The sequence below is a fragment of the Mongoliibacter ruber genome, assembly GCF_003003005.1.
Taxonomy (GTDB): Bacteria; Bacteroidota; Bacteroidia; order Cytophagales; family Cyclobacteriaceae; genus Mongoliibacter; species Mongoliibacter ruber.
Genome location: NZ_PVTR01000012.1, coordinates 1 through 57671, shown reverse-complemented (window position 1 = coordinate 57671; position 57671 = coordinate 1). Strand labels below are relative to the sequence as shown.

41 protein-coding genes and 1 pseudogene (1 of these 42 running past the window's edge) are annotated in these 57671 nt (G+C 39.5%); 12 read left to right on the top strand and 30 right to left on the bottom strand.

The features are described 5' to 3' along the window. Both CLW00_RS17470 and CLW00_RS17465 read right to left on the bottom strand, forming a co-directional pair. Positions 1–1472, bottom strand: partial view of a SusD/RagB family nutrient-binding outer membrane lipoprotein gene (locus CLW00_RS17470; RefSeq protein ID WP_106134997.1) — the 5' portion only. 115 nt of this gene lie to the left of the window's left edge; the window shows 1472 of its 1587 coding nt (coding positions 1–1472); it begins with the start codon at positions 1470–1472; its stop codon lies beyond the left edge, outside the window. An 18-nt stretch (positions 1473–1490) separates the two neighbouring features. Beyond that, complete coding sequence (locus tag CLW00_RS17465; RefSeq protein ID WP_106134996.1) at positions 1491–4766, bottom strand: SusC/RagA family TonB-linked outer membrane protein; 3276 nt, start codon at positions 4764–4766, stop codon at positions 1491–1493. Between the two features lie 449 nt (positions 4767–5215). Here CLW00_RS17465 and CLW00_RS17460 point away from each other — a divergent pair, with 449 nt between their 5' ends. Further along, a complete protein-coding gene (locus CLW00_RS17460; protein ID WP_106134995.1) occupies positions 5216–5929 on the top strand; it encodes a response regulator transcription factor in 714 nt (237 codons plus the stop codon). Positions 5930–5966: 37 nt separating this feature from the next. Here the strand turns inward: CLW00_RS17460 and CLW00_RS17455 are convergent, their stop codons facing one another. Together CLW00_RS17455 and CLW00_RS17450 are read right to left on the bottom strand one after the other, a co-directional pair. After that, positions 5967–7418, bottom strand: a complete 1452-nt coding sequence (locus tag CLW00_RS17455; RefSeq protein WP_106134994.1) for an aldo/keto reductase — start codon at positions 7416–7418, stop codon at positions 5967–5969. A gap of 25 nt (positions 7419–7443) precedes the next feature. Next, the gene (locus CLW00_RS17450) at positions 7444–7977 is read right to left on the bottom strand and encodes a hypothetical protein (protein WP_106134993.1); all 534 of its coding nucleotides are present in this window, start codon (positions 7975–7977) and stop codon (positions 7444–7446) included. Positions 7978–8131: 154 nt separating this feature from the next. On the opposite strand from CLW00_RS17450, the gene CLW00_RS21455 reads away from it, so the two are divergent. Next, positions 8132–8275: a hypothetical protein gene (locus CLW00_RS21455; protein ID WP_170073245.1), complete on the top strand. Its 144-nt coding sequence runs from the start codon at positions 8132–8134 to the stop codon at positions 8273–8275. Between the two features lie 4 nt (positions 8276–8279). Here the strand turns inward: CLW00_RS21455 and CLW00_RS17445 are convergent, their stop codons facing one another. After that, positions 8280–8483: a helix-turn-helix domain-containing protein gene (locus CLW00_RS17445; protein WP_106134992.1), complete on the bottom strand. Its 204-nt coding sequence runs from the start codon at positions 8481–8483 to the stop codon at positions 8280–8282. 3 nt (positions 8484–8486) lie between these two features. Continuing rightward, on the bottom strand, positions 8487–9047 hold the full coding sequence (locus CLW00_RS17440; RefSeq protein WP_106134991.1) for a DUF2975 domain-containing protein: 561 nt from the start codon (positions 9045–9047) through the stop codon (positions 8487–8489). Positions 9048–9269: 222 nt separating this feature from the next. Here CLW00_RS17440 and CLW00_RS17435 point away from each other — a divergent pair, with 222 nt between their 5' ends. Next, entirely contained in the window at positions 9270–10118 is an 849-nt protein-coding gene (locus CLW00_RS17435; RefSeq protein WP_106134990.1) for a DUF4349 domain-containing protein, read from the top strand. Between the two features lie 190 nt (positions 10119–10308). Here CLW00_RS17435 and CLW00_RS17430 read toward each other — a convergent pair whose 3' ends face one another. From CLW00_RS17430 to CLW00_RS17415, 4 genes are all read right to left on the bottom strand, one after another. Beyond that, a complete protein-coding gene (locus tag CLW00_RS17430; RefSeq protein WP_106134989.1) occupies positions 10309–11358 on the bottom strand; it encodes a hypothetical protein in 1050 nt (349 codons plus the stop codon). A gap of 397 nt (positions 11359–11755) precedes the next feature. After that, positions 11756–12058, bottom strand: a complete 303-nt coding sequence (locus CLW00_RS17425; RefSeq protein ID WP_106134988.1) for a nucleotidyltransferase domain-containing protein — start codon at positions 12056–12058, stop codon at positions 11756–11758. An 11-nt stretch (positions 12059–12069) separates the two neighbouring features. Then, positions 12070–12531: a nucleotidyltransferase substrate binding protein gene (locus tag CLW00_RS17420; protein WP_106134987.1), complete on the bottom strand. Its 462-nt coding sequence runs from the start codon at positions 12529–12531 to the stop codon at positions 12070–12072. Between the two features lie 19 nt (positions 12532–12550). Next, positions 12551–15184, bottom strand: coding sequence for a valine--tRNA ligase (locus CLW00_RS17415; RefSeq protein WP_106134986.1), 2634 nt, complete (start codon positions 15182–15184; stop codon positions 12551–12553). Between the two features lie 239 nt (positions 15185–15423). Between CLW00_RS17415 and fahA the strand changes: the two genes are divergently transcribed. Continuing rightward, positions 15424–16695 carry a fumarylacetoacetase gene (gene fahA / locus CLW00_RS17410; RefSeq protein WP_106134985.1) on the top strand — a complete coding sequence of 424 codons (1272 nt, stop codon included), beginning with the start codon at positions 15424–15426 and terminating at the stop codon, positions 16693–16695. Positions 16696–16733: 38 nt separating this feature from the next. On the opposite strand, the gene CLW00_RS17405 is transcribed toward fahA, so the two are convergent. Next, complete coding sequence (locus tag CLW00_RS17405; RefSeq protein WP_146131447.1) at positions 16734–17378, bottom strand: hypothetical protein; 645 nt, start codon at positions 17376–17378, stop codon at positions 16734–16736. Positions 17379–17580: 202 nt separating this feature from the next. Here CLW00_RS17405 and pgi point away from each other — a divergent pair, with 202 nt between their 5' ends. Further along, positions 17581–19227 (top strand): glucose-6-phosphate isomerase, encoded by a 1647-nt coding sequence (gene pgi, locus CLW00_RS17400; RefSeq protein ID WP_106134983.1) that lies wholly within the window; start codon positions 17581–17583, stop codon positions 19225–19227. Positions 19228–19472: 245 nt separating this feature from the next. Here the strand turns inward: pgi and CLW00_RS17395 are convergent, their stop codons facing one another. Next, positions 19473–20705: a M48 family metallopeptidase gene (locus CLW00_RS17395; protein WP_106134982.1), complete on the bottom strand. Its 1233-nt coding sequence runs from the start codon at positions 20703–20705 to the stop codon at positions 19473–19475. Positions 20706–20717: 12 nt separating this feature from the next. Then, complete coding sequence (locus CLW00_RS17390; protein ID WP_106134981.1) at positions 20718–21764, bottom strand: PorP/SprF family type IX secretion system membrane protein; 1047 nt, start codon at positions 21762–21764, stop codon at positions 20718–20720. 82 nt (positions 21765–21846) lie between these two features. Between CLW00_RS17390 and CLW00_RS17385 the strand changes: the two genes are divergently transcribed. From CLW00_RS17385 to CLW00_RS17365, 5 genes are all read left to right on the top strand, one after another. Next, positions 21847–27483: a T9SS type B sorting domain-containing protein gene (locus CLW00_RS17385; RefSeq protein ID WP_106134980.1), complete on the top strand. Its 5637-nt coding sequence runs from the start codon at positions 21847–21849 to the stop codon at positions 27481–27483. Between the two features lie 10 nt (positions 27484–27493). Continuing rightward, entirely contained in the window at positions 27494–28237 is a 744-nt protein-coding gene (gene yaaA / locus CLW00_RS17380) for a peroxide stress protein YaaA (protein ID WP_106134979.1), read from the top strand. A 129-nt stretch (positions 28238–28366) separates the two neighbouring features. Next, complete coding sequence (locus CLW00_RS17375; RefSeq protein WP_106134978.1) at positions 28367–31942, top strand: T9SS type B sorting domain-containing protein; 3576 nt, start codon at positions 28367–28369, stop codon at positions 31940–31942. 115 nt (positions 31943–32057) lie between these two features. Continuing rightward, positions 32058–34787, top strand: coding sequence for a T9SS type B sorting domain-containing protein (locus tag CLW00_RS17370; RefSeq protein ID WP_106134977.1), 2730 nt, complete (start codon positions 32058–32060; stop codon positions 34785–34787). 150 nt (positions 34788–34937) lie between these two features. Further along, a complete protein-coding gene (locus CLW00_RS17365) occupies positions 34938–36170 on the top strand; it encodes an MFS transporter (protein ID WP_106134976.1) in 1233 nt (410 codons plus the stop codon). Between the two features lie 106 nt (positions 36171–36276). On the opposite strand, the gene galK is transcribed toward CLW00_RS17365, so the two are convergent. From galK to cysS, 5 genes are read right to left on the bottom strand one after another with little or no spacing between them, the layout of a single operon-like run. Next, positions 36277–37428, bottom strand: coding sequence for a galactokinase (gene galK, locus CLW00_RS17360; protein WP_106134975.1), 1152 nt, complete (start codon positions 37426–37428; stop codon positions 36277–36279). Further along, positions 37425–38495 carry an aldose epimerase family protein gene (locus CLW00_RS17355; protein ID WP_106134974.1) on the bottom strand — a complete coding sequence of 357 codons (1071 nt, stop codon included), beginning with the start codon at positions 38493–38495 and terminating at the stop codon, positions 37425–37427. The genes galK and CLW00_RS17355 overlap by 4 nt, the downstream gene beginning before the upstream one ends. Positions 38496–38520: 25 nt before the next feature. Beyond that, entirely contained in the window at positions 38521–39552 is a 1032-nt protein-coding gene (locus tag CLW00_RS17350) for a LacI family DNA-binding transcriptional regulator (protein ID WP_106134973.1), read from the bottom strand. Positions 39553–39574: 22 nt separating this feature from the next. Then, on the bottom strand, positions 39575–40555 hold the full coding sequence (locus CLW00_RS17345; protein ID WP_106134972.1) for a M28 family peptidase: 981 nt from the start codon (positions 40553–40555) through the stop codon (positions 39575–39577). Then, positions 40545–42038 (bottom strand): cysteine--tRNA ligase, encoded by a 1494-nt coding sequence (gene cysS / locus CLW00_RS17340; RefSeq protein ID WP_106134971.1) that lies wholly within the window; start codon positions 42036–42038, stop codon positions 40545–40547. Before cysS ends, CLW00_RS17345 begins: the two co-directional genes overlap by 11 nt. A gap of 506 nt (positions 42039–42544) precedes the next feature. Here cysS and katG point away from each other — a divergent pair. Then, entirely contained in the window at positions 42545–44815 is a 2271-nt protein-coding gene (gene katG / locus CLW00_RS17335; RefSeq protein WP_106134970.1) for a catalase/peroxidase HPI, read from the top strand. Positions 44816–44935: 120 nt separating this feature from the next. On the opposite strand, the gene CLW00_RS17330 is transcribed toward katG, so the two are convergent. From CLW00_RS17330 to CLW00_RS17300, 7 genes are all read right to left on the bottom strand, one after another. After that, on the bottom strand, positions 44936–45880 hold the full coding sequence (locus CLW00_RS17330; RefSeq protein ID WP_106134969.1) for a hypothetical protein: 945 nt from the start codon (positions 45878–45880) through the stop codon (positions 44936–44938). 140 nt (positions 45881–46020) lie between these two features. Further along, the gene (locus CLW00_RS17325) at positions 46021–46731 is read right to left on the bottom strand and encodes a hypothetical protein (protein WP_106134968.1); all 711 of its coding nucleotides are present in this window, start codon (positions 46729–46731) and stop codon (positions 46021–46023) included. A gap of 103 nt (positions 46732–46834) precedes the next feature. After that, positions 46835–47866 (bottom strand): chemotaxis protein CheB, encoded by a 1032-nt coding sequence (locus CLW00_RS17320; RefSeq protein ID WP_106134967.1) that lies wholly within the window; start codon positions 47864–47866, stop codon positions 46835–46837. A gap of 250 nt (positions 47867–48116) precedes the next feature. Then, on the bottom strand, positions 48117–48554 hold the full coding sequence (locus CLW00_RS17315; protein WP_170073244.1) for a nuclear transport factor 2 family protein: 438 nt from the start codon (positions 48552–48554) through the stop codon (positions 48117–48119). Between the two features lie 268 nt (positions 48555–48822). Beyond that, positions 48823–49842 carry a DUF481 domain-containing protein gene (locus tag CLW00_RS17310; protein WP_106134965.1) on the bottom strand — a complete coding sequence of 340 codons (1020 nt, stop codon included), beginning with the start codon at positions 49840–49842 and terminating at the stop codon, positions 48823–48825. Between the two features lie 24 nt (positions 49843–49866). Further along, complete coding sequence (locus CLW00_RS17305; protein WP_106134964.1) at positions 49867–50640, bottom strand: hypothetical protein; 774 nt, start codon at positions 50638–50640, stop codon at positions 49867–49869. Between the two features lie 24 nt (positions 50641–50664). Next, the gene (locus CLW00_RS17300) at positions 50665–52011 is read right to left on the bottom strand and encodes a metal-dependent hydrolase family protein (protein WP_106134963.1); all 1347 of its coding nucleotides are present in this window, start codon (positions 52009–52011) and stop codon (positions 50665–50667) included. A gap of 513 nt (positions 52012–52524) precedes the next feature. Between CLW00_RS17300 and CLW00_RS17295 the strand changes: the two genes are divergently transcribed. After that, positions 52525–53202: a hypothetical protein gene (locus CLW00_RS17295; RefSeq protein WP_106134962.1), complete on the top strand. Its 678-nt coding sequence runs from the start codon at positions 52525–52527 to the stop codon at positions 53200–53202. 288 nt (positions 53203–53490) lie between these two features. Here the strand turns inward: CLW00_RS17295 and CLW00_RS17290 are convergent. From CLW00_RS17290 to CLW00_RS21450, 5 genes and pseudogenes are all read right to left on the bottom strand, one after another. Beyond that, positions 53491–56172 (bottom strand): annotated as a pseudogene (locus CLW00_RS17290) (DEAD/DEAH box helicase family protein); the annotation flags it as partial. Positions 56173–56389: 217 nt separating this feature from the next. Continuing rightward, positions 56390–56680 carry a helix-turn-helix domain-containing protein gene (locus tag CLW00_RS17285; RefSeq protein ID WP_106134960.1) on the bottom strand — a complete coding sequence of 97 codons (291 nt, stop codon included), beginning with the start codon at positions 56678–56680 and terminating at the stop codon, positions 56390–56392. After that, on the bottom strand, positions 56677–56859 hold the full coding sequence (locus CLW00_RS21825) for a type II toxin-antitoxin system RelE/ParE family toxin (RefSeq protein WP_342747918.1): 183 nt from the start codon (positions 56857–56859) through the stop codon (positions 56677–56679). The genes CLW00_RS17285 and CLW00_RS21825 overlap by 4 nt, the downstream gene beginning before the upstream one ends. Further along, on the bottom strand, positions 56860–57045 hold the full coding sequence (locus tag CLW00_RS21820) for a hypothetical protein (RefSeq protein WP_342747917.1): 186 nt from the start codon (positions 57043–57045) through the stop codon (positions 56860–56862). A gap of 263 nt (positions 57046–57308) precedes the next feature. Beyond that, the coding region (locus tag CLW00_RS21450; protein ID WP_170073243.1) for a hypothetical protein at positions 57309–57671 on the bottom strand (363 nt) is incomplete at its 5' end.

Sequence of the window (57671 nt, the reverse complement as noted above, 5' to 3'; positions counted from 1 at the left end):
CTTCTAGGGATTCTTCTTTCTGCATTGGTACCTTCACCTTCTCTGAATTGAGGAATTCCAGTTCTTCTGAATTGATAGAATGGTTCCCAGCCTGAATTCTGCCAGAATGAAACATACTTTTGTTCCAATATCTGGTTTAAACCTTCCGCATTATTGCCTTTGTACTTGACATTACTTAAAAAAGAATTAACATCTACAGTAACATCTCCGTATGGAGCTCCATTGACATCACCTACTGTTATCGTTGCACCTTGACTCAATCCATAAAAATCAAGTGAAGCGACAACTCCTTTTTGATACCAATTTTCTGCGTCACCGGACACCCAGCCTCTGTTGATAGCTTCAGCTATATTGAAGCACATTTCAGAATACCCTATCATTATATATGGTTCTGGAATAACATCAGGACCTTGAAGGTATCTGATATAATTAATATAGGAATATTTCCCTTCATTACCTTGAGATTCACTGAATAGGTCATTTTGAGCTTTACTGTTGTCAGCACCTTTATAAGCTGCAAAATCTCCAATGGTTCTCCCTTCTACATGCATTGCAAAAGGTGTGGGAGTGGCAGCAATAAAAGTTCTTGGATCCTCATTTCTGGTCATAAGTTCCAAGACTGTTTCGCTAACTGTCGTTTCATTCGGATATAAAAGCATGAATTGCGTTGGGTACCTATTGAAAACAGGTATGTACACAAAATTCATGTTATCATCCAAGTTTTCGTAAACAGGAAACCTAGAAGGGTTGTTTAAAATTTCGTTGAACTTTTGTTTGATTGCTAAAGATGGAGTATCATCAGCTCTTTTACTTAGACTGATCAATAGTCTCAATTTGTAAGAATTGACTGCTTTTCTCCATTTTCTCATATCACCATTATAGAAAATATCACCTTCAATGGGGGCTGAAGTGGCATCTGCTATGATTGCAGTGAGCTCGTTGTTGGCTTCGTCCAGCAAATCAAATACAGCTTTGTAAATCTCTTCTTGTGAATCGAAAGAAGGATTCAGTATCTCTAAACCTAAACCAGCTTCTTTCATGGGGATATCACCAACCCTTTGGGTCAACCATACAAATGTGTAGGCCCTCAGGAATTTAGAAATAGTCAAATAACCATTTCTGTCATTCCCCAAAGCGTCAGAAGCATTTTTTTCTAATTGAATTATATTCCTCAACCAAGGATAAGAGTTACCAGTATCTGTCCAGTTGTATTGATTGCTGCCTCCATAGAGAGGAAAAGTTAACCCAGTTGTAAATTGGTTTAATCGGCTTAGGTATTGAAGGGGCTCTTCTGCGACATCAGCACCTCTAGATATATTAAACAACACTTGTCTAAGCAAAAATGCTGGCGGCACAGGGTCATTTTCACCGGCTACGTTAGGGTTATTTGGGAATTCCTCAAACATCTCCTGACAACTTACAGTGCTCACCAATAGGAGCGCAATCAAAATTTTTATTGTTAAATTTTTCATCTTCTAAATTCTTTGGATTTACAATGAAATATTGAGGTTGAAACCAAAGTTTCTTACCCCTGGGGATTGTAGGAATGGGTTGTTTTGATCGGATGAAGGCCTAAAGCTGGTGCCTATATATTGATCCATGTCGACATCAGTCCTTTCGGCCCAATAAAGGAGGTTCCTTCCTACCAAGGAGAAAGAGGCATTTCTCACACCCATTTTACTTGTAACCCTTGAAGGAAAGTTGAATCCAATAGAAAGTTCTCTAAGTTTGGTGAAAGTCCTACTTTGTGTCCATGGTCCATCAAAACCCGACAAGGCAATTGTGTAATCTTGGACAGAGGCATTGGCATTGTTAGGGATAAAAGTGAGCTGATCAAAATTGTTGATTTTGCCATCATTGCCAAATGTTGGTGTCCCTTCTACTAAAACTACCCCGCCACCATTGAATGCTGGAGTCACTGAACCATTGTCTCTGAAGCTTTCCCACTCTTGACGTCTAGCAATCCCATATGGGGTGTCACCTCCTGTGGTAATATCTGCACCGTTTCGGACAGCTACTTGCCATAATTCATTTAGAATAATTCCTCCAACCCTTCCATCAACTTGGATTCCAAACATCCAGTTTTTGTAATTGAAGGTGTTTTGTATACCCCATACAAAAGCATTGTTTCCATTTCCTATAAATTGATTGCCTTGAATACCTGACCGTCCTCTTAATGGTAATCCTCTTGAGTCATGGATGTTTTCGCCTTGAGGTGTCCTTTGTAGGTCGCTGGCAAAAAGTTTATCAGTCCTGTCACCTACTCTTAAGAATCCACCATTTGCGATTATAGAGCCAGAAGGATCGTTAATTTCATTCAACCTTTCCACGAATCCAGAGAAATTGGCTGCAATTTCCCATTTAAAATTATCCTTCATCACTGGAAGACCAGTCAAGGCTGCTTCCCAGCCATTTTTGACAGTAATGATGTCATTTACATTTCTTCGGTCAAATCCGGTAGATGGCGCCATATCTCTGGTGAATATTTGAGGGCCATTGATTGTGGAAAAATATGTCAAGTCCAATCCCAGTCTATTATCCAAGAAAAACATATCGACCCCAGTTTCATAGGCGGTCACTGTAAAGGGCTGCAATCCACTATTTGCCAAAACAGATGTGAATGATGCTCCAGGTCTGTTGTTGTAGGGTAAAGATGTGCTATATGTGTTTTGGTTCCTGTAAGTAGGACCATCATAAGTAGTGAACCAGTCATTGGTAAACCAGTTTCCCCCCATTCCTAAAGCAATATTAGCAGGGCCAACCACGGGACTAACCAGTCCTCCTTGTACTTGAGCAAAAGAACCCCTAACTTTCAAAAAGGAAACTTTGCTTGGTAAGTTTATGTAATCAGAAATCACAGTACTCAAAGAGGCTGATGGGTAAAAATATGCCTGATCACCTACTGGTAGTGTGGATAATTTATCCCAATGTCCGGTCAGATTTAAGGTTACATATTTTTTGTAATTGATGTCAATACTGGAGTATCCCGCTAGCACTGCCATGTCTGATCTGAAAGAGTATCCTATCAAAGGGTTTTCAGAATTAGTAAAAGCATAAACGCCAGGGACAATTAAGTTATTGGTGCTTAAAAAACTGGAATTGTAAGACAGTCGCCTGAAATTTCCACCCACTAATACATCAAATTCAAAATCACCTACTTTTTTGTCATAAGTAATCAATAGATCAGTTTTGTGCTCCATCAAAGCTCTTCTGTCTTCTGTGTAATTCCCAGCTCTATCAGGTACCGAATAATGTTCGGCAGAGTAGGGTAATTTTTCAGTTCTTAAGGCACTCCAATTGGTCATGTTTGACCGTAGTTGGAATTTAAGATCAGCGTTGGCTTGATAGGAAAGTGATAAAAACCCGTAAGTGTCGGTTTTTTGATGCTCCCGCAACCATTCATTGGCCATAAAATAAGGGTTGTTTGTACGGCCATATTCTCTGTTTATTTGCTGAATTCCTTCGATACCTGGGGATGCCCAGTAGTCTTTTAGATCCCTGATGTCAAAATGTGCGCTACCGTATGCGGCAAATGTGTACATGTAAGAATTTGGTCCATACATCACTTCTGGAATGTTAGGCGCATTTTGAAGATTGACATTGACGTTTCCTTCAAGTCTTAATTTGTCTGTAAAATTATAGCCAGCTGACATGTTAAGGTTGTTGATGTTTAGGCTGGTATTTGGCCAAACAGATGTTTGATGACTATTTGTGTAGGACATTCTGAAATCTGACCTTTCATCGTTGAATCCCAAAGCCACATTGTTAGAAGTTAAGATTCCTGTTTCAACAAAATTTTCAAAGTTCCGCGGGCCTTTGGCCAACCAAGGGGTGCCTTGTCTTATCCCTGTTTCAGGATCCACTGGACTATCATACTGCGGAACCATTTGTCCTTCAAACCTTGGACCCCAAAGAGGCGCTCTTCGGAAGCTTCCATCACGGTCAAAAGGATCATTTCCAAAAGCATATCTAAATGAGTTGCCCAATCCATACTCGGTTTGGGTACGTGGACGAGTGACAAAGCTTGTTTGTAATTGTGTGGAGGAATTTAAGCTAAGTGAAAAACCCTTTTCCCTTCCGCTTCCTCTTTTTGTATTGATCTGAATTGCTCCGTTTTGTCCCCGGAAACCGTACAAAGCGGCCGCATTGGGGCCCTTTAGTACTGTGATACTTTCAATATCATCAGGATTGATATTCCATGTGTCAGTGTTGATAGGTACACCATCTACTACAAAAAGTATATCTGAATTACCTCTCAAATTGATGTTAGGAGCCGCCAACATTTCGGTAGATGGACCTATCGTAAGTCCTGCCACTCGACCTGCGAGTGCATTCAGAGGGCTTGGTTCCCTCGCTTTGACCAATTTGTCCCCAGATATAGTCTGTGTAGAATAACCAAGACTAGATTTTTCCTTGCTTACTCCAAAAGCAGTAATTACGACTTCGCTCAATCCTTGTATTGACTCTTCAAGAGTAAAGTCAATCCTTGAATTGTTCCCAATCCGCACCTCTTGTGGAAGAAAACCAATATATGATACTACAATAATTGGCTGTTCTATTTCATTTGGCACAGCCAAGGAATATGAACCATCAATATCTGTAATTGTACCAACATTGGTTCCTTTCAATAAGAGACTGACTCCTATTAGTTGTTCTCCGAATTCATCGGTGACTTTCCCACTTACAACCCTTTCTTGGGCTGTTACCGCATTGCCAAACAGAAGCAAAAATACCCCTGTAAGTAAGATTTTGTTAAAGTTTTCCATCTATGTGTTTTGAATTATTGATGGTCAAACTTAAATGTGGTTTGTTAGAGCTTTATTGGGTTTTTGTTGCTGAATATGAATTGTTCATTATGTTTTTTTTAAGGCAAACAGTCAAAAAGTTAGATTACCAACCACTCATATTTCTTTTGTATTAATCTTTATCTATGGTTTTGAAATTTGGCTTTTTAAAATAATTTGTATCCTATATAAATATGGTATTCACTTTCAATTTTTATGTATTAAAAACATTTTTTAATATAAAAATTTCAATTTAAAATTAGCCTATTTAATTTAAACTGATGTTTAGTTTTAAAAAATCTCATTTTAAGAATTGTATGATATATGATGTTTTGTTAATCATTTGTTTGCGATAGACACCTATTTTTGTCAAAAGTTTATTTCTGCAGATGATCTTTTTTCATGTTTAAGATAATAATTATCGCTGTTTTATGCCTTTAGATAAAATTGTATTGATAGATGATCACCTAGACACCTTAAAATTGCTGAAATTCAATTTTGAAAAGGAAAGGTTTGATGTTGATATATTTCAAAAAGGAAAAGAGGCAATGGCCTATCTTGATAATAACACTCCCGTTGCAATTGTTTGTGATTGGTTACTTGATGATATCGATGGATTGGATATTTGTAGATACGTAAGGAAAAAAGAAAGATTGGAAAGCATTCCATTTATCATGGTATCAGGAAAAGGACAGGAAATTGATATAGTTACAGCTTTAGAAGTGGGAGCCGATGACTATATGGTAAAGCCTGTAAAAATCAAAGAACTGATTGTTCGGGTTAAAAAAGCACTAGGCAAACGGAAATTTTTAGAGCGAGAGGAGTTAAGCGATGTTCATATTAAATCCAGCGACACCGGGAAATTTTTTTTCAAAAACATCATCGTTGATTCTGAAAAGTATTTAGCTTTTGACAATAGGGAAAAGGTAGACCTGACTATTTCGGAATTTAAACTATTAAGTCTTTTGATGAACCATCCTGGAAGAGTACACAGTAGAAATCAGATAATTCGCTCCATTTATGGTTCAGAAAGCCATGCTTCAGAGAGATCGGTGGATGTCTTAATTACATCACTTAGAAAAAAGATAACATCCCTTAAAAATGATTTGACTAGTATAAGAGGAGTAGGGTACAAGTTGTCTTGAAGCATCATGACATTTCAATCAATACGATTGATTATCTTCAAACCTTATAATACTCTACAAATCTCCCGTCAAATCCTGCCACCTTTTCCACCAAAGCCATTCGCTTGTTTTCATCAAGGGCTTTGAATTTTCGGGCCAGGTCGATTTTTTCCTGTAACATTTCTGAATGGTCTGCACCTGTTACAAGTACCGAAATTGGTAGTGACCAGGAAAAGTACAGTGCTTCTTCCACGCTTAATGTATTGGGGATTATTTTAGGTTTGTCCCCATGCATAAAGTGGGAACTACCTCCAAAAAATCCCCCATTGGCTAAGGTTTTCATGGCGATTGGCGCCATGCCTTTTTCCAATAATCGGGGTAGGACATTGTTGATGAAGCTTTTATAATTTGGATCAAAGGCATTGATAGGCATTTGACATACTTGAAGAGCGCTAGTTTTTTCTAGCATTCGAAGATGTGCATTGTAATCTGAATGACCTGAAAAACCCACATATTTCACTTTCCCACTTCTTTGGGCTTCCAATACCACGTCCATAACGCCGTTGTTAATCCTGCTGTCTACATCTGATGGGCTTCCCACAGCATGTATAAACCAAAGATCGAGGTAGTCAGTATTCATTCTTTTGAGAGTACCTTCAAGATGTGCTTGCGCAGTCTTGGCATCTCTGGCGGTTGATTTGCTTTGGATAAAGGCGACATCTCGATATTTAGGTGTAAGAAACATGCCATACCGTTTTTCAGCCAAGCCATTTCCATAGGATTCGGCATTATCAAAAAACCGCACTCCTCCTGCCAAAGCGGTTTCTATTGTCTTTTGGGCTTCTTTTTCACTCATTCTGGCAATGTGCGCTCCACCCAAGCCCAACATGGTGACGGAGATGCCTGTTTTGCCAAACTTCCTTTTTGGAAGCAGTTCACCAATTCGATCTCTTTCAAACTCGCTGCTTGGAGGAAGAGTATTCCCAAAAGCATCTGTCAATGGTATTCCGCTAATAGGGAGCATAACCCCCGCAGTAAGACCTGCAAGGGATTTGAGAAAAGCTCTTCTGTCTTTCGTTTCTTCTGTATTTTGCTTTGTTTCGGCTTTCCAAGGCCAATCCACACAAGTGTTGATTTCTGGGAACAAAACATGATCGGCTTTTCCTTTAAAAACAAATGTAAGCACCTTATAACCTTTCAGCTTTTCTTTGACGGTTTCCAGAGTTTTTCCTGTGACTGACACATCATCTACCAATAATATTTTTGACCCTTTTTCTACTGGAACAATGAAATCCTGTAATAGAACCGGGATTTCTCTTTGGGGGATATTTTCATCATCTCTATAGTTTACTGGAACTATTAATAGCCTGGAACCTATAGTTTCTGCCACCATTTTAGCAGGAATAGCTCCACCTCTTCCGATGCCGATGACCAAATCTGCTTGGGGAATAGGGTAAGTGTCCAATCTTTCTTTGATGCTTGTCAGGGATAAATGTCGTTTCGTTGCCATGATTGAAAAGGTAGATTAAGAGGGATTACTTTGAGGTCTTCCAAGTTGGATTGCTATATTTTAAAAGCAGAAAATTCAGCAACAATAAAATCCCCAATCCTGGTAATGCACGGGAGAGTGATCCCAGAAAAAACTCCATTGGAGCAGCGGGCATGATTGGGATGACAAAAAGTAGGAGACAGGAAATGACCTTGGCACCTATATATCCAAAGGGTGCGGCTATCCATTTGAACGTTTCACGTCGGAGCAGTAGGAAGGCTATTCCTGTGAACAATATCAATTCAAGAGTCAGAATCGTTAAAAACCCCCATTGTGGATTGCCAGATATCAGGAAATTAATAATTGGAGCCAGAATGGCTACAGGCAATGCTATCTTCCAACCGTACCAAAAAAGAGCGATAAATGGAATGTAAAACATAGGGAGGATATAGGCCCCGATGGAAAATCCATTATGCGGTGGAATCAGATGTATGACAAATGGAAAAATAACAGCGGTGATTAAGATCAGTACAGTGGTTTTGATCTGTGAAATGCTTCCAAGTTTGCTGACAGTATCCATATTTATCGGTATTGATTAGGATACTTAATTTACTGAATAATAGGCGAAAACCTCTTATTTTTAAGAAAAAACGAAGATCATGACATAACTGATTTTAGAAATAGAGGATAAAAAGCTCAAGTTCTTCAAAGATATTATCCAAAATTTTTCTTTTGTGAAGATCAAAGAAAATGAATTTAAAAAGGACTCAGAAGAACAGATAATGGAAATTACCTGTGCCGGAATCAAGGAACTTAAAGAGGTTTTGGAAGGAAAAACAGAAAGCAGTGCAGGTAAAGATTCACTCAATGAAAACTAAAATTTCATTCTACAAACTCCAAAATATCCCCCGGTTGGCAATCCAATGCTTTGCAGATTGCTTCAAGTGTACTGAAGCGAACGGCTTTTGCTTTTCCGGTTTTTAGAATGGAGAGGTTCGAAAGGGTGATGTCTACTTTTTCAGAGAGCTCGTTCAATGACATTTTTCTCTTGGCCATCATAACATCCAAGTTGACTATTATAGGCATGGTTCAGATGGTTAGCTCATTTTCAGATTGGATTTCCACTCCTCTTTTGAAGACTTGGGCAATTGCAAAAATGATGGCTCCCATCAGTAAATACTCTAAAGCACCTCCAGAAAACTCGCCCATTGCAGGAATGTCAAAGCCCCTTTTTGCAAGCCATTTGAAGTAAGCGGCCGCAATGATCATTGTGACCCCAACTTTGATCGTGGCATGACTGACTTCTGCTATTAGTCTGGACACTTCCATACTAAAAGGATGAACCATATTGATCTTGAGAAAGACGCGTATCATCAGGTAAAAAATATGGGCTTTAAGACCTATAATTGCCAAAACAAAGGACATCACACCTACATAATTCCATAAGTGTTGGTTTAATAATCCATATAGGTTTAATCCCTCAAAAAGGTCTTGGGCTACCGTGGGTTTAAATAGGCTGTAGGTAAATGTAAAAAGCAAAGCGCCGGCTTTGATACATAGCCCAATAAAAATGGACCAAATCACAACTGTGATCAACATCAAGCCCGGCTGGGTCTCCCACTTGTTTTTCCATTCTTTCTTCCAGTTCATAACTGTTTGATTTAAATTTAATCAAATATCGAGAATTATTTATTGAAAAACAATAAATATATATTTTTTAATAATAAAATTATTTCTTAATATTCTCATTATTTCTGATTTACATTTGGTGTTTTTCTTTTCATCCTGCTTTTTAGAAGTGAAATAATTTTTTGAAGTGATTTGTAAAATTAATTATTCAGTTTTAGTACATTAGTTCTTATTGTTCCGGCTATGATGAAAAAAATTACAGGATTGTACTTATTCTTTTCGGCTTTTCTTTTCGCATTTTCTTGCGGTAATGGAAGCTATGATGGTGATATTTCTTCTGATTTTGAGGAATTTTTAGATATTCCACTTACTGAGCAACCACCACCACCACCTGAAGACGGAACTTTTAAGGAAAACCAAAGCATCTCTGAACGCAAAATGATTAGAAGGGGATACATGGAAATTTCCTCAGGCGATATTCAGGCTGATTATGCTTCAATCAAAGAATTGGTTTCCAGATTTAAAGCCTTTGTAGATTCTGAAAATCTGAATAATCATAAGGATCGTGTTTCATATAATCTCAACATCAGGGTTCCTTCGGATACTTATTCAGATTTAATGGATTCCTTATCCCCAATTGGACTTGCTTTGATCAATAAGTCTTCCAATGTAGAAGATGTCACCAATAGGTATCGGGATTTGGAGGCAACTTTGAAAAGTAAAAAAATGCTTGAAGAACGCTATCGAGAACTTCTTTCGAAGTCTTCAGAAATCAAAGATATGATTGAAATTGAACGGAACCTTAACAATATCAGGAATGAAATTGAGGTGAATGAATCTAGGTTTAGAAGTCTTAACAATGATATCGCTTACAGTACGGTTAGCATTTACATTTACCAAGACCTCCGTCAATCTGCAGTCTATTCTGATAGCTTTGGTGGTAAACTAATGAAGTCCTTTTCCAAGGGCTGGGATTTGTTCGTCTATTTTGTATTGGTTCTCGTACGGCTTTGGCCATTTGCTCTGTTGGGTCTACTTACCTGGGCTTTGGTAGTGAGGATAAGGAGGAAAAACAATAAAGTCCAAAACTAGGATGGGGATCAAAAATATTGAAGCCCCATCTTTGTTCTTTTATCACTAAAGTGCTTAGGTTTTTTTCGACTTGTATAAGAATGGATTTTCCCTAATCTTGACAATAGCCATTTCACAAAATTCTTATTGCCTTCGGGTCTTGGTGGCCAAAAAAATGTTTTATATCCTTCAATTTGGGATCCTTTTATTTTTATGGCATATCTTCCACGATAATCTCAAAATCATCAAAATATGCTTGACCTTCTGTTCCAGGCATCATCACAGCAAAGGGAATCATGAAGATGGTTTTCCTGGTAAAATTGGGTAATGTGAGCTCCATGACATAGTCATTCAAATCACCACTCACTGGATTAGGTTCTGTACTTAAGAGATGTGATTCGGTGGTGGTGGCACCTGTTGTTCCAATTTCCCTTTCGTATACCCTGAGTGCTATGGCAACTCCAGGACCTTGAAGATTTTCAGCATTGACTTTTGTTCTTAGGGTAACTGAAGCTCCTTCGGGGATATTGGGAGCATCTAACTGTTTATATATATATCCTGTATTTTGCCCATTGCCTTCGGAAGAAATTCCAAGATAGGTGGTTTCAGAGTTTTCATGAACACCTCTGGAAACTTGGTAATTTCCGTTGTCATTTGAAAAATTCCAAGAAGGATCAGACATGTCGTTGGCGAAAAAAACAGGATCTTGTCCAAAATCCTGACCGAAGTCAATACACTGTTCATTGGCGACCAGCCTATCAAACAATTCATCAAGGTAATATGTCCTTAATTCCTCTTCGCCTTCTTTATAGATTTCAAAAGTATTGAATTGTTCTGTCATCATGGAAAGTGGCTTTCCATCACATTTGAGTGCGTTGTCATGAGGTAAATTCAGTACAGCATGTCCCAACTCATGGAAAAATAGGTTTTCCCTTTCTAGGTCTGATTTTGTAGCCCAAGCGCAATACTCCGCTTTTGAAATTAGAACTGTCCGTCTTCCAGTTTGTTGAAAATTGACATATCCTATGCCGCAAAAAGTGATGTCATTTCGAGTTAACTCGTCAGTATATTCTGCGTCAACGTTTGATAAATCTAAAGTATATCCGCGCAATTGTGCCTCTTCCACAAACCTATCTACAAATATTTGTAAATCAGGAAATTCCTCTTGGACTGGGGTTAGGTCTGGATCATCAGAAGATTCGCAGGAAAAGAGGAAAATAGAAAGAATTAAGATTGTTAAAAGTTTAAAATATTGTTTCATGCTATAGAGGTTTTATAGTATAAGATATTGAGTCTACGCTATAATTAAATATGAAGTTTGATTATACGGGATTTTATTAAAAAACCACCGATTCAAAATTTCAATTTGAATCGGTGGTTGATTTTATTGAGTAAACTTTTCCAAAGTTTAGAACTTTGGAAAAGTTTACTCCTTCTTATAAGTTAACTTTAAAGGAAATCTCTAAAAATAAATTTAGCATTTACTTTTTATGTATATCCGCTTTCATACCAGTAGAATCTAAATAATTGAATTAACCTGTGATTTCGAACCAATATCAATAAGTATCCAATATCAATAAGTATCCAATATCTATTAGTATCCGTTTGCCAATAAACCCTCGTTTAATTGATTAGTGGCATGATTGCGGATAATCATATTACTTTTTTTCATAAAATACCTTACCAACACGATGAATGTGTTCCAAAAATTCAGGATTCTTGATGTGGTGATATAAGGAAAGGTCTATTTTGTATGGAAGTAACAATTCGTCTAATTCATTTTCAATCCTATTCAGGATAGTAAGATTTAGGGTTTCTCCCTTCAGGGTTAGATCAATATCAGAACCTGGTCTAAAATCGCCCTTGGCCCTTGAGCCATACAAAATAGCTTTTTCTACCTCAGGGTGTTTATGGAATACATTATTTATGGAAGCGATAGTTTTAGGCTGAAGACCGGTCATTATTGCGATTTTTACTGATTGTCACTTAGGAATTTTTCCATCTTACCTTGAAATGATAGAAATTCATGGATGTAGTCATGCATGACTTTCATGAAAATATTGTCTGCGGTTTCTTGATTATAGGTATGGGATGTTTTATTCCTGCTTTTGATCATATCCATCCATATTTCCCCGTTTAAGATGAGACCTGCTGCAAAAGCCTCTCTTGTTGCGTCTTTAGAACCAAAGATATTGGTATTTCCGGCATGGGTTAGAAAATCCTTCATGACATTCCAAGCCAACTTATGGGTGTATTCAAAACGCTGAATTAAGCCTTCTTTAAAAATATCATCCAAGAATTCATCATCATTGATTTTTCCATCTTCATCTATAGTGAAATCTTCCGTTATCCTTTTGACAGCTTCGTCTAATTTGAATAATGCTTTGTTGAAATTGCTAAACCTCTGCTCCCATCTTATATCTTTCGATTCCATAGATTTGAATTTTAGATTATTACCCTAGCTTAGCCAAAGCCTCTTCCAAAGTTTTGATTTTGGCTTCTGCATCAGCTTGCTTCTTCTTTTCGTTTTCCACTACGGCCGCAGGTGCACCCGATACAAAGCGTTCGTTGCCCAGTTTTTTGACCACAGAATTCAGAAAGCCTTTGGTATAAGCCAATTCTTTGCTGAGGTTTTCTTTCTCCTGTTCTACATCAATCTGTTCCTCTAGCGGTACAAAGCACTCATCAGACTTCACGACAAAACTTACCGCATTTTCTACTTTCTCCCCAAATTTCAACTCTGAAAGGTTGGCCAGCTTGATCAAAACTGATTCAAAGCTGCTGTAAAGATTTTCTTGCTGGGTTTTGATGGTCAGGGAAAGGGTTTCTTTAGGGGAAATGCCCTTAGAACTTCTTAAGTTTCTTACCTGAGAGACAAGCTCAAAAACTTGAGCGGCTTCCGAAATCGGTTTGACGTCAAATCCTTTTTTCTTTGGCCATTCCTCGATGATCAAGGCGTTGCCCAAACCACGTGTATTGATGCTTTGCCAGATTTCCTCAGTAAGGAATGGCATAAATGGGTGAAGAATTCTGAGTATATCTTCAAGGAATTCTATTGTTTTGTCATAGGTCTCCCTGTCAATTGGCTGTTGATAGGCAGGTTTGATCATCTCCAAATACCATGAACAGAAATCATCCCATACCAATTTATAAGTGCTCATCAATGCATCAGAAATTCTAAACTTGCTGAAGTGGTCTTCGATTTCTTCCAATGCTTCTTGGAACCTGTTGTCAAACCAATGAATGGAAGCTTTATTGATGTCTCCGGAAGCCTCTTCATTAACTTCCCAACCCTTGATCAACCTAAATGCATTCCAGATTTTGTTGGCAAAGTTTCTACCTTGTTCCACCAGTTTTTCATCAAAAGGCAGGTCATTTCCTGCAGGAGAGGAGAATAGCATTCCTGTACGGACACCATCTGCACCATATATTTTGATCAGTTCTAATGGATCTGGGGAATTGCCAAGAGATTTGGACATTTTCCTTCCCTGTTTGTCCCTGACAATGCCTGTGAGGTAGACATTTTTAAAAGGCTTATCGCCCATATATTCATAGCCTGCAATGATCATTCTGGCTACCCAGAAAAAGAGGATTTCAGGTGCAGTGACCAAGTCATTTGTAGGATAATAATACCTCAAATCTTCATTTGGAGCGTCTCCCTTGAAAACCTTGGCATCAAACACTGAAATTGGCCATAACCATGAGGAAAACCATGTGTCAAGTACGTCTTCGTCTTGTTTGAGGTCTTCAATGGTAAATTGATTTCCATATTTGTCATTTGCAATTTTCAATGCTTCAGCCTCTGTGGCAGCTACTACAAACTCTCCGTTAGGCAAATGATAGGCTGGAATCCTGTGTCCCCACCACAATTGCCTTGAAATGCACCAATCACGTACATTTTCCATCCATGAGCGGTACATGTTCTTGAATTTGGCAGGATATAGCTGAATCACGTCTTCCATTACCGATGAAAGGGCAGGCTTGGTGATATCCTCCATTTTAAGAAACCATTGCAGTGATAGCTTCGGTTCTACTACAGCATCTGTTCTTTCTGAATGCCCGACATTGGATTTGTATTCCTCAATTTTTTCTAGTTGTCCGGCTTCATCCAGTAGTTTGCCGATTTTTTTTCTGGCGATAAACCTGTCTTCACCCACTAAAATCTGGGCCTTTTCATTCAGCGTGCCATCATCATTTAGGATATCGATGACCTCAAGTTTGTGTTTGATTCCAAGTTCGTAGTCATTGATGTCATGGGCTGGAGTTACTTTTAGGCAACCTGTGCCAAATTCCATATCCACATATTCATCTTCAATAATTGGAACTGATTTTCCGATCAATGGTATGATGGCTTTTTTACCCTTCAAATGTGTGAATCTTGGGTCATTTGGATTGATGCAGATGGCCACATCAGCCATGATTGTTTCAGGTCTTGTGGTGGCGATGGTGAGGTATTCATCTTTTGATCCATCTATCTGATATTTGATATAATACAGCTTGGACTGAATCTCTTTCATGATCACTTCATCGTCCGACAGAGCAGTTTTGCCTTGCGGATCCCAGTTGACCATTCTTATTCCACGGTAAATTTTATCTTTTTTGTAAAGGTCTATAAAGACAGAAATTACAGCTTGGCTCAGGTCTGGATCCATGGTGAACTTGGTCCGGTCCCAATCGCAGGAGGCTCCGAGTTTTTGCAACTGTTCCAATATGATGCCACCATATTTTTGCTTCCACTCCCAAGCATGTTCTAAAAATTCTTCGCGACTCAAAGATTTCTTATCTATTCCTTTTTCTTTGAGCATAGCTACGACCTTAGCTTCTGTAGCAATAGAAGCGTGGTCTGTTCCTGGTACCCAGCAGGCATTTTTCCCTTCCATACGGGCTTTTCTGATCAGGACGTCCTGAATTGTATTGTTGAGCATATGGCCCATGTGCAATACTCCAGTGACATTTGGAGGAGGTATAACTATGGTGTAGGGTTCTTTGTCAGGGTCTACCTTGGAAGAAAAAAATCTGTTTTCCATCCAGTATTTATACCATTTTAATTCTACTGCTTCAGGATTGTATTTTGTAGCTAAGGACATGTTTTGAAAAAGGCTTTATAAAACTTCAATTCGCAAAATTAAGATAAAATATGTAGCACACTATCCAAATTGTCCCAAAATCGGTTTAGAGAATCTCAACATGTCTTTTTAAGTAAAATTCTAGAGATTAGACCCTGTTCTAAAATTTTTGAACAGGGTATTGATCCTCTATCCGGTGATTTGTGTTTTATCTTCTGCCTTAATCTTCTAACTTTGGGCGACCAATTAAATTTTTACACATGACTAAGCCCGAAGTATCCGCACTCAATTCCTGGGTTCCGGTTCCTAAAGATTCTGATTTCACCATTTATAATCTTCCTTTTGGAGTATTCAAAAACAAAAGGCTTTCACCAAGAGCGGGAATCGCGATAGGAGATAAAATAGTGGACTTGGCAGTTTTGCACGATGAAGGTTTCTTTGCCGACCTGAGTCAGCTGCCTCATGATATATTCCTCGGAGGATCTTTGAATGATTTTATTTCCTTGGGTAAGCCAGTGACCAAAAGAGTCAGGGAGATTGTCCAGGAATTATTAAAAGAAGACAATGAAGCACTAAGAGAGCACCAGATTCGTGGTAAAGCAATGGTTAACCGTAAGGAAGCCCAAATGCTTATGCCCGTGAAAGTAGGTGATTACACGGACTTCTACAGTAGTATTGAGCACGCTACCAATGTAGGCACCATGTTCAGGGATCCTGATAACGCTCTTCTGCCCAACTGGAAGCACATCCCTGTTGGATACCATGGTAGAGCTTCTTCCATTATTCCTTCCGGAGTGCCAATCCATAGACCAAAAGGCCAATACAAGGATCCTAATATGGAATTACCGGAATTCGGGCCAAGCAGAAGGCTAGATTTTGAATTGGAATTGGCGTTTATCACCGGACGCACTACTAAGATGGGTGATAGCATATCCACTGCCGAAGCGGAGGATTTTATTTTCGGTTTTGTGCTGTTCAATGACTGGTCGGCAAGAGACATTCAAGCTTGGGAATATGTTCCATTAGGTCCTTTTTTGGGAAAAAATTTCGCGAGTAGTATTTCCCCTTGGATTGTTACATTGGAGGCCTTGGATACTTTTAGGGTTGCAGGTCCAAAACAGGACACTGAAGTCTTGCCTTATCTGAAATGTGAAAAAGATCATGCTTTTGATATCAACCTAGAGGTGTCTATCCAACCTGAAAATCAGAAAGCCACGAAGGTATGTACTTCAAACTTCAAGAATATGTACTGGAATATTACACAGCAATTGGCACATCATACAGTCAATGGCTGTAACATCAACGTTGGGGATATGTATGCTTCAGGTACCATATCCGGTCCTACTCCAGATAGCTATGGTTCTATGCTCGAATTGGCATGGAAAGGTACCAAGCCTTTAAAACTGGAAGATGGTTCTGAAAGGAAGTTTATAGAAGATGGAGATACCGTGATCATGAAAGGTTATTGTCAGAAAGACCATATCCGGGTTGGCTTTGGAGAGGTTTCTACCAAAGTAATGCCTGCAAAGTAATCAAAAAAGCCTCTCGAAGAATCGAGAGGCTTTTTTGATTATTTAATTAATTTTTCTTGTCTCATCTCTGCTTTTAAGGCATCCACATATTCCTTTGCAAAGACTTGCATATCCGAGGGGTTGACTGTTCTTGACTGTGCGCTCCATATCAGCTTGAGTGACTCGGCATCATAGAGGTTTGTTTCCATAAAGTACTTACGGTCTGTGGTGTAATATCCCTGATTCCAACCAGCACCTTGCCAGTGGTTCCAGTACCCAAAAAAGTTACCATAATAACCAAATCTTCCCATCGGTGCATACATAGGCCCCATTCCTCCACCTGCTACAAATCTTTCATCTTCTTCTACATTGATGAGGGTAATGGTCATGATTGCTTCTGCATTTACTTCCCTTAGGATCTCCTCAAGTTCTTCTTTGCTTGGTTCATTGCTGGAAAAGAAATCTGGTGAAAATACGTCAATACTTCTTATGGCTGTAACATTTCGGTTTTGAAGTCGGGTCATAAACTCCCCCTCTATTGACTGCCTCAGAGAAAGGTCTTCTGAAAAAGACGCAAGAAGTATGCTTGAGTAGGGTTGCTGACTTTCTTGGTCATTTTTCCAACTTGCTGTGATCTGTGTGGAGGATCCACAACCCATAAGTAGCAATAGTAAAAAAGATAATAACAAAGTGATCGGTTTCATATTCTGTTGGTTTAGATGTAACAATAATTGTACGTGGTGATCTATTTCGCACAATAAAAAAACAACAACTGTTCCATTTTGTTAGATTCAGCGCTTTGGAAGCGTTTGATAGCCAATACATTTTAAAAAGCTTTTCTTTCCTATTTTCCCCACTCGATTAAAAGACTATTTTTGCACTTCATTCCTATAAACCGAAATCTACATGAAAAATATAAATCCGACATCCACTCCAGCTTGGTCAGCATTACAGGCTTTGGCCAATAAACATGCTGATAGACCTATAAGGTCTTATTTTGAACAAGAAAACAGATTTGAAGAGTTTTCTGTCAAGCTGGAGGACATATTAATTGACTTCTCCAAAAACAAGCTTGACAAGGAGATTTTCGGTTCACTTGTGCAATTGACTGAGGAAATTGGCTTAAAAGATGCCATTCAGTCAATGTTTGGAGGGGAGAAAATCAACGGAACAGAAGGCAGGGCAGTTCTTCATACAGCACTTCGTAACCAATCAGGAGATCCTGTTATTTTTGAAGGAGAAGATGTAATGCCTGAGGTGAAAGCTGTTTTGGCCCAAATGAAGACCTTTGCTGATCAGATTTCCAATGGCCAATGGCTGGGCTATACAGGCAAACCTATTACATCTTTGGTGAATATTGGGATTGGAGGTTCTGATTTAGGCCCTGTGATGGTTACAGAGGCTTTGAAACCTTATCAAAATCCAAACCTTGACATACACTTTGTTTCCAATGTGGATGGAACCCACATAGCGGAAACCCTCAGGAAAGTCAATCCAGAGACAACCCTCTTTTTCATTGCTTCCAAGACCTTTACCACGCAAGAGACAATGACCAATGCGCACTCAGCGCGTAACTGGTTTATGGAGTATGCGCAAGAGGAAAAAGCGGTAGCCCGTCATTTTGTAGCCTTGTCTACCAATGAGAAGGGTGTTACAGAATTTGGAATTGACCCTAAGAATATGTTTGCATTCTGGGATTGGGTAGGAGGAAGGTACTCCCTTTGGTCCGCTATCGGTTTGCCTATCGCCTGTGCCATTGGATTTGATAACTTTGAAAAGTTACTTTCTGGGGCACACGCTATGGACAAGCATTTCCAAAACGCAGAGTTTTCAAAAAACATCCCTGTTATACTTGCTTTAATTGGAATCTGGAATACTAATTTTCTAGGTGCTACATCTGAAGCAATTCTGCCTTATGACCAATACCTACACCGGTTTGCAGCATACTTCCAACAAGGGAATATGGAGTCAAACGGGAAGTTTGTTACCAGAAATGGGGAAAAAGCAAATTATAGCACTGGCCCTATCATTTGGGGTGAGCCGGGAACCAATGGGCAACACGCTTTTTATCAATTGATCCATCAGGGTACACATTTGATTCCTTGTGATTTTATCGCTCCGGCAATTTCTCACAATCCAATAGGAGACCATCATGTCAAGCTACTTTCCAATTTCTTTGCCCAGACAGAGGCCTTGATGAATGGGAAATCTCTCGAGGAGGTAACTTCTGAAATGGAAAAAGCCGGAAAATCTGCTGAAGCTATTGAGAAAATAGCTCCACACAGGGTTTTTGAAGGCAATAGGCCTACCAATTCTATATTGGTCAAACAAATTACTCCCTACACTTTAGGGCAATTGATTGCCATGTATGAACATAAAATATTTGTTCAGGGTGTGATCTGGAATATCTTCAGTTTTGACCAATGGGGAGTCGAGTTGGGTAAAGTACTTGCCAATGCAATCTTACCTGAGTTGCGTGATGACCAAATGGTAGCAAGCCATGATGGTTCTACAAATGGGCTTATCAATGCCTACAAGGAAATGAGAAAGTAAAGACTGATTGCAATAATTAAATTCCAAACCTGTCAAGCTCTTGAAAATTTCGGAGCTTGACAGGTTTTTTTTTAATCCAAAATCAAGTAATTCTATGTGATTATCTGCGTCTATTCCAGCTGGATTAAAGACAAAATGTACAGCCTATTTTCGAACCGATATCCAATTATGCCGAATAGGATGAATATCAAGTTGATCTGAAATTCAGATTGAATTATCCTCTAGCTGAATTGTAAATAAAGTTATCAACTCTCCAGCTTTTCCAATCTTTCCAAAATTGGTGGATGTGAATAATTCACAAATACGTACCAAGGATGGGGATTGATATTGCTCAGGCTATTGACAGATAAGGTCTTCAAAGCTTCCGCCAGTGGCGATCCGTCATAAGTTTCTTTTGCAAAAGAGTCCGCTTCGAATTCATTTTTACGGCTGATCAAGTTCATGCCTATACCCAAGATCAAAGAAATAGGAGACAAGAGCATAGTGAAACCAATGATATTCAAGTGTACTGCCAATTGGTCACCACCTAAGGCCAAACTCATGTTTTCGCTAAAAATAAATTGTCCCAGGATGAAAAGCATGACTCCGATATGAAGAATGGATATCACAATGCTGGTTAGTATGTGTTTCTTTTTGTAGTGTCCCACCTCATGTGCCAATACCGCCACCAACTCCTCAGGTGTGTGTTGCTCTATCAGTGTGTCATATAGGACTACTTTTTTTCTTTTCCCGAATCCCGAGAAAAAAGCATTGGCCTTGGATGAACGCTTGCTGCCATCTATGACGAAGATGTTTTCAATTGGGAACTGCACTGATTTGGCATAATGAACTATTTTGGATTTCAGGTCACCATCTTCGAGCGGTGTAAGTTTATTGAAAATCGGCAAAATCCATGCTGTGTAAAACAAATTGACAGTAACCATAAACACAGCCGAAATGATCCAAAACTGCCACCAAAAATTCTGGCCGATTTGATGTATGAGCCATAACAACACAGCCAAAAGTCCTCCTCCAATAATAATACTCAGGATATATCCTTTTAACTTGTCCGAAAAAAATGTGCTTGTTGTCGTTTTGTTAAAGCCGAATTTTTCTTCAACGACAAAAGTATGATAGTAGTCAAATGGTAGTGAGAGTAAGTCCGATCCAATAAAAATGATGGCAAAATATACCAAAGACAGTAATATTGGGTTCTCTACTGAATTGCGTAGTTCTATATCCAACCAGCCAAAAAAACCGAAATATATAAATGAGAAAGTAATCAAGAAAGTAATGATTCCGGTCAAAAGGCCGAACCTGTAGTTTGCTTTTTGGTAGGATTTTGACTCTTTAAGCTTTGATTCGCTGATGTATTGCTCTAGGGTCTGAGGGACCGTTGGTACAGGTCTCCTTATATTTAGATGATTAAGTGTTTTTTCAAATAAAAATCCAATAGTTAAAATGCCCAATAATAGGTATTTAATCAACTCCGCATCCATAATGATAATTTCTTAGAACTTTGGGCAAGGAAGTATGGTATCTCTACTTCTTAATTTGCCTTTATTTTTATCCGCCAGTAGGAAGGATAAACTGACTTCATGTGCACCGCCGGATTGCATTCCTAATTGGGATACGGTGTAATCAAAACTATACCCTACATTCATCCCTGTAGGTAAATTTACACCCACCATTACAACCAGTGCGTCTCTATTGAGTTGGTTTTCAATTGGTCTATACGGCAAGCCTCTGTACCAAAGCCCTATCATAAGAGGTTCTGTGTAGAGGTAAGCACCGATATCCAACTGTTCGAATGGGCCTTGTCTTTTGTAGTTCAGCGTAGGCACAATGTATCGTTGCCGCGCCATGTGTGTAAAATCTCTTCTGTAGCCGCCACTTGCTAAGGCAATTCTATAACCCGTATGGACAGAGTACTTTGCTGGAAGACGGCTAACCCCATCCAAGAACGATTGATTAGGAGTGTTGACATGGTCAGCAGACAGTCCAAACCAGAAATTTTCGGTAAAAAATAAACCTCCAAATGAAAGTGAAAGCATATTGACTGGTTCCCCTAGCCCCGGAAGATCGGTGCTTGGTAAGGTAGGTCCAAATATGTTTGTTCTGTCAATTTGATTGGCAAAAATCAGGTTTTCAAAAAAACCTATATCTCTTCTGATATAACTTGCCCTAAACCCAGGCCTGAAAAAAGCTTTTTCAGAAATTCTGAGTTCGTAGGAGTAAAAACCAGCAATAGTCGTGGAACGCAATTTAGCCGCACCTTCGACATCATTCATAACCATCAAGCCAACCCCGCTGTTATATTCGTCTAGGTAAGTGTCTATGTATGCAGAGAAGGTGGTAAACTGTGCGTCAAGTCCCGGCCACTGATTTCTGTAATTGAAGCCTACTCTAGGAACAAGTTCGGACCCTGTGAAGGCAGGATTGAGGTACATGGGCGCGGCATAGTACTGGCTATATTGTGGGTCCTGCGCGTGCAGACTTCCTACTGAAAAAATCAGTATCAGGATAAAAAAAAGCCGATATAAATAAGACCTTTGCAAGTAAATCTTCGTTAATTGGTTAATTCAATTCATCAGCTAAACGCTGTAAACCCTTTGATGTTTTGTAAGCAGCGTGTAAATTATGAAAAGCCTTAGTAATTCCATAAAATTAAATTCAATTTTTGCCATAATAATTGCGCTTACTTGTTGTTTAAGTGTTCAAAAAAGTTTTTCACAAGGCTTCAATAACAATGAATGGGTTTTTGGGTATTGTGGATCAGGACAGGAAAACAGCTATATCTCCTTTGGAAAGGGAGATGAGCCTAGTGTAAGGACCTTGCCTGGTAACATTTTGATTGGTTCAGAAAATACTAATGAAGATAACAACGCAATAATGGTTGACCCCATAACTGGGCAAATACTTTTTTATACCAATGGAGTTGTTGTTTTTAATTATGATAATATTTCTATTCAAGGTGCGCCAAATGGTATAAACGGACAGACAGATAGTAGACAGTCTGTGGCAATTGGGACACTTGACTACGAACCGGATGGGGATAAGACTTTTTATTTGTTCTATATCACACCTGGAGGTCAGTTGCAATATTCTGTAGTAGACATGAATGCAGCTGGAGGGGCAACAGGTAATCAACCCCCGCTAGGTGAAGTTACAGCCCTCAATCAAAATATATCCAATGCAAGTGGAGCCATTGCAGTGGTCAAAAGTTCCAGTTCCCCATCTTATCTACTGAGTTTTGAAGGAGGTCAACTTGTCTCCCGGAGGCTTGAGGACACGGAAGGACAGTTTACACAAACTGGAACCACAGCACTCGGTTTCACCCCAAAAGCAATGATTTTTAATGAAGCTTTAGGGAAAGTAATACTTATTCCGGAGAATGATGGAGAAGATATCGTAGTGATTGATTTTGATACCGCCACAGGAGGGTTTGGTGCTACTGAGACTGTGGCAAATTCAGGAGGTATGGATTCAATTGAAGGAGCAGAATTTTCTCCGAATGGGGAATTCCTATACTTCTCTAGAGGCGATGAACTATTGAGAGTCCCTGTTAATGATTTGAGCGCTGCACCTGAAGCGATTCCTTTGGAAGCTGATGTTTTTAAAATTTATGATATCAAAGTAGGTCCCGATGGTAGACTTTATTACATCTACGAAGAAGTAGACGGAGGACCTCAGTTGGTAGGTAGGGTAGATAATCCCGATGAAGAAGACTTGGATGAAATTGAATTAAATGAGGACCCTTTCAACGGCACTGATTTCTGTGGAAGGTTTTTTCCTCAGTTTGCGCCTAATCAAGATGTAGATCCAGATGTGGATTTTACTTGGTCCCCTGAATTCCCCTGTGCCAATAATCCAGTCCAATTGACAAGTGAAATTACCCCTGAAAATTACAGACCCGTAAGTTTTGAATGGTCCTTTAACCCTCCATTGACAGATGAGGATGGGGATCCAATCGACATTGATTTTAATCAAGAACATCTTTTGATTCCGGAAGAAGCTGCTCAAGGGGAATCTATAGAAGTGACTTTGGTTGTGACATTTGAAGATGGAACCACAAGACCAGTTACGAAGATTATTCCTCTGACTGAGAATGATCTGGAGGCTAACTTTTCTACCCAAGACACTACAGTCTGTGAAGGCGCTTGTGTAGATATTGGTTCTTTGCTGGAAGTACAAGAAGGTGAGGGGCCGGGAGGTGATGGAGGCCCGAATGTTGGAGGCCCAGGAGTAGGAGGGCCCGGAGTAGGAGGACCCGGAGCTGGAGGCCCTGGGGGTGGAGCTGGAGGAGGAAACTATGAATATTTCTGGTCCAATAGACGAGATCAAGGATGGGTGAGAGATACTGATAACTGTGTTGACCTTCCTGGTCTTTATTGGGTATTGGTGCGCGAAGAGGGTTCTTCTTGTTATGCTTATGCCGAAATCAGGGTGAAAATTTGGGATCTTCCAGACCAGAATAACAATATCTGGTATTTTGGTGATGGTGCTGGATTGGATTTTAATATTGATCCTAATGATCCTGATGGCCCTATCCCAAGACCTATCAGCCATCCAAATAATATTCCCGCTGGTACTACGACAATATCTGATGAAACGGGTGAGGTACTATTCTACACAGACGGAGAAACCGTATGGGACCTGAATGGTAACCCAATGGAAAATGGTGAGGATATTGGAGGAAGCAACCAAGCTTCTGAGAGTGTTATAGCCGTACCGATCCCACAACAGGAGACTGTCTTTTATGTGTTCACTACTCAGCGATCGGCTGATGGAAGCAACAGGGTGAAGTATTCTGTTGTAGATATCAAGGCAGGTGCCACAGAACCAAACGCCAATATTGATGGTGTAGGGAATGTGGTTTCAAAAGGGAATTTCCTTTTTAGTCCAAGTACTGAACAGTCCGCAGCCCTTGCTTCCGGAGATACCACTTGGGTGCTTTTCCATGAACTGGGCAACAATACTTTCCGTGCTTATCCTATTTCTCAGTTTGGAATAGGAAGCCCTGTTTTTTCATCTGTAGGTTCTTCTCATGGGTTCAACACAGGTGTTGGAACTATGAAATTCAGCCCTGATGGAAATCAAGTAGCTGTGACCATTCAAGATGGAGCATGTAGCCGTCTGGAGATTTTTGATTTTGATCAAAGTACTGGCCGAATGACTGAGTACGCCTTATTGGATTTGGGTTGTACCAATGAAGAAATATATGGGGTTGAGTTTTCCAATGATGGAAGCCGTGTATTTGTCTCCTACCTTGGAGGAGGTGGCAAAATTGAAGAATTTTTGATCAAAGTACCAGAGAGGCAAAGAGATCCGGATAATCCAGAAGCACCTGATCCAGATCTATCATGCGGACAATGTTTTGAAAGTGCCAACAGCAGAGCTGAAAGAGAAACCTGCATACTCAACTCTTCAATAAGAAATGTTATCAGTACAGATGGTCCATTTGGAGCGGTACAGATAGGGCCTGATGGTCAGATTTATGTAGCCAGGCCAGGGCAGGGCTCTGTTGGGCAAATCAATGCCGGAGGCAATTGCGATACAAGCAATTACAATGATGAAGGAGTCCAATTAGTAGCAGGAACAAGTTCTAACTTAGGATTGCCTGCCTTTGTGCAACAATCAGGAAGCAGTATTCCTGAACCAGCCTTGGCTGGTCCAGAGAGGATTTGTTTAGACCCTGATGATGGCGGAATAGGACTGTTTGAAGGAGGTGGAGAGCCCGATATTGATGCTTATTTTTGGACTATCCAACATGAAGATGGGGAGTTTGAGTTACAGAATTTCGGAGGGGCAGGAGAGGATTTTCAAGAGCTGGAACACCCTTTTTCCAGAGATGGAAGGTTTACTGTTACACTTCGGGTGGATAGGTGTGATGAGGTTGGATATTTTGAGGAAAGCATAGAGGTGGAGGTCGTTGCACCACCTGAATTGACATTACCTGATGATGTGGTTTTGTGTGCTGGTTCTCCTGTGGATTTGACTGCCATAGATAATTATGATCCTGCGGAAGGGTTGTATGATTTTGAATGGAGAAATGCAGCTGGGCAATTGTTTGGAGACGTCGATTCCAATACCATTTCAGTAAGCGAAGAAAGCATTTACACGGTAACAGTTTCCTATAGGATACCGGATACTGCAGATGGCGAATTGTTTGATGTCTGCCCAGCCACCAAAGATGTATTTGTAGGGCCTGCATTTGATTTTGACCTCAATCAGAGTGCGGAAGAAGTATGTTTTGATGATGAATTGGTAGTCTTTGCACCAAATACACCACTTGAAGGTGAGTGGTTTTATGAAGTAGAGGGTTCAGGTAATAGGGTTTCACTGGGTACTTTCTTTGAATTGGAGTTGGAACCATCTTCATTGCCTTCACCTGGAATTTATCAAATCATTTTTATTGGAGAAGATCCTATTATAGATGATTGTCTGTTCGAAAAAAGAGCTGACCTAACGGTCTACGCATTACCGGCTGTAGCTATTACTCCGCTTACAGATGCTGATGACTGTAATACACCGAATGGAAGTTTTGAATTAGAAGCTTTGACTGATATTGGAAGGTTAGAAATCTCTGAACTTAACTTTTCACAAACCAATATTTCAGCGGGTGAAACCTTACCTGTATTCACAGATTTGGAGCCGGGGCTTTACACCATTCAAATGGAAAGTGATTTCGGTTGCGAGTTTGTACAGACTGCGGTTATCAGAAATCTCAATCCGCCTGCAGAAATCGATGGATTTACGGTTACTTCTGAAGATGAAATTTGTACCCTTGATGGAGTTGCTGATGGACGTATAATCATTGATTTTCCAAATGGCCCTGCAAGTGGTAGTTATTTACTGGTCAGACAGGAATCAGGAGAGGAGTTCCTAGGGAATTTTCTCAATGAGGATCAAATTGTAATTGAGGTACCCGAAGGGACTTATGCGGTAGAAATTACCGACGAGTTTGGTTGTGAGGTCCCTTCTGAAGACCTTCGTACAGTTGAGAAAAAAGAACAAGCGGAATTTTCTATCCCGTCCAATGTAGAGGCTTGTGAGTCATTTGTGTTTGCTCCTATCACACAAGATACAGATTTAGGTTTTAGGCTTGAAGATGGTGCAGGTAACGCTATTGCTTCTATAGATGGTACAAATTATGAGATCACCCAATCAGGGACTTATTTTGTGTTTGGTATCCCCGGTAATTCAGGCCTTTGTCCTAGAGTGAGGGAGATGGAAGTAACCATCAGTCCAAGTATAAACTTCTCCTTAAATAACCCTGTGGTTGATTGTGAAACAGGGGTGTCATATACTTTAGATTTAAACGGCTTGGCTCCTGCTGATATAAGAATTTTTTGGAGAAATGAAGCAGGTGAAATTATAAGTAGGAACCCTATTTTCTTCCCATCAGCCCCTGGGGATTATACTGTAGAAGTGCAGCCTGCAGTAGGAGGGCTGTGTCCTCCAAGTTCTATTGATTTTACAGTAGACGAGTTTGTGGGACAAGTAGATATTGAATTAGAAGCTCTCCCTTTCTGTGGGGAGGATGTATTTACCCTTATCACTATTGTTGGTGATTTGTCCAATGTAAGAGATATTATTTGGTACAGAGTTACCGGTACGGGAAGGACTGAATTGCCAGAATTTGCTGATCAAGATGAAGTGACAATCACTGAAGCGGGTGTGTATCAAGTAGAACTGATAAATAATTTTGATTGCAGGGTTGCGAGAGAACAGATTCAAATCATCCGATCAGATGCTGTGGCGCCTGTTTTGGAAGATAGCTATATTATTTGTGCCCTGGAAAATGTGGTAGTTCAATTAGATCCTGGGGAATATCAATTTTATTCATGGCTTCTTGACGGGGAAGAAGTGGCAGATACACCGACATTTTCTCCCACAGAGGCAGGTATTTACGAGCTGTTTGTGTTTGATGATGCAGGCTGTGAGTTTACCATTGAATTTGAAGTTGTAGAGGACTGTGACCTGAAGGTGGTCTTTCCTAATGCAATGAGGCCAAGTGACATCAATAGGCATTTCGTGTTATTTGCCAATGACTTTATTGATGAAGTCGAAGTGCTGATTTATAACCGTTGGGGTGAATTGATTTACTATTGCCAAAACGACAACATACCGGAGGAAGAACCAATATGTACTTGGGATGGTTTGGTAAAAGGTCAGGTTGTTCCTATTGGAACTTATCCTGTTTTGGTCAGATATAAAAGCATCAATCAAAATTTAACCCAAACAATTACAAGGTCTATTACAGTTATAGAGTAAAGAGAAAAATATGATTACATTGATTTCACCTGCGAAAACCCTGGATTTGAATACAACAGACATCAGTTTGCATACCCAGCCAGAATTTCAAAAAGACACTTTCGAGCTTGTTTCCATCATGAAGAAAAAAAGCAAAGAAGACCTGATGAAAATGATGGGTATCTCAGAAAAACTTGCAGAACTGAATGAAGGAAGATACAAGGACTTCAAGAAGACTTTTGAACCTGAGCATGCCAAACAGGCCCTGCTGGCTTTCAAAGGAGATGTATACACCAAGATCGACGTTGAAAACTACACGATAGAAGATTTTGATTTTGCCCAAGAGCACTTAAGAATTCTATCAGGTTTATATGGACTTTTGAGACCCTTAGATATGATTCAGCCTTATCGCTTGGAGATGGGGATCAAGGTAGAAAATAAAAGGGGAAAGAACCTATACGAATTTTGGGGGCAGCGTATAGCCAAAGCTATTAATGATGCAGCTAAAGGAGCACCTATTGTGAACCTTGCCTCTCAGGAGTATTTCAAAGCAGTAGACGAAAAAGCCATCAAATCGGAAATTATTTCTCCGGTTTTTAAGGAATACAGAAACGGCAAATATCAAATTATCGGTTTATTTGCCAAGCAAGCAAGAGGCATGATGACTGATTATATTATTAAAAACCGTATATCTGATCCAGAAAAGCTCAAACTTTTCAATGCTGAAGGATACGAGTGGGGAGGAGATGAAAAAGAGTGGTTATTTGTAAGGTAAATTTTAGTAAATTAAATCATAGAGCCTCATCTACTTATGTTGATGAGGCTGTTTTTTTGCATTGATTATTATTGTAGATTTGTTTTTAAATTTTTCAGAAATAATGTTCACGAACTGCAATTCCTTTGAATGAAAAAGCGGAAAAATATATTCCCAATCAAGTTCTTATGGTTGACCGCTTGTTTGCTTATGGGGATTTTTGGGGCAATGCTGAGTGCTGCAATTCATGAGAAAAGCACATTTTTAGAAGCCATTGGTGTCAATGAAGTTGAAATTCTTGGACCCGAAAGAGTCTGTTTGGTTGGAGGTAATAAGATTGAGGAGTATATTGCTGGAGGAGATTTTCAAGGGGATAGGTTTAGCTGGTCAGTTACCCTTCCCGATGGAACACAGCGGATTTTTTCTGGTTCTGAAAGTTTTATAAGATTGCCATTTACATTTTCCCAACCCGGCCTTCATATCATACAACTGACTGTAAGCAGGGTAGGTAGTGGCCCTGTAGGGGCTCCGCAGATCAAAGAAGTTCTTGTGCTGCCGGGAGCAGAAATTGCACTTCAACCAAGTTATACGATTTGTCAAGGGGATGGCATTTTATTGAAGGCTCTGGCAACTTCTACGGCAGATCTAAATGATTACTCCTTCGAATGGAAAGATAATGAGGGGAATCTTGTAGGAGATGAAAATACCCTGTTTGTAGATGAAGAAGGTGATTTTACTGTATCCTATTCAATCATAAATTCTAACGGAGATCAGGAATGTGAAAACACACTTTCTACAAGTATTAAAAACTCAGCAGAATTTGACCTTATAATAAGCCAAACCAATTATTGTCCAGGAAATGATCTCATTGCAAATACTGACCCTCAGGTGCAGGGAAGGTGGTATTACGAAAAAGAGGGAGAAAGTAAGGTTTTCATTAGTCAGGGAAATGCCATTCAATATCCAACCGGGAATCTTCCTGGTTTTGGGAATTATAAGCTGATCTTTGAATTGATAAATGAAAGCAATCCGGATTGTGAGGTAAGAGAAGAAGTGAGTTTTATATATGGTCCATTCCCCGCCTTTGTCATAGAAGAAGAGGTGAAAGCTTCTGAATGTTTTGAGGGTGACGGAGTCTTGACAATTATCCCCCTTTCCCAAATCTCGCAAATCTCTTTGGTAATTGACGAGGACAATTCAATTGTGATCGGGACAAACTTGGAACCGGGCGTTCCCATTACAGTAGATAATTTGAAGTCAGGTGTGTATACTTTTGAAGCATTTTTGAATGGCTGTAGGTTCACTCAAGCTTCGGTAGTAAACCTAGAAGATATACCAGATCAGTTGAAGTTTTCTATAGATCCGGCCTCTATAGTGCCAGAAACCTGTGCTGAGGACGGTGTGAACCCAGGTAGCTTTACTGTTGTATTTGAATCTGGACCTGTGGATGTCAAGTATGAGCTGTACTTTAAAAACGGAGGACTTGCCAAACAAGGAGAACTCAAGAGTCAAATTAATGATGTGGATGGAACCTTGGATGAAAATGATACTGAATTTACCATAGAGGTTCTCGGAGGAGGTTACTATTTTGAGGTTTTTCTTCCGGAGGATGATTTTGTAGTGTTGAATGCTGATGATGATGAAGAGGAACGATGTTATGTGCCATTTATCGAGGAATTCGAAGTGCCAGGACTGCCTCAGGTAAGATTTAGTGCTCCTAGGGAGTTTAGTTTTTGTGAGTCATATGAGTTGACTCCAACTACTGATCAACCATTGGAATTTGAACTTAGGTTAGTAGGGTCAACAGAGCCTTCAAGGTTTGGAGAAACTTTCATTATCGAAGAGCCGGGAGATTATGAATTAATTGGTAGACATACAGTCTTGCCTGATGAGATTTGTCCTAGGATAATTGAACTTAAAATCGATAAAGTTGAGCCGGTTATTTTTGAACCCAAACTTGTAGACCTGGTCTGTTCGACAGGAGCTCAGACATGGGAGGTAGAGATAGATAACTACAGCCCTGCCGAGGTAGATATCAGGTGGTATGATGAAGAGGGAGATCTGGTCAGTTCATTGACTACTATGTCGCCAGCAGAGTTCGGTATGTATACAGTAGATATTCAGCCAAAAAATATTCTCGGAAGTTGTGATGTGGATCCGTATGAATTTGAAGTGCCAGATTTGTTAAATCTTTCTGTTGGGTATGAGAAATCACAGTTATGTCCATTTGGGCCGGACGCTACAATTACGCTGGATGCTATTTTTGATTTCGTAGGTAGGATAAGATGGAGGTATTCTGATGAAAATGGAGAAATATTTGAGCTGACTGATTTAGAAGATGAAACTGAAATAACCATATCACAATCCGGAGTTTATGAAGCCACCTTGTATAGCAGTATTAATATTGATTGTGAATTGGGAAATGTGGAAATTGAAGTAGATATCAGTGATAACCTCACACAGTTTGATGTTCCTGAAGAAGAATTAGTAGTGTGTGAAAGCTATGAATGGATACCTGATAGTAACTTTCCTCTTAACTATATATTGACCTATCCAGATGGGAAAGAAGAAATAGCAAGTTCAAGTGAGCTTTTTGTTTTAGATCAAACTGGTGAATACCTGATTCGAGGTGAGGATCCATCCAACCCAATTTGTCCCAACGAAAAGACCTTCGATGTAAGAGTTGTTCAGCCTATTGTGTTTACCGCAGAGAAAGTCGGTCAGACATGTGCAGGTGAGTTTACCTATGCCGCTAATTTTAGTCCCGGGAATGTGAACGAAGTGGAAATTAGATGGAGAGATGCCACAGGGACAGTTTTAAGTGAAGACCTTACTTTTTCCACTTTTACTCCAGGTACATATACATTGGAGGTTCAACCTGCAGGTAGCATTCCTTGTGATGTTGATTTTGAGGAAATATTGATTGAAGCACCGGTTTTATCGGTCGATGTGTCCTTACAAGCGGGTATTATTTGTCCAGATGATTTGTCTACCTTGATTGTATTGGAGGTTGATTTGCAGGAAGAAGTCGATAGAATAGAATGGTATTTCACTGATCCCGATGGGAATACTGAATCATTGAATCAGTATGAGGATTTGTATGAAGCGGTGGCGGATAGGGAAGGTACCTACGAAGTCATTGTATATAACCGTCTCAATTGTCCAATTGGTGATTATCAGGCATTGATCCTGCGCAGTATGGATGACGTTAGACCTGAGGTCAAAGATGTTTATGAAATTTGTGCGGAGTACGAAATTGGGGAGACAATCAATCCTGGGAATTTCAGTAACTACACATGGTACTTAGAGGATGCTGTGGTATCTACAAATCCCACATTCAAACCTCAGGTGGTGGGTGAATATACCTTGATAGTCAATAGCATGGAGAATTGTGAATATGTTGTCACATTCGAAGTGGAGGAGGAGTGCGAACTTAGAATTGCTCATCCAAATGCCATTATCCCTGGGGATTCGGAAAGAAACTTTTTGATTTTCTCAAATTATTTGGTCGACGAACTGGACATCTGGATTTTCAATAAATGGGGCCAGGAAGTTTTTACATGTTCAGAAACAAATATTCAATCCAATACAGCTTTTTGCATTTGGGACGGGTATTACAGAGGAGAAAAAATACCGATCGGTTCGTATGCTGTAAGAATTTATTATAAAAATACGCAAGAAGGAATTGAAGAAACGCAGATGACTACATTAACAGTGATTGAGTGATTAGTTGGTACTGTTTTTGGGTACAGTTTTTTGACTTTCGAATCGGGCAATTTTAAATGCTCTTAGAAAGTAATGGTATGGATAGCATCCTGGTATTGAATTGCACCCATTATATATGTATAGAGCACCCATTTATACTGTTTTATTACTTTGTTCGCTTTTTTTTTTAATAGCTGCAGCATATTCTTCTGACTACAAAGGGAGGGATATAATAGAGTATAATGACAGGGGAAAAGGATTTTTTTTCAATGACCCCAATTTGGAAGGCCCTGAGAGGCTTTGCATAGTGTTTGGTTCTGTGACAGGAGAGTTTTCCGCGGGTGGAATTGTCGAATCCGACAGATACGAATGGAGCGCTACAAATCCATCAGGAGTCGAGTTTTTTGAATTCAGCGGAAGAGGAGAAAATTATGAAACAGTTCCTATTAGATTTTCAGAACTCGGTGCCAATATCATTCAGGTAACTGTAATTAGGGCTGGAGTTGAAATTTATTCAGAAACCAGAACTGTTCAAGTAACGCAAGGGCCTGAATTGGTTTTGATGCCAGACTACCTGCTTTGCGGAAATGACCCCACGACTGTTCAAGCCATTCCTAATACGACTCCTCAGATTGATCAATATACTTTTGAATGGACCAATGCCGCTGGAGTTCCAGTAGGAAACACCAATGAATTAACCGTTACCCAAGAAGGGCCCTATTTTATTTCGTTATTTTTCACCAATTCTGAAGGTGGACAGGATTGTCTTATTACTGGGAGTACTTATGTAGGACCACCTGATGACTTCACTTTAAGTATCCAACAAGATGAAGCCTGCGAAGGTGAGTTTGTGCAGGTGACAGCTGACACTCCCTTTAGAGGTGATTGGACGGTATTAAAACAAGGAGAAACACAAAGGCTGGACTTGGGTAACTCTTTTTCCCTAACCATTGATACAGAAAATGACCTAGATGGTCCGGGTAACTATACTGTTTTTTTCTCGGTGGCAAACCCTCAAAACCCTGCATGTTCTTCAGAAAGATCTATTCCTTTTTCCATCAAGGAAGGTCCAAAATATTCAGCTCAGAATCAGCAAGCAGCTTCAACTTGTGATGCAAATGATGGATCATTTGAGATTTTGACTGAAAGCACGATAGATGAAATCCGGATTATTGAACTGAATGAAGCACGTTTCAACTTTCCCGCTGGGGAAGTATTGCTTTTTGAAAATATTCCTTCGGGGATATATACTATTGAGACTAAAACCAATGATTGTTTCAGAACAGGTGTAGTGATCGTTCCCTCAATGGCTCCTTTGGCAGGAGATGTGTTTGAAGTGACACCATTGCCGGAATCTTGCAACAACGTGGGTGTTGAAGAAGGAAAATTGCTGGTGACTTTCGTAAATGGTATAGTGGAAGGAGAATACAGGATAGTAACTGGTAACGGAGGAGAAGTAAAAAAAGAGCCTATTCCAAATCAAAATCAGTTTGAAATAGATGGCCTCCCGGGTGATTTTTATGTACTTGAAATCATTGATCAAGCTGGTTGTACCATCCCTTGGGATGCAGTATTAGATGTTCAAAAACGAGAACGCGTATCTTTTTCTGTACCTAATAATATTAATATATGTGAGGTTTTTGAGCTTTTACCATCCACAGAGGAAGACCTAGAGTTCGAGCTTTTACTAGATGGGAATACAGTTGAAATCAAAAATGCAGGAAACGTATTTGAGCTCACCGAATCAGGTGACTACTCTATCATAGGAAGGGAAAGAAGAGGTACTCCAGATAAATGTCCGCGAAGGATCAACTTCTCAGCTAATGTCTCGGAGCAATTGGACTTTGATGTAGTCCTTGCTGATCAGGATTGTTTTGGCAATAGAGCCTACGAAGCAGATCTATCGGGAAGAGATCCTGAATCTGTTGTGATCAGATGGTTCAACGAAGATGGTGATATCGTAGGTCGAGGTAAAAACTGGCTGCCAGTAGCTTTTGGCAGATTTTTTCTTGAAGTACAGCCAAGAGGTAGTGGTTTTTGTGCTGTAGATCCTGTAGAATTTACAGTGGAAGAACCTGTCCTATCAGTAGAAATTGAATTGGAGGTAGAACCTTTTTGTCCGGATTCTCCATTCACAGTCATCTCATTTAATGCAGAAAGAGAATTGATTGCAGATATCAATTGGATATTTATTGATCCTGATGGCAACGTGACTGATCTCACGCAGTTTGATGGGCAGGATGTTATCACAGCGGAGGAAGAAGGAACCTACGAAGTTTTGATTTTTAATGAGTTTGGATGTGAATTGGGTAATGATCTTGTTTTGATTTTGAGAAGTACAGACGATTCCCGACCTGAAGTCAATGAGTTCTATTCTGTCTGTGATGATATCAATTTTGGAGAAACTATCCGTCCTGGTCAATTTGATGAATATGAGTGGTATTTTGAAGGTGGCTTGGTATCTTCGGACTCTATTTTTAAACCACAAGTTCCGGGAGAATACACTTTGGTAGTAACCAATCCAGACGGCTGCACAATAGAAGAGAGGTTTGTTGCTTTTGAGGATTGCGAATTTCAATACGTGTTTCCTACTGGGATGGTTCTCTCAGATCCGGATAAACTGTTTGAAATATATGTGAATGATGCAATCGAAAATGCTCAAGTTTGGATCCATAACAGACAGGGGCAATTGATTTTTTATTGTGAAGATTTCAATGTCCAAACAAGAGTGCCATTTTGCCAATGGGACGGGGTATTTGGGGGTGATTTTGTGCCTACGGGAACGTACACTGTAACGTTGAGCTACAAGAGTGAGAAATTCGGAGTAAGTGAAAAAGTGGTCTCCAGTCTAGTGGTTTTGCAGTGATTTTAAACTGATTTTTTTGCGTTGGTAAAATTCCGTTGATAATTTTTATCCAAAGAAAAAGGCTGTCTGTATTATTTTTCATATTTTCCGACTGATTTTACTAAATCATCTCATCAAACACATCGTCAAAACCTTTTAAACCCAATCAACATGAACGAAAATATCAACAAATCAGCTTTGTTTAATGCCAGCTGTTTTGCACTGATTACAACAGCTTTCACCTTTGCTATCAGAGCAGGTATCTTACCCGAACTTGGGACAAAATTCGATCTCAATGCAGAGCAACTTGGATTCATCAATTCCATGTGGTTCCTTGGATTCCCGATTTCAATGATCCTTGGAGGTCTTTTTTATCATAAAATTGGTCCAAAGCTGATCATGCAAATTGCTTTTGTTGCCCACACTTTGGGTATTATAATGACAATTTATGCAGGAGGCTATAACAGTCTTTTGATTTCTACCTTATTTATTGGCTTTGGTAATGGCTGTACAGAGGCAGCCTGTAACCCAATGATTGCCGATATGTATTCTGGCCTTACCATGAACAAAATGCTTAACAGATTCCATATGTGGTTCCCTGGAGGTATTGTGTTGGGTAGTTTGATATCTAAATTTATGACAGATTTTGGATTTGGCTGGCAGGCTCAAATGTGGGTTTTGATGATTCCTACAGTTATTTACGCCGTCTTGTTCTTTGGTAAAGCATTCCCAAGACCAACCGTCGAAGGGGTGACTTCCATTTCCAGTAATATTAAAGCCTTGTTTTCACCAGTCTTTATCTTTTTGTTTTTCTGTATGGCACTTACCGCAATTTCCGAATTTGGGCCACAGCAGTGGGCAAATATCGTGTTGAGTAGTACAGGTGCCAGTGGCATGTTGATACTTGCATTGACTACTGGTGTCATGGCCGTGGGAAGGTTCTTTGCAGGCCCTGTTGTGAAAGCTTTGGGACAGACTGGTGTTTTGCTTGGAGGTTCTATATTTGCTACAATAGGTATTTATATGTTTAGCATAGTAACAGGTCCAGCAGCATATTTGGCAGCAGTGGTATTTGCTATCGGAGTATGTTATTTCTGGCCAGTAATGGTTGGCGCTGTAGCGCAAAGAGTTCCTCTAAGTGGTGCTTTGGGTATGTCTATCATCGGTGGTGTTGGGATGTTCTCTACGGCTATTTTCCAGCCTATCATCGGTAGATGGATTGATGTTTCAAGAGCAAATAAATTGGCAGATGGCCTGACTGGAGATGCTTTAGAATTGGCAGCAGGTCAAGCGACACTTCTGAGGATGGTTTCATTCCCTGGGATTTTGATCGTTCTGTTCATCATATTCTTTATTTGGCAGAAAAACTCCAAATCCACAGAAGCAGTACCTACTGCACATTAAAAACTTAAGGCAGCCAAGTGGCTGCCTTTTTTATTCTCCAATGAATAGAATAATCAGATTCCTTTCAATTTATCCGGTTTTCTTGAAGTATGGAATATTCTCGGTGTTAAACTAACATCATCCCTGTACCATCTTCCAAGCTCACCTCATAGAACTTCGGAGTTACTCCAAATTTGGATTCAAAAGCAGCTTTGATACTGTCTTGAAGGGGCTTGATTTTTGATTTTTTCACGATGTTGATAGTGCAGCCTCCAAAGCCTCCACCCATCATCCGGCTTCCCAATACATCGTCAAGGTCTTTTGTAAAGTCTACCAGAAAATCTAGTTCAGGACATGATACCTCATAGAGTCTGCTGAGCCCCTCATGGGATTGGTACATTTTTTCACCAAAACCTTTGAGGTCATTTTTGTCTAATAAATCTGATGAGTCTAAAACCCTCTTGTTTTCTTCAATGATGTATCTGCATCTATTCAAGACTGTTTGACTGATATGGGGCTTAATAGCTTCCAATAAATTCAAATCTATATCCCTAAGTGATTTGATTTCAGATTTGAGCTTTTGGGCAGCAGTCACACCTATTTGGCATTCTTCTCTTCTTTTGTTGTAAGCAGAGTCTGCCAAAGAATGTTTTACACAAGTATCAATCAATAAAATACTATGTTCTGGGAGGTGTAAAGGGAAATACTCGAAATCCAGAGACCTACAATCCAACCTGATGACTTGGTCTTTTTTCCCCATTACTGAAGCAAACTGATCCATAATTCCACATTGGACTCCAGCAAAAATATGTTCCGCCTTTTGAGCATAGTGAATCAATGATTTTTTCGGAATTTCAAAATCAAAAGCTGCTGCGATGGCAAAACCTACTGCCGCCTCCAAGGCAGCTGAAGAGGACAAACCTGCTCCCACAGGGATATCTCCTCCAAATACCATGTCATAGCCTTTTACATCGTAACCTGACTGTTTCAGCTGGGCTGTCACACCCATTATATAAGTTGCCCAATGTCCTTTTTTTGGACCAAAGCTATCAGTATCAAAAGCAAATTCCTCTTCAAAATCCATTGAGAATATCCTTGCCTGATCTGTTCCGTTTTTGGCAATTGCCACAATCATCATTTTATTGATGGCGGCAGGCATGACAAAACCCTCATTGTAATCAGTGTGCTCGCCTATCAAGTTGATCCTTCCTGGTGAATAGACCAAGATGGGTTCTGTTTTGAACAGTTCTTTGAATTTGTAGGCAATTCGATTTTTCATGACAGCGTTTCAAATAAAAATGATGTGCTTGATTCAAAAGTGTTTCCTCTTTCTAAAACAATACTTGGGAAATGATCATGGTTGTGGCTGTCAGGGAAGAACTGGGTTTCGAGGCAAATAGCTGACCTCTTTCCATAGGCAATATTTTCTTTCCCTATAAATGACCCACTGAGGTAATTTCCTGTATAGACCTGCAAACCTGGAGAAGTGGTCAGTACTTTAAATACCCGGCCACTTTTAGCATCGGATAAGATTGCTGACTCTTCTTCATTACCCAAAACAAAGCAATGGTCAATGCCACCGGCAAGGTTTATTTGTGCATCTCCCGAGGCCAATGCTTCTTTGATAATTTTAGGCGTTCTGAAGTCAAAAATGGTATCTTCTACTGACTTTAGCTCGCCTGTTGGAAGGCTTTTGTCATTCATAGGGAGAAACGTTTCTGCATTTACTTGGAATAAATGGTCTTCAATAGTTGATTGAAAGTTCCCACTGAGGTTGATATAAAAATGATTGGTTGGATTAAGGACTGTTTTGGAATCGGTACTCGCCAAATAGCTGATGGTTAACTTTCCAGTGAGGTCAAGCTTGTAGGTGACCTGTATGTCAACAGTGCCCGGATAGTTTTCTTCACCATCAGGACTTTTATAGGAAAAAGTGACCGAGGCAGCAGTGTCAGTTTCTTCTGTTGTAAATGACCACACTTTTTTATCCCAGCCTTCGATTCCTCCGTGCAAATGCGTGGCACCTTGATTTGGCGGCAGGTGATAAGTTTTGCCCTCAAGGGTGAATTGATTGCCTGTAGCTCTTCCCGCTACCCTGCCTACTGTCGCACCCAAATAGCAATAATTGTCCAAATAATCTTTTTGTAGGAAGCCTTCCAAGGTATCAAATCCAAGGAGTACATCTTCTAATTTGCCGTTTCGGTCAGGAATGAAAAGATGGGTCCAAGTCGCTCCATAATTCATTACAGAAAGAGAAATTTTTTCAGAGATGGAAAGCGTAAATATGCTTATTTCGGCTCCATTTGGCAATTTGCCAAAGGGTTTGCTGGTCAATGTAGGTTTCATAGGTTTTTTTAGGGTTGGGTGTTTATCAAGAAGCTTTAATCTTCTTGGAAGAATTTCTTTCGACCAAAGTGGTCAATAGCACAAAAGATTGAGGCTCGTCAGATACGACTTCATCAAGTTGATCGAGTAGATGGTTCGCTGCAATCTGTCCCATCTCATAGCCTGGTTGGGACACTGTAGTAAGCGAAGGTTCCACCACTGCAGATGTAGGGTTATTGGTGAATCCTGCCAGGGCAATATCTTCTGGGATTTTGATTCCTTGCTCCTTGAGTGTGATCATGACATCTACTGCCAAAGGGTCTATCATAGCAAAAATAGCATCAGGCCTGTCTTCTTCCTTGAGCATATCAAGAGTCACTTCCCTGTTCATTTCGGTGGTGAGGTCTGTAACATATACTTTGATGTCTTTTTCAGGGATGCCAAATTCTGCCAAAGCTTCAAGGTATCCCTCTTTTCTTTTTTTGCTGATATATAGATCTGTAGGCCCTGAAAAATAGGCGATTTTTCTGCAGCCTTGTTTCAGGAGATGATTGACTACAAGGTATGCACCATGCGCATCGTCTACAGTAACTTTGGAAACAGGGATTTCTTCAGTCACCCTGTCAAACATGATAAAAGGGATTTCCCTGTTGTACAATTCTTGTAAGTGTTCGTAGGATTTTGTTTCCCTACTCAATGAAATCAGCAAACCGTCAACTTGAGAGGATACCAATGTTTTAAGGTTGGCTTTCTCTTGTTCAAAAGACTCATTGGACTGACATATCATGATATTGTAGCCCCTTTTGTAGGCAGTGTCCTGAATACCACTGATGTTGCTGGAAAAAAAGTGAGAGGTCAATTCTGGAACGATTACCCCCAACACCTTGCTTTTACTGATTCTGAGGCTTTGAGCAAGTAAATTGTACTGGTAATTCATGCTAGTGGCCATTTCCACAATTCTCTTCTTTGTATCAGGATGTAGCTCGGGAGAATCCTTCAAAGCCCTGGATACTGTGGAGACAGAAACGCCCAATTTTTTGGCTATTTCTTTCATGGTTACCTGATGACCCTTTTTCATGATTTTTTAGTTTATAGAATATTTATTCTTGATAAATAGTAAACAAAACAGTCTGTCCGACTGCTTTGAGTGATCTTTTGTCAATCAAATCCATATTGTCTGCATGGGTATGGTGGTAATGCCCAAATCCGTAGTCAGGCGAGAACTCAATGATATTGATCATTGGGATACCTGCATTTCTATTGACAAAAACGTGATCATCTATGATTTCGGGTGAGTCCCGCATGATGAAGAAGTCTGAATATCCCAATTCTGAACCGAAATTCCATACTTTATTCACTATGTTTTTGCCGTACTGCATTGAATAGCCTTCTCTGTAAAACCTGGCTCCTTTGGCACCGACCAAGTCTACCAATATGCCATAATATGCATTGTAGCCATTTTGATGAGGGGTTTTGGACCAGTGTTGCGAACCTAGACACCACCATATTTGGCTTGAATTCCTCAAGTTGGCATTTTCTGGTTCTCCATCATCTTCTCCATCAAAAAGGATAATGTCTATACCTACTTCAGGCTGATTTTCATAGGTGCCGATAATTCTGGCAATTTCGAGCAAGACCCCAACTCCCGATCCACCGTCATTTGCCCCGTCTATGGGTTCGTCAATTCTTTCGGTGTCTTTGTCAGCAATTCTTCTGGTATCCCAGTGTGCTGCTAACAGAATCCTTTTGGAAGCTTCAGGCCTGTAGGAAGCAATTATATTGCTCAGGTCCCATTTCAATCCATCATAAGTAGTGGCTTGGAAGTCTTGGGTTTGTACTTTAAGACCAAATGACTCGAATTTTTCAATCAGCCAATCTCTTGTATCTCTATGCCCTTGGGTATTGGGAACCCTAGGCCCGAAATCCACTTGTTGCTGAATATAAGCATAAGCTGAGTCAGCCGAAAATTCAGGTACCTCACGGTAAGAAATCGGTTCAACATTGGTCTCGGTTGCTTTGTCAGATCCGCAGGACCAAAAGAAAAGCAGGCCAACGAAAATTAAGTAATATTTATTCTTCATAAGCCCAGTCAATTTTATCTTTCATGTCTTTTACTACAATCCCCATACTTTTTAAGGCAGCCCTTATTTCATCCACTTTTTGGTAATTTCGAGCTGTTTTTGCTTCTGAATATACTTGAAGCAATACGCTCAATAATGACTCTTGATGATCTGTTTTTTCTTCCTTGAGTCCCAATATTTCTATCACAAAAAGGGAAAAGGTATCCAAAAGATCTTGGAAGGTTTCCTCGCCCAATTGAGCCGGGTGAAGCTGACCAGTATGTAGAGAGTTGATTTTTTTTAACAAATTGAATATATGTCCAATGGCTTGTGCAGTATTGAAATCATCATCCATAGACTTATATGCCTGTTCAATGCTTGATTTAACCTGTTTGACCTGATTTTCATCTAGGGCAATGTTTTCATCGGCAATGAATGATAGCTTTTGACTGATTCGAAGACCATTGATGATTTTTTTATATCCTTTTTGAGCTGCTTTCAGTGCTTCATTTGAAAAGTCCAATGTAGACCGATAGTGTGCTGTCAACATGAAATATCGGATGGTCATCGGACTGTAAGCCTGTTCCAATAATTTATGTTCACCGGTAAACAATTCCTGAAGGTTAATAAAGTTACCCAATGACTTCCCCATTTTTTGACCATTGATGGTAATCATATTATTGTGCATCCAGTATTTAGCTGGATCTTGATGGTTACAAGCATTGCCTTGAGCAATTTCACATTCATGATGCGGGAACATCAGGTCCATGCCACCCCCATGAATATCAAAATGTTTTCCAAGGTATTTAAACGACATGGCTGTACATTCCAAATGCCAACCAGGAAAACCCAGTCCCCAAGGTGATTCCCATTTCATCAGGTGTTCGGGAGCAGCATTTTTCCAAAGTGCAAAATCCGCTGCGTTGCGTTTTTCTCCCTGTCCATCCAAGTCTCTACTGCCACTCATCAAGTCCTCCAATACTCTGCCCGAAAGCTTACCGTACTGTTTTTCCTCGTTGTACTTCAACACGTCGAAATACACTGACCCATTGACTTCATAAGCCAATCCTTGTTTGAGAATGTCTTGTACCAAAGCAATTTGCTCAGGAATGTGTCCTGTAGCCCTCGGTTCTATGCTAGGTTTGTTGGTGTTGAGAAGGTCCATGTCCCTGTGGTAGGAGTCAGTATACTGTTGGGCTACCTCCATGGGTTCAAGTTGCTCCAACTTTGCTCTTTTTGCAATCTTGTCTTCTCCTTCATCCGCATCACCAGTGAGGTGTCCCACATCGGTAATATTGCGAACATAGCGAACTTTATATCCAAGGTGACTCAAGTAGCGGTACACAGTATCAAAAGTGACTGCAGGTCTGGCATGACCCAAATGGGCATCACCATATACCGTTGGCCCACATACATACATGCCTACAAATGGGGGATTTATGGCTTCGAAAACCTCTTTTTTCCTGCTTAGGGTATTGTGTATCTTCAGTTGGTGTTGTTTCATTTTAACTTAGTGGGTCTACCGAATGTCTGGTCTTATGAGTCAAACTATTAACTAAACCGCAAAATAGCGTATAGAATTCGTTAAATGAAAGAAATGTCTTCGTATAGGTCGATTTGAAATGAATAGTCCTTGCAAATCAGCAAAGCCTGTGGTTTTCCTTCTACAAAGTTTTTCTCAGAAATTCAGAAGTCAATGACACATGCTGTCTTGTATTTTATGCCGGTGATTTTGAAAAATAAAGATTAAATCCCAGTGCTTGTACGCATGGAAAATGAATTGCTTTTGTTCTGTTTTTTGGCTCTGCAAAGAATTTCCAGTCCATCAGGAAATACCCCTGTCATATCCATAACTACTTTTATTAGTTGGTAATTTTTGGTAGCTTAAGGGTGTATCGAAATTATAAAATACCCATAGGTTTTATCTATTGGTTTTTAATAATGATATCAATTATATTACTGTTCTAATTGAAAATTAATCCTAACAATAAACAAACCTGAAAATTTATTATGGCAGAAAAAGATATCAACCCAAATGGGCCAAAAAGCTACGATATGAATAGTGGTGGAAATGGCTCAGCTAGCGGAGACATCAGTAAGTGCCCATTTCACAATGGTGAAATGAGGCAAGCTGCTGGAGGCGGACCAAGTAATCATGATTGGTGGCCAAATCAGCTGAAATTGAATATTTTAAGACAGCATTCCAGCAAATCCAATCCTATGGGCGAGGATTTTAACTATGCAGAAGAGTTCAAATCCCTTGACCTAAAAGAAGTAAAAGCTGAGATAGAAAGAGTACTTACCACATCTCAGGATTGGTGGCCTGCAGATTATGGGCATTATGGACCATTTATCATCAGGATGTCATGGCACAGTGCAGGTACCTACCGGGTAACTGACGGCAGGGGTGGAGGAAGCACCGGATCCCAACGTTTTGCACCGCTCAATAGTTGGCCGGATAACGCTAATTTGGATAAGGCACGATTGCTCCTATGGCCAGTAAAAGAAAAGTACGGCCGTAAACTTTCTTGGGCTGACCTTTTGATTTTGGCAGGAAATGTAGCACTGGAATCTATGGGACTGGAAACCTCTGGATTTGGTGGTGGTCGTGAAGACATTTGGGAACCTGAGGAAGATGTTTACTGGGGTTCTGAGGCCGAATGGCTGGGGGATAAAAGATACACTGGAGACAGAGAACTTGAAAATCCTCTAGGTGCGGTGCAAATGGGCTTGATCTATGTGAACCCAGAAGGGCCAAACGGCGAGCCGGATCCGTTGGCAGCAGCCAAGGATATCAGAGAAACTTTTGGCAGAATGGCGATGAATGACTATGAAACAGTAGCCTTGATTGCAGGAGGTCATACTTTTGGAAAGACGCATGGTGCAGCTGATGCAGGAAAGTATGTTGGAAGAGAGCCAGCAGGAGCATCAATAGAGGAAATGAGTATGGGCTGGAAAAACTCTTTTGGAAAGGGACACTCTGAAGATACGATTACATCTGGTCTGGAAGGGGCTTGGACTACTACCCCTACTAAATGGAGTAACAATTATTTCGAGAACCTTTTCAGTTTCGAATGGGAACTCTACAAGAGTCCCGCAGGTGCGCATCAGTGGAGGCCCAAAGACGGCGGTGGAGAAGGAACAGTTCCAGATGCCCATGATCCAAACAGGAAGCATGCACCATTCATGTTGACCACAGATATTGCCTTGAGGGCAGATCCAGATTATGAAAAAGTTTCCAGGCACTTTTTTGAAAACCCAGATGAGTTCGCCGAAGCATTCTCCAAAGCTTGGTTTAAACTTGTCCACAGAGATATGGGACCTAAATCTTTGTATTTGGGGCCAGAAGTACCTCAAGAGGATATGATTTGGCAAGACCCTATTCCAGCTGTCAATCATGAATTGGCCAATGAAACTGATATCCAAGGGCTGAAAGCGAATATTTTGGCTTCAGGATTGAATGTTTCCGAATTGGTACTTACAGCATGGTCTTCTGCTTCTACATATAGAAATTCTGATAAAAGAGGGGGTGCAAATGGCGCTCACATCAGATTAGAACCTTGTAAAAACTGGGAAGCCAACAATCCTGAATTGTTGACAAGGGTATTGGAAAAGCTTGGAAGTATCCAAGAAGAGTTCAACAGTACTGCAGGTGGAAACAAGAAAATCTCCATGGCAGATTTAATAGTACTTGGAGGCTGTGCTGCGATTGAAAAAGCGGCAAAAGATGCAGGATTTGATATTTCTGTACCTTTTACACCAGGAAGAATGGATGCTTCACAAGACCAGACAGAGGTGGATTCTTGGCAGTTTTTGGAGCCGAGAGCTGATGGCTTCAGAAACTACAAAAATGAAAAATATCCGACCAAGTCAGAGGATTTGCTGATAGATAAAGCGCAATTATTGACGCTTACAGCACCTGAGATGACAGTTCTGGTAGGAGGTATGCGAGTATTGGGAGCCAATTTTGATGGATCTAAGCACGGTGTGTTTACTTCAACCCCTGGTAAATTGACCAATGATTTCTTTGTAAATCTCTTAGACCTTAGCACTACATGGCGAGCGACTAATGATTCCAATAATGTATTTATGGGAAGTGACCGCAAGTCAGGGGAGATCAAATGGACTGGCACGAGAGTAGACCTGATTTTCGGTTCCAATTCTGAATTAAGGGCAATAGCTGAAGTCTACGGCAGTTCTGACGGCAAAGAGAAGTTTGTAAAGGACTTTGTGGCAGCTTGGGATAAGGTGATGAGCCTTGATAGATTTGATTTGAAATAAATTGATAGAATAAGAATGTAGGAAGAGTGGCTCTCGATTGGGAGCCACTTTTTTTGTTAAATTGAGGGTAAACTGAGTTTCTGTCCTGATAAGAAAGATTTCCGAAACCTACTTCAGGTCTTAAGCTTCGGGTTTGTGTTGTCCTGATGAGTTATTCATTTCCAATGAACTCGAAATATCATTTTTTTCATATAACTCGTGGATCACCAAAATTACAAATCCGAATAAAACAGCTCCTATAATTAGTGCATTATTGACCAGTCCATCAACTGAAAATGAAATCTTGATTAAAATAGTGGAGATGACAAAACCTGAATTTCTAATAATCTTATGAAATTCATCTGAGTAAAAAAACGATGAAAGCAGCAACAAAACATCTACTACTATGAGTATGGTAAAAAAATCTTCGAAGAAAATGTTATTGATGTTTTCAAACGCAATAATGCCATTACGAAAATTTTGAATGGTGGCATTGGCCCATATGTATAAGGTGTAGCTGGCGATAATTGCTAAAATTGGTACCAAGGCAATTGCTATCATTTTTTTGAGGTTGATAAATCTCGTGATTCTTTCTCCTTTATTTTCAGTGATATCTGCTTTTGGTTTTATCCGCGCACTATTTTTTTTATAAAATAAGTAGATTAAAATAAATAGGATAAGCGAAGTGGCCACATCATAAGTAAACTGTAGGTCATTGCTATTTTGAAACCAGTCTGTATTCAATTCCAAGTTAGAAATATCTTTGAAAATTCTTCGGATCACAATCAGAGTGATGATTTCATATTGCTTTCCTATGTAGGTGGTGATTGATTGAGGCAAAAAGAAAACCAAAAGGTATACCTCGTAAACAAGGATAAAAGAGAAGGGGGTATAAATTGCCGCTATAGGGTTCTTAAATAGTTTTGAATCTACTACAATTACATCAGTATTGACCAAAATGATCAAGATTAAATGAACGATGTAACTGATAATGGCTATTGCAAGAATGATTCTCTCACTCTGCTCTTTTACTTCGGGAGACAGTAGCTTTTGCGCTAAAGTATCCAATAGATTTTTAGAATTCATTTAGGACATATTGAACCGAGTATTTTGAATGAATACGAGGGTGAGGTTTCGAAAGGCTTAACCGCTTGTGTGTCTAAAAGTTTCTAAACAGGTAAAATACCAATAGTCGATTGCTAAAGTGAGGGTTTACTTGGAAAAGATCAATTCAAATTAAGTCCCAAGGCAATTCCTAACCATGGTTTGTTTTCATATATCCAAATACTGCTGTTTTGGTCAAGTAAATTATCAAAGCCAAAAGCTATTCCCACAGAAAAGTTGTTTAACCCTATGATTACTGCAAGTCCTTTGCTCCAGACCAGTCCGTCATATTCTTGCAACAACCTGTCATTGGTGGTTGTAGGGGACATGAAGGTGTTTCCGATTCCAGTAAATAATCCCATCGAATAGCCTAGATGGGTAATTCTTTGTTCCTGAATATTTAAAGAATTGGGCTTTCTTTTTATGTAGTACCTGTCAGTTCTGTAACCCAAAAACACAGAGCCATTGAGCTCACTATTGAGCTGTGTGGGGACATTTTTGGTAGGGAATCTGAATTTGGCGGGCACAACCAAAAAGTCTATGTCAAAACTGTTTTGGGAAAGTGTGAATTCTAAATCCTCCTTGCTTTCATATTCGGAAGTTTGAAGTTTAAGCGAGCGGACAGTGTCGATTGCAGCTTTATTATTATATGTGGTAGCAGGATAAACTAAAACACTGTCTTCAATCACATCCACGTATACCTTTTCTTTTTTGTGTTCTGTGATTTTTATATAAAAACCATCAGTGAGTTCCTGTTTGGCTGATTTTTGTAAAATATTACAGCCACTGAATAGGATGACAATTACAAGGAGCGTAAGAAAGAGTTTTGCCATAATGTATGAATCAGTTCTTTTCCATTATACAAAATTGATCGCTAAAAAAAAATTGTGGAAATTTTACTGTTAATCATTTCCATAAAAGGCTTTCTAAATTAAATCAGGTAGGCATATCATTTCCACTTTCATTTTCATTTGTTTTCAAAATCGCCCTGATACGGTCAATATGAACTTGGGACATTTTCACCCTTTCTAAGGCAGATTGAGAACCCACCCCTTTTTTTCTTCGGGCCATTTCAGTCAACAAGTTTTTATGTTCCTCAAACATCCGCAATGCAGTCCACATCGTTTCTTCAATCTTGTTTGTCTGTTCGGCCAATAAAAATGCCGCCGTATAAGCATGACCGGTGTGGCACCGAAACCGTAAGTTGCTATCCTTGCCCACTTTCCATAATACGCCACCACAACCTGGACAGTTGAACGGGACTTGATCACCCAATTTGTCTACTGAATTCAGATCGCTCAGTACACGATCAGCTATTTTTGCTTCAATCAGTATCTCTTCCGGGATCTTTTTTCGTTTTGGTAATTTCCTCGAAACCAATTTGGTAAGTAAAGTTCCCATATCAGCTATGGGGAGGCAATAATCCACCCTTACATTATTCAGGGCATTTCTTGGCATATCCGGATACTCGGCCTCGTTGGGATCCTGAACAATGCATACTCCACCGCATTTTTTTATCGCTTTCATACCTGATGTTCCATCATCAAGATACCCTGTCAATAAAACCCCAATAGCCCCTGAGCCAAATTCCACGGCAGCTGAACGAAACAAAGGGTCAATTGCAGGACGGGATCTGTTTTCATGCGCCCCTTTGGTGACCAGCATTTTGTGTCCTTTTCCAATCAAAAGGTGATGGTCGGAAGGTGCGAAATATAGGTTTCCAGGTTTCAAGCCCTCACCGTTTATTGCATGCATACAATTGATAGTATCAAGTTTGTTGAGTGCATCAAGAAGTATGTTTCCTGTAGCATCAGGAGAAATATGCCTGACAACCAATACGGGCAAAGGGAAGTCTTTTGGGATTTGGATGATAAGTTCTTTCAATGCACGCAGCCCACCTGCTGAAGTACCGATGACGACCGCTTGATTTGGGCTCTCAGGCTTTTTTTCTGTAGATTTTTCTTTCATTGCTTCTATAGGCTAGAGGACAATTAAGTGCAAAAACCATGGCAATCTCTTGCCTGATTGCTTTTTTAAAAAAATACTAGACGGACGTTATGCCAAATTGAAGAGGTTGAGCCAATAAGTATATTGTGGACAGACTATTTTCATTTTATGGCTCTCCTAAATGGGTTTTATTGCTGACCTGTCATTTAAGAAATACCTTTTAATTACAATATGGAGTCTCTTTTTCACTCCATTCAAAAAATGCAGATATTTACTCTGTACATACCGCTGATGACTGCCTTGATGCCAGCTGCCATCCATTGTCTGAACTTATCCATACATTGGTAAATCTTCTTGGTATCCATTCATCTTTATTGGAGGTCATATTACCCGGTTGTTGCAATTCTTTGCCCATTACAATCGCAATGTTTTGATTGAAGGTGATTTTTTCTATGATTCTTTCGACGGCTGGAAATACATGTCCGCTTTTCATCAAAGCAACGATATCTTTGGTGGTTACAATTTTTCCATTTGGATTATTTACAACATAATCATCGGTCCAAATCTGCAATAGGGAAGTGGTGTCGCCTTGATCAAGTAATTCAGTCCAATGTGTTTCCAATCGTCTGATTTCTTGTTCATCCTTTGACTGCCCACAGGCAATTGTAGCCACTAAAAAAAATCCGAATATTAAGGTTAGAGTCTTCATAGGTTTTGGAAATTGAGGTAAATTATTTTCAGCTAAAATAAACATAGCTTTTTAACGAAACTGAAAATTTTGTTTTTTTAACTACAGCCTTTTGAGAAAAATATATCATTTTGAAAGTATTAGAAACAAGAATAATGTTCATATATGTATAATTTACAAGGAATACCTTTTTCTTGTTTGAAAACTTTTTTGTCAATCAAAAGGAATTTACCTTTTCAATTTGGGTTGAATCTAATAATCCCCATTTGTAAGGTATCTGATTTTGGACTTACCAACTCCATCCAAAAGTGGTTTGAAGTATATAGTCAGTTGTCCTGGATAATTGAAATGGCTGATTGTCATAGTTTACCGTAAGTCCTGTTTTGATATAAAAATCAAGAGGCAGTTTATACATAAGGTCCAATCTATAATCAGCTCTTATTCTATTTCTCTCTGTTATACTTGGGTAAACAAAAATATTGGTCAGTAAACTTAAGTCACCTTTGTCAAAAATATTGAGCTCAGTGGCTATCCAAGCTTCTGCACTTTGCCTGTCCATCGATTCTCCTACAAAATTCTCATTGTTGAATGCAAACCCACCGAAAACCCTCCAATAAAGAGAATTTGATTTGATCAGGTCATTGCCTGCGCCTACAAGTGTGTTTAGCCTTAAGTCGAGAAATTGCTCTGTGTTGTAGAGATACTCCATTCTGCCCAATAGAAACCAATCTTTACGTGTGAAATAGACTGCGGTCAAATTGCCATCTCCACGCCTGATATTTTCAATTTCCTCCTGTGCGGTGACCAACTTGTTAAATGAAGCATCCAAAGACCATTCTCTGGAAACATAGCTGAAACGGCTACGGGTAGTGAATTGTCTCTGGTTACGCGCTCTAGTCAATGTAAAGCCTAAGTCAATCCCTGCACTGATTCTATCAAGAAATCCTCTTTCTAAAGATTTGATATACAATACTTCTTCTAAGGGGAATGTGTATTCTTCTCCGTCCTGTGTAGTTACCTTGATAACACCGGTTTCCGGACTACTGATTTTCCCATAAACCCGTCTTGCTGATTTGGTGGAGGTTATAAAAAGTGATTCGGAAAATAAGGATTGAACTTCATTCCATTTGACCTTAAAGTCACTTTTGCTATAAGGCGTTTTGAAAGTCAAAACTCCTTTTTCCATCGATTTGACTTCACCCAAGAGGTAGTGATTGTTTTTTACGATCAGAGAGTCTTTTTGAGCATTGGTTGTGGTCGAACTGAGAAAGACTAGCAAGAAGATGATTGGCGTCAAGTATTTGTACATAGATTTAAATTTGATTCCAAACTTCTATAAAAAGACTGTTGTTCCAAGTCTAATGATGTTTACTTCGTTTGTGAAATTTGGAAACCACCCAACATTCATTTTGAATTTGTTGGGGATGATAATTTTATTCAGATTGAATTCACCGGCCCAAACTGTCCTCCAGTTTCCATCTGTGTTGAGGAAAGTGGGTATTGGGTTGATGAATAAGAAGGTAGATTTATTAAATACATAACTGGCATTGAACTGTAGGCCAAGACCATTGCTGTTGAATTTGAGGTCTTCAGGTATCAAATCGGTAGTAGGTTTTGTAAGGTGCACATAACTGATACCTGGAAAAAGAGAAAGTCTTTCACTTGCGAGAATGCCCAAAACTACACCGCCTGCCACTGACCAGACACTTGAACCAAGCCCATTTTCAAAAGAACCAACAGGAATGCTGACATCTGCAAAGGGCACAATTGCGATGATTTTTTCCGTTACATTTCTTTTTGCGGCGTTGAAATATCGAATACGCATATCAGAAACACCAAAACTACTTGTCCTCTGATTATACAGAAAGGGAACTTCTACCAAGAGAAGATTATCTGGATCAAATGCATATTGAATGATCGACCGAAGACCAAAAAGATCCTGTGTATTTGAACTCTGGTATTCAAATACAGTATTTAATTGTGTGTATAAATTGGTAGGTTTTGATGGATCAATATCTCCGTGAATTACTGAAGATTCGCTTTCCTGAGCATGTAAATTCAGGGGAAATGCAAGATATACCAAACAAACAAAAATTTTAAGTTTCACCTTCTGAGTAGTTTTTGAAGAGTATTACTCCAAGTTGTTTTTATAAATGATGCCGTCTTTCATAATCAGGAGAAAGTTTTTTTCCGGATCCTCTATCAACTTGATATTTTCAATTGGATTGCCATCTACCAAAATCAGGTCAGCATAAGCTCCCTCTTCTATCACACCTAATTTACCCTCCATATACGGATTACGTGGTCCTGATAAGGTTAATAATTCCGCATTGTTGGAAGTGGCCATTTTCAATACCTCAAAAGGTGTAAACCAGCGTGTCATTTTGGATAATTGCTTACCCTGTTTGACAGCCAAGCCTGGATCAAAAAGGCAATCAGTTCCCCATGCTATTTTGATATTGTATTTTTTCGCAAGGTTGTAAGCATTATCGGTACCTTTGGTTACCATGAGTTGCTTCAGCCTGTTGTAAGTTCCATCTCGAAATGGAATGGCTTCCTCATCATCTAAAAAAGGCTGTAAACTCCACCAAATATCTTTTTCAGCCATTAGCTTGACTGTGGCCTCATCAGAAAGGTGTCCATGTTCAATACATTTCACCCCAGCATTGATAGCCTTGGTGACTGCAGCAGGGGTATAGGCATGTACTGTTACATAAGTACCCCAGTTTTCTGCAGCGGATACAGCTGCACTGAATTCTTCTTCTGTATACTGGGTCACATCAATCGGATCGTAGTCAGAAGCTACACCTCCGCCTGCCATCAACTTCAATTGTGTAGCCCCTTGGCGGAGCTGCTCCCGACTTCTCAGCAATACCTGATCTACTCCATCAGCCAAAGCGGCCATTCCGTTTCTTTCTGCATAAGACATGTCTCCAATTTTCCTAGGCGAATCGGTAGGGAGACCAAAATCTCCATGTCCACCGGTTTGAGAAATAAATGCTCCACTGGAAAAGACCCGCGGACCGATGACCAAGCCTGTATTGATGGCTTTAGCCAAAGTAAGTGAGCCTCCGCCCAGATCTCTAACGGTAGTAAAACCTCTCAGCAATTGCTTTTCTGCAGCTTTTGCGGCAAACAAATTGAGAAATGCAAAGTCAGAGGTCATGGCCTGCATTTGAGGAATCGACTCAAACAATAAATGGGTATGCATGTCAATCAAACCCGGCATGATGTACTTACCCTCTCCAGAGATAAGTTGGGCGTCAGCACTTTCAGACGTCGGGATGGGGTTGCTTGAAATCAGTTTGATCAGGTTGTTTTCAATCAGAATATTGGCATTTACCAAGTTTTCATCTTTTCCATTGAAGATATTTACATCAGAAATGATTATTTTTTTCTTTTCAGTCTCTGTTTGGGCTTTTAGTGTAGAAAAACCACAAAGCAAAAGCAAAGGGAGGAACAGTAAGGGTTTTTTCATAAAAAACTGTATAATATAATTTAAGTATTCTTTATTAATCGTTTATAGTGTATCTATCAGAATAATATTCTAGTTTATGGTTGTATTTTGATATTTTAGTCAAATCAATTTAAATATAATATTATAATTAAACCACGATTTTTTAAGTTATTTAGAAGATTTGTAATTCTGCCACTTACTTGGTTGAAGATCGTTCCTGAAAATTGTAGGATGAGCCAATTGCTAAAACTATGTATTGTCTAAAAAAAGAATGATATGTGTTTTTGAAGATGTTAGTATTTTGAGCCAATATCATTTAGGGGCTTGGCCGTGGCGGACCCAACTCATCTCCCGTCGAACAAGTATCTATTAGTATCGGTTTGCCCAAAAATCATCGTTAATTGCATGATTGCGGATAATTTTATTAGTCATTCAATTTTTTTTTCTCAGCAAATTGGATATTAGACATTTATCTGGGTTTATTCCTTAGGTCCTCGATATAACTTGTTAACTTGTACAAAATTTAAAAAAATTATGAAATTTCAAATAAAAATTAATTCTTCCAGAATTCTCGATGAAGTTTCAGGTTATTGGACTACAGATGATTACGTTACGCTATTGGGTCTTTTCGGCTTTCCGGATGCTGAAAGTGCTAGTCAGGATACTTTAAGAGAATTACTGATGATGGCCATCACCGATTATGAACCCAATGAAGCGGCTGCAATTGTGTTGGAGTACAAACTTAGTGATGACTTGAACAAAGGGCAAATTGAACAGATTTCCAACGACATGTTGCTTGATAAGATAGCTGAAGAGTACCCTGAAATTAACCTTCATGGCACACTTTTTCACATCAATCAACTCTTGTTCAAAGCTTTCAATGGCAAATTCCCAAATACAAAAGCCATCCAGTTTGAGTGTTCCATCACACCGATTGATAAAGGAGTGGATATTGATTTGACAAAGGAATTCATTCTCAAATTATTGAATGAAGGACTCTCAGAGCGGAGTTTGATTAAAAGGCTATTTGGAGAAAAGATATCCGGAGCCACTCCTTTTCCTGAGGCTGAAGACATACTATGGGATTTAGATACAGCAGATGGGGAAAACTTTAAAATTCTCACCTCTGAGTATTGGTTAGGTCAAGAGGATCTGATTGCCCAAGAGTTTGAAGGTGAATATCAAAAGGCTGAAGCCGAAGAGGAAGAATGATGTTTATAGGTGCGATAATTAAACGCTGAGCGAATAGAGAGAAGGAGAGTGGGTATCGTCATTGCCTGATTTTTATGCTACCCTTTTCTTTTTAAATACGTAAATCCACTTGTATGTCAGTTTAATCTATATAATTGAATTGACCTGTGATTTCGAACCAATTTCATTAAGTATCGAACATGCCTCCCGGAGGGCAGTTATCTATTGGTATCGGTTTGCCTAAAAATCATCGTTTAATTGCAAGGCTGTCGGATAATCATAGTATAAATCTACATGTTAGCTGATTTTTTATCTCCATTTGTTTACGTGTTCTACTTTGTCTTCAAATTGTGCCGCTAATGACTTTACTCTTGACTTCAAAAGTATTTTTCTGCCGTCTAGTGTCCTTGTAAAAATCAAGTCGCAAGAACCAACAAGTCTTTCCCATTGGTTTTTGAAATATTCAGCTGAAGCCTTGTTTCGCCCTAGTATTTCAGGTACAGAATGATAATCTTTTTGTTTCACAAACAACATAAACTTATTCTTTCTGATAATGACATATCTTGGATTATCAATAGGAGCAATCACCTCTTGAAGTGCGTTGATAAAGGTTGATTTATCGAATGTTGTTCCACCTTCTAAATGACAATAAACAGCTCCCCACTTGTCAACTGAAGTTTCTACTCTTAATTTTGAATAGTCTGTATTTATTGTTCCAGCTTTGATTAATGAGTTCAAAAGTGCATCCCCTATTTGTTGAATGTCTTTTGAAATGTCTCTGTATTTGATATAAAGCCTAAATGTCTTAAATGTCAGTCTTCCGAAAACAAGCACTCCTAAGGCTCCGAAAACAGAGAGGAAAATATGAAAATCCTGAATGGTTTTGATATTTCTGAGAACTCTACTTAGACCTTGCAAAGTATCCATGCCAAAACCAATAACCCCTAAAACTAATGTCGCTATAAGATTTTGAATTGTTTTAGTCAAATACATTGACTTTACAGCATTGTATTTCTTTTTTTCAGTGAACGGGATCTTGATTTCTTCAACAAGTGTAACTCCTGTCTCGAGTGCTGTTTTCCATCTTTGATTTAAGTTTTCTCTTTCACCTGCATAGGAAAACATTTTGGTATTTATTTTCTCGACCTCTTCCTTCCTGTCAATACTTTCTGATAAGTTTAGGCGTCCAATTCCATTTTCAATGCCTGGGTCTTCTTTGAATGAAACACCTACAAAGCTTCTAAATCGCCTTTTTAGCAATTCAAAATCGTCTCCACCAGTCTGTGAGGTTGGGTCAAGACACACCAAGTGCCAAATATTCCCCGTTTTATTGCCATTTCCCTTTTGTGTCCTTATAGCTCGACCTCTCATTTGATTGGAAAGTACAAAAGAACCTACAAAACTTGCCAAAATCAGAGAATTGATAGCAGGTGCATCCCAACCTTCACCAAGCAAGGATTTTGTACCAATCAAAACTTCGATTTCACCCATCTGAAATATTTGGGTTACGATGTGAACAATATCGTGCTTGAGTTGCTCGGTTTGGTTGATTAATAAATAATTGCTATCAAATGGTACTGGACTGGAATTGATATGGGTTATGGCATATTTCTCTGCTTTTGCTTCAAATGCTACATATGCACCCACCGGAATAATAATCATAGAACCTGTGAGCACAGCAATTTTTTTATTCTCTATGTTTTCCCGTCTTAGTTTTTCAAAGATTGGAATGACCCCAATTCTGTTCAGGTCTAAATTATTTTCAGGTTCGTTGATGTAAAATTCTTTTTGGATAAAATCAGAAAGAATCACCAAGCGTAAGTCATTGCCTAACTTTTGGTATTCAAAATCAACAATATCTTTGATGCTGTTAAGTTTGCTGATACTCGAGGTCAAAAATCCTGTTATTCTTCTATTGTGTAAAAAGTTGATTTGTCGCCTTTCAATTGCTCCATTTCTTCTCAGTCGGTTTTCAAGTGTCGTTTGATGCTCTTCATATTCCTTGAAGTGTTCCTTTTCTTTGTAGAGATAAAAATCTAAAAGTGTTTCTATCCATTCGTAATCGAGTTTGGGAATTTCAAACTTTTTATCGCCAATCACTTCAATATGTGTGTCGGGAATTTCTTTTTCATTTGATTTCAGAAATATTAAGCAAGCCGAGTAATAGGAAAGATTGTTATAGATCCAGTCCAATTGCTCCGCAGGGTTTTGCCAAATGGGATGTTGTTCGATTGCCCGAATTATGGTTTCATCATATTTGATTTCCTGAAAAAGCTTTTCAATGTTTTTTCTGAAGTCAAAAATACTTTGGAGTTCTTTACCTGAAGGCATGGAAAAATGCACATAGTCTTGATGAGGGCATAAATCACCTTCAATTACTAAATCAGGAACAGAGATTTCTGAATCGACAGGTCCGTTTAAATCAATATAGCGTTGCCATTCGGTAGCTGATACGTCATAGGGTGGTGTTGCAGTCAAGCCAACAGTTATAGGGTCTAATTTTTCCTTAACCTTTGTAAGTGTTTTCCACCATTCATTTTTTAAATGGTGCGCTTCATCTACCACAATAGTCTTAATATTCTGAGATATTAGTCCTTTTACTATACTTTCAAGGTTTGGATTTGTTGATGGACCATTTCCATTTGTGTCTTCGGTTTCTTTCTCTTCTACGTCTATTTCCTCTTCAATTCTCCAGTTGTTGCAAGCTGCATGAAGACCTTGATAAGTGACAACTGTCAAAAATTTCGGATTACGGATGTCTCTTGAAATCCAATCTGGTGTCAGATTGCTTTGAAGGAAAAGTTCACAGAATCGCTGTATCCTTTGATTGCGAATGGCAATGGTTGGAGCAAGAATTAAAGTCGGTTGGTTAAGTCGGATAGCGACTTCAAGTCCTAGGACTGTCTTTCCCGATCCTGGCGGAGCAATTACGTGTAAATGTCCGTCAGTTAAGTGGTCTTGTAAGTCGTCAAGCACTCTCTGTTGGTATTTTCTCCAACGGTATTTAAAATTTTATGTCTTTAGGATATTCTGTCACTGTGTAGTGTGTTGTTTAAACTTACGCCCAACGGTCCGCAGCTTGGCGACGGCTGGCATTCGGACCACCTCCCTTCCAGCCTACCCCAATCGTTAAAAATATACGAATCTCCTCCTTTAAACGAAACTGTCCGCTGTATCCAAGGTGATGTTATATTGCGTATTTCCCTTTTCAAAGTTCAATGGAGATTTTTACCTTCCCACCCAATCCCTTTTCAACAATTTCATAAAGGGTTTTTAGTGTCAAGTTACTTCCGTTGTTCTCCACCCTTGAGATGTAGGTTCTCTTCTTATCCACCAATTCCGCTAATTGCTCTTGGGTGAGATTCTTGTCCTCTCTTGCCTTCTTTAATAGCAACCCAATTTTGAATGACTCAACATCCCTTTCCAATTCATCCCTGCGTTCAGTTCCTTTGACTCCGTACACATCATCTTTGATTTTTTTCCAGCTCTTCGTGTTCATTTTCTTTTCTTTTTTCCTTTTTGAACTTCCTTTTCAGTATAATATTCATCCATCAGTTTGGCAGCCTTTTCAATTTCCTTGGTTGGTGTTTTTTGAGTTTTCTTTTGAAAGCCATTGAGAAGTATCACAAGCTTTCCTTCATCGAAAAAACAAAACACCCTCCATATATTAGATACCAACTAAACCCTTGTTTCATATAGTCCTTTCTTTGTTTTGATAGGTTTCAAGTAAGTCTCCGGAATTCTTTCCAATGTTTCAATCGCTTCAATGACCTTAAAAATCTTATTTTGAACTTTTTCTGTTTGGGCTTTTAAAAAGTTCTCAAAATGGTCCTGATAAGCAATGACTTCCCTTACTTTTCCCATAAAACAAATGTAACTTTAAAGTTACTATTTTCAAAATTAAAAAACTGTTGAGTTAGGTTTGGGGTTCTTAATATGCACTATAACGGGATTCAGCTTGGAGACGGCGGGCATTCGGAGCCGTAATCTTCAAGCTTACTCCATACTTCTTAGAGATACTGATTTTCATTTTTACACTGAACCGCCCGCTGTATCCAAGGTGATGTGTGTGCCTTGAATGGTGAATATAGTTCATTTAAATGGGCGTTCCAACGGGTGAAAGTCCCTTAAGCGCGGGGGTAACGTCCCGAAGCCAAGCAAGTGGCAAGCTGGTTTGCCGTGAGGCATGCAGTGAAGTAAGCCAGACTGCGGTGTCTGTACTGACGAACAGAGCCTGTCCCGAAAATCGGGAAACCATATACGGAGGCTATGAGGTCGGATGAGGTGGCACAGCACACCGAAGTCCAAACTTTCCGAAAGGGAGGAAGTACCGAAGTAGTAGATATGGCAGGGATAGGCACAAGGATATTCACCTTACCAAGGGAGATCTTGGAATAGACTAGGTTTCTATGAGCCAAGAAGTCAGCCGAAGTCATAGTAGCTGGAGAAACGAGCAGGGACTGCCAAAACCATACCCCTGATGGTCTCAC

Bases quoted from the DNA above. Each gene is read 5' to 3' on its own strand.
- CLW00_RS21820 (WP_342747917.1), bottom strand. From the start codon at position 57,045: ATGGGAAAAGTAAGGGAAGTCATTGCTTATCAGGACCATTTTGAGAAC.
- CLW00_RS17450 (WP_106134993.1), bottom strand. From the start codon at position 7,977: ATGGATACTGTCAGCAAACTTGGAAGCATTTCACAGATCAAAACCACT.
- CLW00_RS17295 (WP_106134962.1), top strand. From the start codon at position 52,525: ATGAAATTTCAAATAAAAATTAATTCTTCCAGAATTCTCGATGAAGTT.
- fahA (WP_106134985.1), top strand. From the start codon at position 15,424: ATGACTAAGCCCGAAGTATCCGCACTCAATTCCTGGGTTCCGGTTCCT.
- CLW00_RS17415 (WP_106134986.1), bottom strand. From the start codon at position 15,184: ATGTCCTTAGCTACAAAATACAATCCTGAAGCAGTAGAATTAAAATGG.
- galK (WP_106134975.1), bottom strand. From the start codon at position 37,428: ATGAAAAATCGAATTGCCTACAAATTCAAAGAACTGTTCAAAACAGAA.
- CLW00_RS17320 (WP_106134967.1), bottom strand. From the start codon at position 47,866: ATGAAAGAAAAATCTACAGAAAAAAAGCCTGAGAGCCCAAATCAAGCG.
- CLW00_RS17300 (WP_106134963.1), bottom strand. From the start codon at position 52,011: ATGAAAAAACCCTTACTGTTCCTCCCTTTGCTTTTGCTTTGTGGTTTT.
- CLW00_RS17430 (WP_106134989.1), bottom strand. From the start codon at position 11,358: ATGAAACAATATTTTAAACTTTTAACAATCTTAATTCTTTCTATTTTC.
- CLW00_RS17445 (WP_106134992.1), bottom strand. From the start codon at position 8,483: ATGCCTATAATAGTCAACTTGGATGTTATGATGGCCAAGAGAAAAATG.
- CLW00_RS17325 (WP_106134968.1), bottom strand. From the start codon at position 46,731: ATGGCAAAACTCTTTCTTACGCTCCTTGTAATTGTCATCCTATTCAGT.
- CLW00_RS17460 (WP_106134995.1), top strand. From the start codon at position 5,216: ATGCCTTTAGATAAAATTGTATTGATAGATGATCACCTAGACACCTTA.
- CLW00_RS17405 (WP_146131447.1), bottom strand. From the start codon at position 17,378: ATGAAACCGATCACTTTGTTATTATCTTTTTTACTATTGCTACTTATG.
- CLW00_RS17345 (WP_106134972.1), bottom strand. From the start codon at position 40,555: ATGAAGAATAAATATTACTTAATTTTCGTTGGCCTGCTTTTCTTTTGG.
- CLW00_RS17375 (WP_106134978.1), top strand. From the start codon at position 28,367: ATGAAAAAGCGGAAAAATATATTCCCAATCAAGTTCTTATGGTTGACC.
- CLW00_RS17435 (WP_106134990.1), top strand. From the start codon at position 9,270: ATGATGAAAAAAATTACAGGATTGTACTTATTCTTTTCGGCTTTTCTT.
- CLW00_RS17355 (WP_106134974.1), bottom strand. From the start codon at position 38,495: ATGAAACCTACATTGACCAGCAAACCCTTTGGCAAATTGCCAAATGGA.
- CLW00_RS17315 (WP_170073244.1), bottom strand. From the start codon at position 48,554: ATGAAGACTCTAACCTTAATATTCGGATTTTTTTTAGTGGCTACAATT.
- CLW00_RS17310 (WP_106134965.1), bottom strand. From the start codon at position 49,842: ATGTACAAATACTTGACGCCAATCATCTTCTTGCTAGTCTTTCTCAGT.
- katG (WP_106134970.1), top strand. From the start codon at position 42,545: ATGGCAGAAAAAGATATCAACCCAAATGGGCCAAAAAGCTACGATATG.
- CLW00_RS17465 (WP_106134996.1), bottom strand. From the start codon at position 4,766: ATGGAAAACTTTAACAAAATCTTACTTACAGGGGTATTTTTGCTTCTG.
- CLW00_RS17330 (WP_106134969.1), bottom strand. From the start codon at position 45,880: ATGAATTCTAAAAATCTATTGGATACTTTAGCGCAAAAGCTACTGTCT.
- CLW00_RS17395 (WP_106134982.1), bottom strand. From the start codon at position 20,705: ATGGATGCGGAGTTGATTAAATACCTATTATTGGGCATTTTAACTATT.
- yaaA (WP_106134979.1), top strand. From the start codon at position 27,494: ATGATTACATTGATTTCACCTGCGAAAACCCTGGATTTGAATACAACA.
- CLW00_RS17455 (WP_106134994.1), bottom strand. From the start codon at position 7,418: ATGGCAACGAAACGACATTTATCCCTGACAAGCATCAAAGAAAGATTG.
- CLW00_RS17420 (WP_106134987.1), bottom strand. From the start codon at position 12,531: ATGGAATCGAAAGATATAAGATGGGAGCAGAGGTTTAGCAATTTCAAC.
- CLW00_RS17440 (WP_106134991.1), bottom strand. From the start codon at position 9,047: ATGAACTGGAAGAAAGAATGGAAAAACAAGTGGGAGACCCAGCCGGGC.
- CLW00_RS17425 (WP_106134988.1), bottom strand. From the start codon at position 12,058: ATGACCGGTCTTCAGCCTAAAACTATCGCTTCCATAAATAATGTATTC.
- CLW00_RS17370 (WP_106134977.1), top strand. From the start codon at position 32,058: ATGTATAGAGCACCCATTTATACTGTTTTATTACTTTGTTCGCTTTTT.
- CLW00_RS17365 (WP_106134976.1), top strand. From the start codon at position 34,938: ATGAACGAAAATATCAACAAATCAGCTTTGTTTAATGCCAGCTGTTTT.
- CLW00_RS17385 (WP_106134980.1), top strand. From the start codon at position 21,847: ATGAAAAGCCTTAGTAATTCCATAAAATTAAATTCAATTTTTGCCATA.
- pgi (WP_106134983.1), top strand. From the start codon at position 17,581: ATGAAAAATATAAATCCGACATCCACTCCAGCTTGGTCAGCATTACAG.
- cysS (WP_106134971.1), bottom strand. From the start codon at position 42,038: ATGAAACAACACCAACTGAAGATACACAATACCCTAAGCAGGAAAAAA.
- CLW00_RS17285 (WP_106134960.1), bottom strand. From the start codon at position 56,680: ATGAACACGAAGAGCTGGAAAAAAATCAAAGATGATGTGTACGGAGTC.
- CLW00_RS17350 (WP_106134973.1), bottom strand. From the start codon at position 39,552: ATGAAAAAGGGTCATCAGGTAACCATGAAAGAAATAGCCAAAAAATTG.